General features: G+C 51.6%; 53 protein-coding genes and 1 pseudogene (1 of these 54 running past the window's edge). 33 read left to right on the top strand and 21 right to left on the bottom strand.

Annotation, left to right across the window (positions count from 1 at the left end; all coding sequences use genetic code 11):
* Positions 1-390, top strand: a 390-nt coding sequence (locus AB1611_15130) for a hypothetical protein (protein MEW6380925.1), incomplete at its 5' end; no start/stop codon positions are given.
* A 42-nt stretch (positions 391-432) separates the two neighbouring features.
* On the opposite strand, the gene AB1611_15135 is transcribed toward AB1611_15130, so the two are convergent.
* Both AB1611_15135 and AB1611_15140 read right to left on the bottom strand, forming a co-directional pair.
* A complete protein-coding gene (locus AB1611_15135) occupies positions 433-1632 on the bottom strand; it encodes an MFS transporter (GenBank protein ID MEW6380926.1) in 1200 nt (399 codons plus the stop codon).
* Positions 1633-1675: 43 nt separating this feature from the next.
* Complete coding sequence (locus AB1611_15140; protein MEW6380927.1) at positions 1676-2485, bottom strand: DUF364 domain-containing protein; 810 nt, start codon at positions 2483-2485, stop codon at positions 1676-1678.
* A 1010-nt stretch (positions 2486-3495) separates the two neighbouring features.
* On the opposite strand from AB1611_15140, the gene mltG reads away from it, so the two are divergent.
* The 15 genes from mltG (at position 3496) to AB1611_15215 (ending at position 20455) form a co-directional block, all read left to right on the top strand.
* Positions 3496-4521: an endolytic transglycosylase MltG gene (gene mltG / locus AB1611_15145; GenBank protein MEW6380928.1), complete on the top strand. Its 1026-nt coding sequence runs from the start codon at positions 3496-3498 to the stop codon at positions 4519-4521.
* Between the two features lie 4 nt (positions 4522-4525).
* Entirely contained in the window at positions 4526-5395 is an 870-nt protein-coding gene (hisG, locus tag AB1611_15150) for an ATP phosphoribosyltransferase (GenBank protein ID MEW6380929.1), read from the top strand.
* A gap of 4 nt (positions 5396-5399) precedes the next feature.
* On the top strand, positions 5400-7331 hold the full coding sequence (locus AB1611_15155; GenBank protein ID MEW6380930.1) for a PAS domain S-box protein: 1932 nt from the start codon (positions 5400-5402) through the stop codon (positions 7329-7331).
* A 97-nt stretch (positions 7332-7428) separates the two neighbouring features.
* Positions 7429-8595, top strand: coding sequence for an LL-diaminopimelate aminotransferase (locus AB1611_15160; GenBank protein ID MEW6380931.1), 1167 nt, complete (start codon positions 7429-7431; stop codon positions 8593-8595).
* Positions 8596-8768: 173 nt separating this feature from the next.
* Positions 8769-9272 (top strand): 2-amino-4-hydroxy-6-hydroxymethyldihydropteridine diphosphokinase, encoded by a 504-nt coding sequence (gene folK, locus AB1611_15165; GenBank protein MEW6380932.1) that lies wholly within the window; start codon positions 8769-8771, stop codon positions 9270-9272.
* Between the two features lie 312 nt (positions 9273-9584).
* Positions 9585-12428 carry a UPF0182 family protein gene (locus AB1611_15170; GenBank protein ID MEW6380933.1) on the top strand — a complete coding sequence of 948 codons (2844 nt, stop codon included), beginning with the start codon at positions 9585-9587 and terminating at the stop codon, positions 12426-12428.
* Between the two features lie 38 nt (positions 12429-12466).
* Positions 12467-13240 (top strand): tetratricopeptide repeat protein, encoded by a 774-nt coding sequence (locus AB1611_15175; protein MEW6380934.1) that lies wholly within the window; start codon positions 12467-12469, stop codon positions 13238-13240.
* A 63-nt stretch (positions 13241-13303) separates the two neighbouring features.
* Complete coding sequence (gene ftsY / locus AB1611_15180; protein ID MEW6380935.1) at positions 13304-14251, top strand: signal recognition particle-docking protein FtsY; 948 nt, start codon at positions 13304-13306, stop codon at positions 14249-14251.
* Between the two features lie 3 nt (positions 14252-14254).
* On the top strand, positions 14255-15397 hold the full coding sequence (gene ribD, locus AB1611_15185; protein MEW6380936.1) for a bifunctional diaminohydroxyphosphoribosylaminopyrimidine deaminase/5-amino-6-(5-phosphoribosylamino)uracil reductase RibD: 1143 nt from the start codon (positions 14255-14257) through the stop codon (positions 15395-15397).
* Positions 15398-15424: 27 nt separating this feature from the next.
* Positions 15425-16093 carry a riboflavin synthase gene (locus tag AB1611_15190; GenBank protein MEW6380937.1) on the top strand — a complete coding sequence of 223 codons (669 nt, stop codon included), beginning with the start codon at positions 15425-15427 and terminating at the stop codon, positions 16091-16093.
* Positions 16094-16194: 101 nt separating this feature from the next.
* The gene (locus AB1611_15195; protein MEW6380938.1) at positions 16195-17406 is read left to right on the top strand and encodes a bifunctional 3,4-dihydroxy-2-butanone-4-phosphate synthase/GTP cyclohydrolase II; all 1212 of its coding nucleotides are present in this window, start codon (positions 16195-16197) and stop codon (positions 17404-17406) included.
* Entirely contained in the window at positions 17406-17888 is a 483-nt protein-coding gene (gene ribE / locus AB1611_15200) for a 6,7-dimethyl-8-ribityllumazine synthase (GenBank protein ID MEW6380939.1), read from the top strand. The genes AB1611_15195 and ribE overlap by 1 nt, the downstream gene beginning before the upstream one ends.
* A 6-nt stretch (positions 17889-17894) precedes the next feature.
* Complete coding sequence (gene nusB, locus AB1611_15205; GenBank protein ID MEW6380940.1) at positions 17895-18350, top strand: transcription antitermination factor NusB; 456 nt, start codon at positions 17895-17897, stop codon at positions 18348-18350.
* Positions 18351-18365: 15 nt separating this feature from the next.
* Entirely contained in the window at positions 18366-19100 is a 735-nt protein-coding gene (locus AB1611_15210) for a metallophosphoesterase family protein (GenBank protein MEW6380941.1), read from the top strand.
* A 182-nt stretch (positions 19101-19282) separates the two neighbouring features.
* A complete protein-coding gene (locus AB1611_15215) occupies positions 19283-20455 on the top strand; it encodes an ATP-binding protein (GenBank protein MEW6380942.1) in 1173 nt (390 codons plus the stop codon).
* Between the two features lie 60 nt (positions 20456-20515).
* Here AB1611_15215 and AB1611_15220 read toward each other — a convergent pair whose 3' ends face one another.
* Together AB1611_15220 and AB1611_15225 are read right to left on the bottom strand one after the other, a co-directional pair.
* On the bottom strand, positions 20516-21103 hold the full coding sequence (locus AB1611_15220) for a pseudouridine synthase (protein MEW6380943.1): 588 nt from the start codon (positions 21101-21103) through the stop codon (positions 20516-20518).
* A gap of 4 nt (positions 21104-21107) precedes the next feature.
* A complete protein-coding gene (locus AB1611_15225; GenBank protein MEW6380944.1) occupies positions 21108-21302 on the bottom strand; it encodes a hypothetical protein in 195 nt (64 codons plus the stop codon).
* Between the two features lie 133 nt (positions 21303-21435).
* Here AB1611_15225 and AB1611_15230 point away from each other — a divergent pair, with 133 nt between their 5' ends.
* Positions 21436-22218 (top strand): hypothetical protein, encoded by a 783-nt coding sequence (locus AB1611_15230; protein ID MEW6380945.1) that lies wholly within the window; start codon positions 21436-21438, stop codon positions 22216-22218.
* Positions 22219-22319: 101 nt separating this feature from the next.
* Here the strand turns inward: AB1611_15230 and AB1611_15235 are convergent, their stop codons facing one another.
* Entirely contained in the window at positions 22320-22556 is a 237-nt protein-coding gene (locus AB1611_15235; protein MEW6380946.1) for an N-acetyltransferase family protein, read from the bottom strand.
* A gap of 11 nt (positions 22557-22567) precedes the next feature.
* On the opposite strand from AB1611_15235, the gene AB1611_15240 reads away from it, so the two are divergent.
* The 14 genes and pseudogenes from AB1611_15240 (at position 22568) to AB1611_15305 (ending at position 34403) form a co-directional block, all read left to right on the top strand.
* A complete protein-coding gene (locus tag AB1611_15240) occupies positions 22568-22858 on the top strand; it encodes a hypothetical protein (GenBank protein MEW6380947.1) in 291 nt (96 codons plus the stop codon).
* Positions 22859-22932: 74 nt separating this feature from the next.
* Positions 22933-24171, top strand: a complete 1239-nt coding sequence (locus AB1611_15245; protein MEW6380948.1) for a cofactor-independent phosphoglycerate mutase — start codon at positions 22933-22935, stop codon at positions 24169-24171.
* Positions 24172-24174: 3 nt separating this feature from the next.
* On the top strand, positions 24175-25407 hold the full coding sequence (locus AB1611_15250) for an aspartate kinase (protein MEW6380949.1): 1233 nt from the start codon (positions 24175-24177) through the stop codon (positions 25405-25407).
* A gap of 77 nt (positions 25408-25484) precedes the next feature.
* Positions 25485-25700 carry a DUF433 domain-containing protein gene (locus AB1611_15255; protein ID MEW6380950.1) on the top strand — a complete coding sequence of 72 codons (216 nt, stop codon included), beginning with the start codon at positions 25485-25487 and terminating at the stop codon, positions 25698-25700.
* A 23-nt stretch (positions 25701-25723) separates the two neighbouring features.
* On the top strand, positions 25724-27307 hold the full coding sequence (cimA, locus tag AB1611_15260; protein MEW6380951.1) for a citramalate synthase: 1584 nt from the start codon (positions 25724-25726) through the stop codon (positions 27305-27307).
* Between the two features lie 86 nt (positions 27308-27393).
* Positions 27394-28290, top strand: a complete 897-nt coding sequence (locus AB1611_15265; GenBank protein ID MEW6380952.1) for a polyprenyl synthetase family protein — start codon at positions 27394-27396, stop codon at positions 28288-28290.
* Positions 28291-28325: 35 nt separating this feature from the next.
* The gene (gene dxs, locus AB1611_15270; GenBank protein ID MEW6380953.1) at positions 28326-30242 is read left to right on the top strand and encodes a 1-deoxy-D-xylulose-5-phosphate synthase; all 1917 of its coding nucleotides are present in this window, start codon (positions 28326-28328) and stop codon (positions 30240-30242) included.
* Positions 30243-30255: 13 nt separating this feature from the next.
* Positions 30256-30426 (top strand): annotated as a pseudogene (locus tag AB1611_15275) (type II toxin-antitoxin system HicB family antitoxin).
* Positions 30427-30503: 77 nt separating this feature from the next.
* Positions 30504-31976 carry a hypothetical protein gene (locus AB1611_15280; GenBank protein MEW6380954.1) on the top strand — a complete coding sequence of 491 codons (1473 nt, stop codon included), beginning with the start codon at positions 30504-30506 and terminating at the stop codon, positions 31974-31976.
* A gap of 58 nt (positions 31977-32034) precedes the next feature.
* On the top strand, positions 32035-32274 hold the full coding sequence (locus AB1611_15285) for a DUF433 domain-containing protein (GenBank protein MEW6380955.1): 240 nt from the start codon (positions 32035-32037) through the stop codon (positions 32272-32274).
* Positions 32275-32379: 105 nt separating this feature from the next.
* Positions 32380-32610 carry a DUF433 domain-containing protein gene (locus AB1611_15290; GenBank protein ID MEW6380956.1) on the top strand — a complete coding sequence of 77 codons (231 nt, stop codon included), beginning with the start codon at positions 32380-32382 and terminating at the stop codon, positions 32608-32610.
* Positions 32603-33025, top strand: a complete 423-nt coding sequence (locus AB1611_15295; GenBank protein MEW6380957.1) for a DUF1425 domain-containing protein — start codon at positions 32603-32605, stop codon at positions 33023-33025. The genes AB1611_15290 and AB1611_15295 overlap by 8 nt, the downstream gene beginning before the upstream one ends.
* Before the next feature lie 38 nt (positions 33026-33063).
* The gene (lpoB, locus tag AB1611_15300; protein MEW6380958.1) at positions 33064-33666 is read left to right on the top strand and encodes a penicillin-binding protein activator LpoB; all 603 of its coding nucleotides are present in this window, start codon (positions 33064-33066) and stop codon (positions 33664-33666) included.
* A gap of 50 nt (positions 33667-33716) precedes the next feature.
* Positions 33717-34403, top strand: coding sequence for a hypothetical protein (locus AB1611_15305; GenBank protein ID MEW6380959.1), 687 nt, complete (start codon positions 33717-33719; stop codon positions 34401-34403).
* A gap of 25 nt (positions 34404-34428) precedes the next feature.
* Here the strand turns inward: AB1611_15305 and AB1611_15310 are convergent, their stop codons facing one another.
* The 3 genes from AB1611_15310 to pheA all read right to left on the bottom strand — a co-directional run bounded on the left by AB1611_15310 (position 34429) and on the right by pheA (position 37780).
* On the bottom strand, positions 34429-35658 hold the full coding sequence (locus AB1611_15310) for a cation:proton antiporter (GenBank protein ID MEW6380960.1): 1230 nt from the start codon (positions 35656-35658) through the stop codon (positions 34429-34431).
* A gap of 72 nt (positions 35659-35730) precedes the next feature.
* Positions 35731-36933 carry a DUF362 domain-containing protein gene (locus AB1611_15315; GenBank protein MEW6380961.1) on the bottom strand — a complete coding sequence of 401 codons (1203 nt, stop codon included), beginning with the start codon at positions 36931-36933 and terminating at the stop codon, positions 35731-35733.
* Positions 36934-36967: 34 nt separating this feature from the next.
* Positions 36968-37780, bottom strand: a complete 813-nt coding sequence (pheA, locus tag AB1611_15320) for a prephenate dehydratase (GenBank protein ID MEW6380962.1) — start codon at positions 37778-37780, stop codon at positions 36968-36970.
* 504 nt (positions 37781-38284) lie between these two features.
* On the opposite strand from pheA, the gene AB1611_15325 reads away from it, so the two are divergent.
* Positions 38285-39019 carry an endonuclease III domain-containing protein gene (locus tag AB1611_15325; protein ID MEW6380963.1) on the top strand — a complete coding sequence of 245 codons (735 nt, stop codon included), beginning with the start codon at positions 38285-38287 and terminating at the stop codon, positions 39017-39019.
* 512 nt (positions 39020-39531) lie between these two features.
* On the top strand, positions 39532-41658 hold the full coding sequence (locus AB1611_15330; protein ID MEW6380964.1) for an ATP-binding protein: 2127 nt from the start codon (positions 39532-39534) through the stop codon (positions 41656-41658).
* A 144-nt stretch (positions 41659-41802) separates the two neighbouring features.
* Here the strand turns inward: AB1611_15330 and AB1611_15335 are convergent, their stop codons facing one another.
* From AB1611_15335 to AB1611_15395, 13 genes are all read right to left on the bottom strand, one after another.
* Positions 41803-44967, bottom strand: coding sequence for an SMC family ATPase (locus AB1611_15335; protein ID MEW6380965.1), 3165 nt, complete (start codon positions 44965-44967; stop codon positions 41803-41805).
* A gap of 85 nt (positions 44968-45052) precedes the next feature.
* Entirely contained in the window at positions 45053-46303 is a 1251-nt protein-coding gene (gene sbcD, locus AB1611_15340; GenBank protein MEW6380966.1) for an exonuclease subunit SbcD, read from the bottom strand.
* 351 nt (positions 46304-46654) lie between these two features.
* Positions 46655-47740, bottom strand: coding sequence for a tetratricopeptide repeat protein (locus tag AB1611_15345; protein ID MEW6380967.1), 1086 nt, complete (start codon positions 47738-47740; stop codon positions 46655-46657).
* Positions 47741-47803: 63 nt separating this feature from the next.
* Positions 47804-48766 (bottom strand): type II secretion system F family protein, encoded by a 963-nt coding sequence (locus AB1611_15350; GenBank protein MEW6380968.1) that lies wholly within the window; start codon positions 48764-48766, stop codon positions 47804-47806.
* Positions 48767-48785: 19 nt separating this feature from the next.
* Positions 48786-49757 (bottom strand): type II secretion system F family protein, encoded by a 972-nt coding sequence (locus tag AB1611_15355; protein ID MEW6380969.1) that lies wholly within the window; start codon positions 49755-49757, stop codon positions 48786-48788.
* 20 nt (positions 49758-49777) lie between these two features.
* Positions 49778-51100 carry a CpaF family protein gene (locus AB1611_15360; protein MEW6380970.1) on the bottom strand — a complete coding sequence of 441 codons (1323 nt, stop codon included), beginning with the start codon at positions 51098-51100 and terminating at the stop codon, positions 49778-49780.
* Between the two features lie 17 nt (positions 51101-51117).
* A complete protein-coding gene (locus AB1611_15365; GenBank protein MEW6380971.1) occupies positions 51118-52374 on the bottom strand; it encodes an AAA family ATPase in 1257 nt (418 codons plus the stop codon).
* Positions 52375-52513: 139 nt separating this feature from the next.
* The gene (locus AB1611_15370; protein ID MEW6380972.1) at positions 52514-53617 is read right to left on the bottom strand and encodes a Tad domain-containing protein; all 1104 of its coding nucleotides are present in this window, start codon (positions 53615-53617) and stop codon (positions 52514-52516) included.
* 279 nt (positions 53618-53896) lie between these two features.
* Positions 53897-54298, bottom strand: a complete 402-nt coding sequence (locus AB1611_15375; GenBank protein ID MEW6380973.1) for a TadE family protein — start codon at positions 54296-54298, stop codon at positions 53897-53899.
* A gap of 18 nt (positions 54299-54316) precedes the next feature.
* Positions 54317-54613 (bottom strand): hypothetical protein, encoded by a 297-nt coding sequence (locus tag AB1611_15380; protein ID MEW6380974.1) that lies wholly within the window; start codon positions 54611-54613, stop codon positions 54317-54319.
* A gap of 36 nt (positions 54614-54649) precedes the next feature.
* Positions 54650-56179, bottom strand: a complete 1530-nt coding sequence (locus AB1611_15385; protein MEW6380975.1) for a type II and III secretion system protein family protein — start codon at positions 56177-56179, stop codon at positions 54650-54652.
* Positions 56180-56216: 37 nt separating this feature from the next.
* On the bottom strand, positions 56217-57173 hold the full coding sequence (gene cpaB / locus AB1611_15390; protein ID MEW6380976.1) for a Flp pilus assembly protein CpaB: 957 nt from the start codon (positions 57171-57173) through the stop codon (positions 56217-56219).
* Between the two features lie 102 nt (positions 57174-57275).
* Positions 57276-57671: the 3' portion of a prepilin peptidase gene (locus AB1611_15395; protein ID MEW6380977.1), read on the bottom strand. The gene runs 138 nt beyond the window's last position; the window shows 396 of its 534 coding nt (coding positions 139-534); its start codon lies off the right edge, out of view; it ends in the stop codon at positions 57276-57278.

Genomic DNA, 57671 nt, shown 5'->3' on the forward strand with positions numbered 1-57671 from the left:
TGGCATGATAATCACTCCTTTCAGACCTTTTTTGATACCTCTTCTCTGGTACCAAGGATATTTTACCATGTCCGAACCTCTTTTTGTTTTCTATGTGGTCGCGTATTTATGGCGACCTGTACTAAGCGGGCAAAAGAAGCTAAAAAAAAGTTAATAGAAATTCTGGGTAAGGATACAGAATGCCTGCAATTAATTGATAAAAGCAAAAAGGTCGGAGATGAATCAGAACTATTGGAATTATACGAGACCTGTATTAAACGCGGATTAAAAGAACTTCCTGCCTCGCAAAGACGATATATTCAAGAAGGGTTCTATCAGCCATCAGAAAAGGGCAGAAAAGCCTATATCGAGACTATTCTCTCGAGACTGCCACATAAACAGGCTGCTTAATTATGAGGCAGCATATACACCTGGCAGCCGCTCTATTCCGCTTTAGCCTGCCGCCCTGGCAGATGCCGCTGCCTGGACGAGCGCACACCCAAGCAGGGCAAAACCTGCCCCCATGATAAAGGCGTATTGATAGCCCCATCTCTGCCATATCAGGCCAAAGATAAGGCTGGACGGTAACGAGGCAAGGCCGATTGCACCATGATAATAGCCGAATGCTTTTCCCCTCAAAGCCTGCGGAGCGAATGAGGCCACCAGAGCCCGCTCGGCAGGTTCAGTCAGGCCAAAGTAAAGGCCATAGAGCAGAAAGACCGTAATCAAAGCCATCCTGCCTTGTAAATAAGCAAACAGAAGATATATCCCGGCATAGTAAGCCCAGCCGGCAATAATCATGGATTTTCGGCCAAGGCTGTCGGAAAGTCTTCCTCCGGCGTAGGTTGAAGCCATTTTCACCACGTGGAATATCGCCCACAACACCGCAGCTCCTGCCGCTCCCACGCCGGCCATGTTGAGCCTGAGCAGGAGGAAGGCATCGGTGGAATTGCCAAGGGTAAAGGTGATGACTGCCAGGAGAAACAGCCTGAAACCGCTTCCCAAAGCAGCCCTTTGGTCAGTTTCCCCTTTGACCGGCCCCTTCTGGGGACTGGCCCCTCCAGGATCGGTTTCCTTCTCCCGGACGAAAAAGAGGATAATCACGATAACCATGACTGCGGGAAACGCGGACAGGAGAAACACCCATCGCAGCGAAAGCCCGAAACCCTTCAGCAGAAGGACTGCGGCCAGAGGACCAAAGACCGCACCAGCATGATCCATAGCCCGGTGAAAGCCGTAGGCCCGGCCCCTGAATCCGGACTCAGTGACCTCGGCAATCAGGGTGTCCCGCGGCGAGGTCCTGATACCTTTGCCCACTCTGTCCATGAATCTCAGGACAAGAACCACAGGCCAGGCCGTGGCCAGGCCGATGAGGGGGCGCACCGAAGAGGACAGGCTGTACCCGGCAAGAATGAAGGGCTTTTTCTTCCCTGACCTGTCCGTCAGGTAGCCTGAAACAATTTTGAGGATAGCGGCTGTGGCCTCGGCCACACCCTCGATGAGTCCAAGGCTGAAAGCTCCTGCTCCGAGCACCGAGGCAAGAAATACCGGCAGAAGAGGATAGATCATCTCACTTGAGAGGTCAGTAAAGAAACTGACCAGTCCAAGGGCGATAACGGTTGGCGGGATGTGCTCAGATTTCAATTGTTTCATATACCGTTCTCAAAATCTATCTCAAAAAAAGAAGCCAGAAAAATCACCCTCTCACCGCCACATTGACGAACCGCAGGAACGGGCGAAGCTGCCGGGTTCCTCCTCCTTCGGAGACAATCTGCATCACTTTACCCTCATCGAGAACAGCCGAGCCTCCAAGGTGAGTCACCGGGGTTCCCCGAAACACTTCGGCACACAGGGGAGTTGAGGGTCCAAGGATAAGTACGTGCCGGGGGGTGCCCAGCCCGTTCAGCACTTCTTCCAGGGTGTCATTTAAAATGGAGGTTGCCGTAATAATGGCCACCGTGCACTCCTGCAATATCTTCCTCCTGATTTCCGTTTCCTGATCTTCGGGCAGATGGACCAATGGCACACCCCGCATCGTCTCGTTCCGCTCGATGATGGACAGGGCGGCTCCGCTCTTCTCAATCCGCGAAACCAGGGGGGAGAAAAGGCCGATCATGGCCACCTTGTCCTGCGGGGTCAGATTGATCAGCCCAATGGCGTCATTCTCCTCATCGTCAGGAGAGGATGTCATGAGAGGCGGCCCCGGAGCGATGAGGGCATTGGCTGTGGCCAGTCCCAGGGCTTTTTCCAGGGGATTTTTCCCTTCGACCAGGCGACTTAACAGGACAGATACCGAAAGCCCGGCCAGGTGTCCGGCTTCAGCAAGGACTGAACAGCAGGGCGACAGCTCACTCCGAAGTACAGCGGCCAGCCCTATCCGCCGCTCGCCCTCGATCCTTACCCCCACGTAGCCGAGCCCTATTCTGACCTCTTCGACCCGCAGGTCCTCTCCTGCACTTGCGAGGTACTTATCAAGCCGACTGGCTATTTCTCCCGTTTTGATCATGGCAGATAATTCCTCCTTTTCCAGTAGCATATGTCAGTTTAAATCCTTTCTGGCTATTCTGTCAACGGTGATGCAGAGCAGGCAGATATTTTCTATATTTACTATTATTTCTTATGGTGCTGGAAGGGCTTTCAGGGGCCTTTCCAGAGGCAATATCAAGTGCTTACCAGGTGATCAGTCAGTACGAAAACTTGACGAATGCTGAAAGATTAAGTATGATATAAATAAAAATATGCCGATACCGGTACAGAGAGGTATTTACAACGAGCGAGCTTTTAAAAAGCCTAAATCAAGAATCGGATGAAGTATATCGAACAGCGGAAAGACTTAAAAACAAGGATAAGGAAGAAGCTCAAGCATTTAAAGCAGAAATCCAGGAATTTATTATAAAAGAGGCGAGAACAAAAAAGCTGTCTTCATTAAGAGCGAGATCATCTTTGTTCATCCTGGGTATATCTATAATTATTTCAAAACTTTATTCTGAAAATATGGCTATATTGACTTTAGGTATGGCAGCGCCTGTTGTCCTTGTCAATATAATTCTTATATTTAAATCAGAATCAAATATACTGATCAAATCAGAAGAATACAAAACCCGGCTTACCCACCTGAAAAAGCGGGATATATAACCCCTCTCAACGTTAACTTCTTAACGCGCACTCAAGATTAAGCTTTCCCCCCGCTCCCTTGCTGCATCCGGTGTTTTTACCTTTGATGAAGTATTGATTTAGGAACGAGAGTCAGGTATAATGATTGGATTAAAAGTCTGGCGAACACGAGATGAAATTCTCGGACGGATATACCATTTCCAGCCAAGCCCTTCGTTACAGCCACTACGGATGTGGGCGGTTCTTTAGCGGGAATACTTCCTTAAAATAACGTTTTGGCATAAATATCGGAATGAAATTTAAAGTCAAACTGAAAAATCAGGCCCATACTTTTTGTCAGGCATTCCGAGAAGCATGGTGTAAGGATTTCCCGAAAGATAGATACTGGTATGGAACAGGGCAATGAAATTTTCCGTAGGGCAGGGAAGACAGGTAAGAATCGGCAGGGGGGCTGTCACCTTTGTTGGCTTGACGCTTCTGATATTGCTTGCCATTCATATTTATGGTGCTCTCACTACGCCTCTTTACCTGGACGATCCGGAGGGGAAGATCATCGAAATCAAAAGGGGAATGAATATCAGTGAGATTTCTCTCCTTCTCAAAAAAGAGAAAGTTATTCGGGACGTCTGGTTATTTAAGCTGCTGACCAGGGTAAAGTATGGCATGGTGATCAAGGCGGGAGAATACCGGATGAATTCAACCATCAATATCCTGCAGCTTCTCGACATGCTTGAGCATGGCAAGGCTCTGTGCCATAAGGTCACGGTGCCGGAAGGGCGCACTATCCGGCAGATTGCTGAAATACTGGCAGAGCGCGGTATGGCTGACGCGGAAAAATTTATCGAGACAGCCAATGATCCGGCTCTGGCCAGGCAGCTTGGTATTCAGGCTGAAAGTCTGGAGGGGTATCTTTTTCCCGACACCTACTGCTTTACCAAAGGATTGCCTGAAAAATTGATTATCGAGGCCATGGTTCTCCGGTTTCACCAGGTTATTCCCAGGGAATGGGAAGAGCGGGCCAGGGAGATAGGATTTGATTTTCACCAGATTGTTACCCTGGCTTCGCTGATTGAAAAAGAGACTTCCTGCAAGGAAGAGAAACCTCTTGTGTCGGCTGCCTATCACAACCGGCTCCGGGACGGCATGCGCTTGCAGTGTGATCCGACCGTCATTTACTCACTGGCAAGCTTTGGCGGAACTCTGACCAAAGAGCACCTGTCGATTGATTCTCCCTACAATACCTACCGCATATACGGGCTTCCGCCCGGTCCTATTGCCAATCCCGGTAAAGATTCAATCTGGGCAGCCTTGCATCCTCTTAATATCGGGTATCGCTATTTTGTGTCAAAAAATAATGGAACTCATCAATTCTCTTTCACTTTAGAAGAGCATAATCGAGCTGTAGAAAAATATCAAAGGCGGAGGTAGTTTCATGAAGTTACGAATCGGGATTCCGAAAGGGAGCTTACAGGAAGCGACAATTGCCCTGTTTCGGAAGGCGGGATACCATATATCGGTAAGTCAAAGGTCATATTATCCGGTAATTAACGATTATCAGATGGAAGCCATGCTTATCCGGGCTCAGGAGATGGCCATTTACGTCCAAAACGGGGTCCTGGATGTCGGATTGACCGGCAAAGACTGGATACTGGAGCAGAACGCCGATGTACACGAGGTTGCCGAGCTGATTTACGGCAAGGAAGGTCTGGCTCCGGTCAAGTGGGTATTGGCTGTCCCGAATGATTCCGATATCCGGAGCATCCAGGATCTGGAAGGAAAGAGAATCTCCACGGAGCTGGTCAACTTTACCCGGAATTACCTCCGGAAAGCGGGAGTCAATGCCGAAGTTCTTTTTTCCTGGGGAGCTACGGAGATCAAGGCCCCGACCCTGGCCGATGCCATTGTCGAGTTGACCGAGACCGGCAGCACGCTGCGGGCCAATAATCTTCGCATTGTCGAGACCCTGATGGAATCCACCACCCGGCTGATTGCCAATAAATCTGCCTGGAACAACAACTGGAAACGGGAGAAAATCGAAAATCTGGCCTGCCTGCTCCGGGGATCGCTCCTGGCTGAAGAAAAGGTCGGCCTCAAAATGAATATTACCCAGAAGGATCTGGACCGCATCGTTGCCCTGCTTCCAGCCATGCACACTCCGACCATATCGACTCTGGTGGATAAAGAATGGGTAGCCCTGGAAGTGGTCATCGATGAAAAAGTCGTGCGCGACATCATTCCGGAACTGAAAAAAGCCGGAGCTACCGGGATTGTCGAATATCCCTTAAGCAAGGTGATTCCGTAAGGCCATGCGAGAAAAGATTCTCATTGCCGAAAGTAATCCCCGGTTTCTGGGCAAGCTTTCAACCATTCTGATTCAGAATAACTATCAGATCATTGCCGCCTCGAAGCAGGATGAGTTGCTTGAGCATGTTCAGAAAGACTCCCCGGATCTTCTTCTCTGGAGCTATTCCATTCCCTTTCTGGATGATCCCGGCCTTCTGAAAAGCCTGCATCAGAACCATGAAAATACATCGATTGTTTTTCTGGTCAATCAGGAAAATGAATCCCGGATCAGGGATCTCATCTGCGACGGAGCGGATGACTATCTGGTTGAACCCTTCGACGATTCCCAGGTTCTGGCCGTTGTCGGCAATGCCCTGAAGTTTCGCCAGATCAAACTCAGAAACAAGATGATCTGCCAGGAACTGGTCAACGCCAATCAGAGGCTGTCCATCAAGACCCGGCAGTTTCAGGAACTGGTGGATTTTCATAACAGTATCCTGGAAAATATCAATGTCGGCATCTTTACCATTGATTCCCGGTTTGCGGTCACGAGCTGGAATAAAAAGATTCAGGAATTGACCGGCATTTCCCGGGAAAACGCTCTGGAGAAAAACATCTTCTCCCTGTTTCCGGTTTTGCGCGAGGATAACCTCCACCAGCGGATATCTCAGGTTGTGCATCATGGAGGAACCACGGAACTGGGCCATATCTACAGCCTCAATCCGCTGGGCGAGCATGTATGCTGTGCCTATAAAATTTCTCCTATCCGCAAGAATGGAGAGATTCTGGGTGCGGTTCTCCTGGTGGATGATATTACCCAGAAGATCAACCTGCAGCAGGAGCTTAACAAGACGCAGCGGTACTTGAGCCATCTGGTGGAAAACTCTACGGATGCCATCATCAGCTTCGATCTGGACGGAGTGATCGTCACCTGGAACCAGGGAGCGGAGGCCATATACGGATACTCTGATAAAGAGGCGATCGGCAGGAAATGGGACATCCTCGTCCCCGCTCATCACCATGATGAGGTGGGCCACCTCTTCAAATGCGTCAAAGAGAACAGCTCGGTCAAGAACCTGGAATTATCGATGATCAACCGGAAGGGGAAAGAAATTCCCGTTACCATGAGTCTGTCCCTGATCAAGGACCCTCATGGTCATATCTTCGGATTATCCTGTATCTCCAGAGATCAGTCTGAAAAGCGCGACCTTCAGAACCAGCTCATCCACACGCAGAAAATGGCTTCTCTGGGAAGCATGGCCGCAGGTATGGCTCATGACATCAATAATCCCCTGGCTTCAATACTCGCCTATGCCGAACTGCTGGTCAACAAGACGGAAAAAATCGGTTTTACCGAGCTGACCGGTCATCTGCTGCAGGTTGAGGAAGATGTCGAGCGGATCGGCAGCATGATCAGGAAAATGCTCTGGTACTCAAAACCATCTCCTCCTCAGCTCAGCCAGGCCAACGTCAACGAGCAGTTGAACAGAGCCGTGGAATTTGCCAATTTTCAAACCCCTCTGCGGGATATCAAGGTAGTTCGGGAATATGATCCGAATCTGCCGGATACCCTTATGAATACTAGAGAGATAGTCCAGGCCTTTGTCAATCTCATTACCAATGCCGTAAAAGCCATGCCGAATAATCAGGGGACCCTGACGCTCAAAACCTTCCAGCGGCATAACATGACTAATGGAGCTGATGAGATCGTGATCATGGTCAGTGATACCGGCATCGGCATTCCTGAAGAGAACCTTGGCAAAATATTCCAATACTGCTTCACCACCGGCGAAAGCACCGGCAAGGGAAACGGCCTCGGTTTATATGTAGTCAGAGCCATTGTCGAAGAAAACGGGGGCAATATCCAGGTGCAGAGCAAAGTAAATGAAGGGACGACCTTTACCATAACCCTGCCCATAAAAACCGATGGAAAATCCAATCCGTTTCTTCAATGAAAGTGGTCAGTGGCCAGTGGTCAGTAAAAACGGTGGTCAGAAAAAGAGCTGATAACTTCAAACTGATAACTTCTTTAATATCGAGGATACCTGCATTATGAAGATAGCCATTGCCGAAAGACTGAATCAGCTTCCTCCCTATTTATTTGCCAAAATCGACGCTTTGAAGGTGGAAGCCATAAAAAATGGGGTGGATATTATCGATCTTGGAATCGGAGACCCTGACCAGCCAACCCCTCTCCATATCCGGGAGAAAATGAAAGAGGCCGTGGAAGACCGGGCCAATCACCGCTACCCGTCCTATCAGGGCCTGCGCGACTTCAGAGAGGCTGTAGCCCGGTGGTACCAGAGGAGATTCGGGGTCGATCTTGATCCTGATACCGAGGTGCTCTCGCTGATCGGATCCAAGGAAGGGATCGCGCATGTTCCGCTGGCCTTTCTCAATCCCGGCGATGTCTGCCTGGTTCCCGATCCGGGTTATCCCGTTTATCAGGCGGGGACTACCCTGGCCGGAGGGATCGTTCATCGCATGCCCCTCCTGCCGGAGAACGGATTTCTCCCGGATCTGACAAAAATCTCTGATCCCACGGTGCTGCAAAAAGCCCGGCTGTTCTTTATCAACTATCCGAACAACCCCACTGCAGCCACAGCCGAGCCGGGATTTTTCCGGCAGGTAATCGACTTTGCCCGAAAGCATAATATCATCGTCTGCCATGACAATGCCTATTCCGAAATTGCTTACGACGGCTATCAGGCCCCGAGCTTCCTTCAGATCGAGGGGGCCAAAGAGGTGGGAATCGAGTTTCATTCCCTGTCCAAAACCTATAACATGACCGGCTGGCGCATCGGTTTTGCCGCAGGCAATGCCGAAATCATTGCCGCTTTGGGCAAGGTTAAAACCAATATCGATTCGGGAATTTTTCAGGCTGTCCAGAGGGCCGGTATCGCAGCCATGAACATGGACCAGGAATGCGTCCGCGATATGTGCAGGCTCTATCAGGAGCGCCGTGATGTCCTCTGCCAGGGGCTCGAATCTCTTGGGTTTACCGTAGTGCGACCCAGGGCGACCTTTTATCTCTGGATCAAGGTCCCCGCAGGCACCACCTCCGAAGCCTTAACCCTGCGGCTTCTCAGGGAGGCGGGAATCATCTGCACACCGGGTACAGGATTCGGCACCTATGGCGAGGGATTTATCCGCATGGCCCTGACCATCCCCAAAGAGCGAATGGCCGAGGCCGTGGACCGGATGAGAAAGGTTTTGTGAGCATCTGCAAGTACCCAGCCTGAAGGGCAATGCCATTAAGTTAAGAGGCAGCGGAGTTCATGCCCAAAGCTCAGGGCACTGTTTTTTCCCCTCTCCCCTGGAGGGAGAGGACTGGGGTGACGTCCACAGTATTTACCGCGCCGTGTACTTCATAAAAACCAGGGAGAAAAATCATGGCCGCTGAGGTCTATCTGGGTCTTGGCTCCAACATTGAACCCCGGATTCTCCACTGCTATCAGGCTATATATCAGCTTCAGCGATCATCTTCTGGTTCTGTGGTCGAGCGATCCTCATTTTATGAGACCGAACCCTATGGGTATGAGAAGCAGGACTGGTTTATTAACCTGGTCCTGAAAATCCGGACCGAGCTCTCCCCGCATAGTCTGCTGAACCTGACTCAGCAAATAGAGAAAAGTCTGGGCAGGGAGATCAATTTCAGGTGGGGTCCAAGGGTCATCGATATCGACATTCTCCTCTATGAGGATGAGCAGATTGAGGAAAAAGACCTGGTAATTCCCCATCCACTGCTGCACCTTCGCAAATTTGTTCTTTATCCCCTGGCCGAAATCGCGCCGGATCTGGAGCATCCGGCGATTGGCAAGACCGTGAGGGAGCTTCTTCAAACCTGTCCTGACCAGAAGAAGGTTAGAAACCTTGAGCACCGAGAAAGCCGGTGAGGAGCCAGGAGTCGGAATGGATCGACAAGAGGCTTCCAGCAGCTTACTGACTTCTTCAAGTTGACCCATCAAGGTTGAAGTATCCCCATATTCCCCTTTGTGCCTGGTTCTGTGCCTGAGTAGATACCTCTGCTGCAACCCCGGCTGATATCCCTTGACATATTTTTTCGGTTTATGGTAGCATAAGTGCTGGTAAATTATGCCCTTTTGATGGTCCGCTGATTGTATTGTCGGTCCACTGGTTATGGTGGCATACCGTGGCAATCCACTGATCAACGATCAACAGCAGTATATTCCCTCAGGGAGAATTTCATGAGAAAGGAAAAGATAATCCTTCTTTTTGGCCTTGCCCTGCTGCTCTTCCTTGTTTTGGGAAAGGCAGCCGACATCTATGGAGAGTTGTTGTGGTTTCAAGGGCTTGGTTACAGTTCGGTATTCTGGACCATCCTGCTTACCAAGGGATTGACGGCCATTGCTCTGGGAACATTGTTCTTCCTGGTGGCGGGGCTTAACCTGTATCTGGCCCGAAAAACCGGGCCTTCAAAAAAACAGTGGGAGCTTTCCGTCCGGCGGCAGGGCATGGGAGGAGTGGAAACCATCCCCATCAGGCCTGAATACGTTAACCGGCTTCTGTTGCTCGGCTGCCTGGTTCTCAGTGTATTTATGGGTATATGGCCGGCAGGGATGAAGTGGGACGAATTTCTCCGGTTCTGGTATCAGACCCCTTTTTCCCGTCTTGACCCGATCTTTCACCGGGATATCGGATATTTTGTCTTTTCTTATCCGGTCATGGTGTTCATGCAAAAATGGCTTTTTTATACCCTGCTGATAACCACTGGACTGGTTGGCTATATCTATTCGAAAGATGGGGAGATACGGCTCAAGTTGGCTGACTTCATGTTTACCCGCAGGGCCAAGGCCCACCTGTCGGTTTTAGCCAGTCTTCTTCTGCTGCTCTTTGCCTGGGACAAGCGGCTCAAAATGCTGGGGCTGCTCTATTCATCGAGGGGCGTGGTCTTCGGTGCCAGCTATACGGATATGCACGCTCAGTTGATAGCCTACTGGATCCTGTTCATCATTGCCGGGGTGTGTGCCTTTTTATTCTGGATCAATATCTCCTCAAGGGGGTGGAAGTGGCCCCTGATCGGTCTGGCCAGTTTGTTTGTCCTTTCTATCCTGGTGAATGAGCTCTACCCCTGGGCACTCCAGCAGTTTATCGTCGAACCTAATGAACTGGCCAAGGAACGGCCGTATATTCAGCACAATATTCAGTATACCCGCCTGGGATATAACCTCGATAAAATCGAGGAGAAAAATTTTCAGGCCCTTACCAACCTGAGCCTGGCGGATATCCAAAAAAATGCTCTTACGCTCAGGAATGTCAAGCTGTGGGATAAAAAACCCCTGAAACAAACCTACAGCGAGCTTCAGGAGATGCGGCTGTACTACAATTTTATCAATGTGGACGAGGACAGGTATATTCTCAATGGAGAACATACCCAGGTTATGCTCTCTCCCCGGGAGCTTAATCAAAGTCAGTTGCCCGAACAGGCCAGGACCTGGGAAAACGAACACTTTAAATACACGCACGGCTACGGACTCTGCATGAGCCCGGTTAACAGCGTGACCGAAAAGGGATTGCCCAATCTGGTAATCAAGAATATTCCTCCGGTCAGCGAGGTGGACCTGAAAGTCAGGCGGCCCGAGGTGTATTATGGAGAGCGGGCCAATGATTTTGTGATCGTCAATACGGCCAGTCCCGAGTTTGACTATCCCAGGGGAGACACCAATGTCTATACCAATTACCAGGGAAAGGGCGGGGTGAGGGTTGGATCATATCTTCACCGGCTGATTTTTTCCCTGAAGTTTTCAGACTTTAAAATCCTCCTTACCAGTTATGTCAAACCTGAGAGCCGCATTATGTTTCACCGCGAAATCAGGGATATGGTCAGGACCCTGGCGCCCTTTTTGATCTATGATCGGGACCCTTATCCGGTAGTCTCATCAGCCGATGGGCATATATACTGGATTCAGGATGCCTACACGACCACGGACAAATATCCCTATTCCGAGCAATCCATGCTGGTTTCGGCTGATGACAGCCTGCCCCTCCAGGGAGGAGGACCGCTGCCGATGCTTTTGTCCGGTCGGCAGCCCGGAGCTGGAATAATCAATTACATCCGGAATTCGGTCAAGGTGGTAATCGATGCCTATGATGGGACGGCGATTTATTATGTGGTCGATCAGGAAGATCCGATCATTCAAACTTATCAGAAGATGTTTCCTGCGCTGTTCCGGCCTTTTTCCGAAATGCCGCAGGATTTGCGGTCCCATATCCGGTATCCCAAGGATTTATTTGAGATTCAGGCCAATATGTATCAGCTCTACCACATGCAGGATGCCCAGGTATTCTACAATAAGGAAGACCAGTGGGATTTGCCGAGGCAAAAAGGACTCTCAGATCAGGAAGAGTCTCCCATGGAAGGGTACTACCTGACCATGCGCCTGCCGGAGCAGGAAAAAGAGGAATTCCTCCTGATGGTGCCCTTTACCCCGAATAATAAAAGCAACATGATTGCCTGGATATGTGCCCGGTGTGATGGTCCTGATTACGGGAAACTGCTGGTCTATAAGTTCCCCAAGGAAAAGCTCATTTACGGTCCCCGTCAGGTCGAGGCCCGGATCGATCAGCAGACGGAGATTTCCCGTGAGCTGACCCTGTGGAGTCAGCAGGGCTCGCAGGTCTTTCGGGGAGACCTTCTGGTCATCCCCATTGAGCGGGCAATCCTCTATATCGAGCCGGTGTATCTGGTGGCCGCAGGGGAAAGCCAGTTGCCTGAATTAAAGCGGGTGATCGTGGCCTATGGAGATAAGATCGAGATGAAGCCAACGCTGCCGGAAGCCATGCAGGCGGTCTTTGGCCAGGAGATGGCAGAAGCCGCTCCGCCGCCGCCTCCCCCGGCCCAGCAGCGTGAACCGGCGCAGATACCGGGCGGCGGAGCACAGTCACTGAACGATCTGGCCAGGCAGGCTGATCAGTATTTCCAGAAAGCCCTGGAGAGCCTGCGAAACGGAAACTGGGCACAGTATGGCCAGTATCAGGATGATCTGGGAAAAGTCATTCAGGAATTACTCAAAGCTTCAGAGGGAAAATGAAAAGAAGAAAAACCTTACCTGCATTACCTACACTACGCATGGCTGTTGCAGGCATTGTTCTGGCCGCCATATTCGGCCTTGGAGGATGCCAGGGGATGAAAGCCCGTTTGCAGGAGGCGGAGAACCACTACGAATACGGCCTGCTCTACCTTCGGAATGGAAAATATAACCTGGCCTTTGGTGAATTCCAGAAGGCCAGGGAGCTCAATCCGAAAGACCCGCGGGTATATAACGGGCTGGGATTGACCTATTATTTCCAGGGGAAATTCTCCGCGGCTATCCAGGAATACCATAAAGCGATCAGGCTGAGCCCGGAGTATCCGGAAGCCTATAACAACCTGGCTGCCGCTCTGGGCAAGGAGGAGCGGTGGTCTGAGGTCATCCGCTATGCTGACAGGGCGCTGGCGATCCCTTCGTATACGACGCCCGAATTGGCACACTTTAATAAAGGATTAGCCTATTATCGCCGCGGGGAATACGAAAAAGCCAGGACTGAATTTGAAACCTCACTGGAATTGGATGCAAACTATGCCGATACGCACTTTCATCTGGGTTTGACTCTGCTTGCGCTGAAACAGCATGCATCTGCCGTAAAATCCTTTCAGAAAGCTCTGGAACTGCTCTCTATGGCTGAGGAGAGCCAGAACGATGCTCTCGCTGTCGAGTGCCGCTACCACCTGGCTTTAGCCTATTTTCAGAGTGGACAGAGCGATCTGGCAGCCAGAGAATTCCAAAAGGTTATTGATCTTGCTCCGGACAGTGGCCGGGCTGGGGAGGCTCGAGGGTATCTTGGCAGGCTGAAGATGAAGTAAAGACAAAATACAAAGGTAAAGGCAAAGGGCACCACTCAAGACACAGAGGCACAGAGAAAAACAATGGAACTTAAACCAACAAGCTGGTTTCAGCGGCTGCGGCAGGGCCTGGCGAAAACCCATAATACCCTTATGGGCGGCATCAACAGGCTGCTTCGTGGCAAGACTGCGGTTGATGAGGAATTATTTGAAGAGCTTGAGGAAGTTTTAATCCTGGCTGACCTTGGCTTTCAAACCTCTCATGAGGTGGTGGATCGGCTGCGGGATAAGGCCCGGCGGCAAAAAATCACCGAGGCTTCGATGCTCCGGTCAGTCCTGCAGGCGGAGCTTCTGGAAATAGTAAAACCGTTTCAATCTCCCCTGGATATTTCCGCACACGCTCCCTTTATCATGATGGTGCTGGGAGTCAACGGTGTTGGAAAAACCACGACCATTGGCAAATTGGCTGCCCGCTATACCCGGCAGGGGAAGAAGGTGCTCCTGACCGCGGGGGATACCTTCAGGGCTGCGGCTATTGAGCAGCTCGAAATCTGGGGTCAGCGGGCAGGGTGTAGCGGAGTGATCAAACACCAGTCCGGTTCGGATCCTTCAGCCGTGGTTTATGATGCCATTCAGGCTGCCCGGTCACGAAACATGGATTTAGTGATTATCGATACCGCAGGCAGGCTGCACACCAAAGACCACCTGGTGGCTGAGCTGCAAAAGATGAAACGGGTAATCTCCCGGGAAATGCCGGAGGCTCCGCATGAAATCCTTCTGGTACTGGACGCTACCACAGGTCAGAATGCGCTCCAGCAGGCCCGGCAATTCAATGAGGCGCTTCAGGGAATCACCGGCCTTGCGCTGACCAAACTGGATGGCACAGCCAAGGGAGGCATCATTTTCAGCATCGTTCATGAGCTGTCCATACCGGTCAGGCTGATCGGTGTGGGTGAAAGCGTCGAGGATCTTCGCGATTTTGAGGCCGATGAATTCATCGCTGCCTTGTTTGAAACCGCTGAGGAAGATTGAAATATGGATAGAGAATACATGAATCAGGTTTTTAAACTGGCTGCTCAGGGCAAGGGAAGAACTTCCCCCAATCCGATGGTAGGGGCTATTATTGTCAAGAATGACAAGATCGTGGGGCAGGGATACCATGAGCGGTACGGGGCTCCCCATGCGGAAATCCGGGCACTTCAGGACGCCGGAGAAAATGCCCGGGGCGCTACCCTCTACATTAACCTTGAGCCCTGCTGTCACCAGGGGCAGACGCCGCCCTGCATCCCTGAAATCGTCCGCGCCGGTATCCAGCGGGTCGTGGTGGCTACCAAAGATCCGAATCCCCTGGTAAACGGGCAGGGGATCAGAGAGCTGAAAATGCAGGGGATCGAGGTCAAGACCGGCGTTCTGGAAAGCGCTGCCCGAAAGTTCAACGAATACTTTTTTAAGTATATCAGGACCAAGACCCCCTTTGTTATCCTGAAAATGGGCATGAGCCTCGATGGGAAAATGGCCACCAAGACCGGTGACTCCCGGTGGATAACCAGCGCGCTGCTGCGGGGCTTTGTCCATCAACTGCGCAACGAGATCGATGCCACCCTGGTGGGTATCGGGACGGTGATTCGCGACAACCCCCGTCTGACCACGCGGCTCAAAGATGAACCGGGCAGGGATCCCAAAAGGATCGTGGTCGACAGTCTCCTGCGGATCCCGTTAAAGGCCCGGATATTTACCCAGCAGTCGGAGGCCGAAAATATCATCGTCACCACGATCAATGCACCGGTAGAACGGGTCAAGGAGCTGGAAAAGACGGGTGCCCGGATAATTTTTGTGAAAACCATGGGCAAGAATATGGTGGATATGAAGGATATGGTTGTCAAGCTGGGGCAGTTGCAGATCACTTCGCTCATGATCGAGGGAGGAGCCAGTATTAACGGTTCTGCCATCCAGGCGGGGATCGTCGATAAGGTGATCATGTTTATCGCACCCAAGATTATCGGAGGCGCCGCTGCCCCAAGCACCATCGGAGGTGACGGGGTGGCCAGGGTAGATGATGCCATTAAGCTGAATAACATCAAAACCAAACGCTTTGGTAACGATCTGATGATTGAAGGATATGTCGAGAAGCCGCCTTCAGCCTGCATCTGGTCTCCCTTTGGATGCAGCGGGGAATAGCGGAAAGGGGGCTTTTGAGGTTTTTTTGTGTTTACCGGTATCGTTGAAGAAGTGGGAACGGTTGCCAGTGTGCACCGCACGGGAGAGATTATCAAGGTCAGGGTCAGGACCTCACAGGTTGACAGTACAGACCGGATCGGGGACAGCATTTGTATTAACGGCGTCTGCCTGACGGTGGTTTCTCTGACTGACCAGAGCCTTGAATTTGATCTTTCGCTGGAAACGGCCAGGACAACGACCCTTGGCAGTTTGCGGGTCTCGGACCGGGTCAATATGGAACGGGCACTGCGGTTGAGTGATCGCCTGGGAGGGCATCTTCTTTCCGGCCATATCGACGGTGTCGGATACATCAGAAAGCTCTCGAAAAACGGCTGGCATTACCTGCTGGGAGTGGCCCCCCCAAAGAGTGCTTCCTGCTACCTGGTTGACAAGGGATCGATCGGTCTTGACGGAATCAGCCTGACGGTTGCTTCCCTGGAAGATGGGCTGGTGTGGGTATCCGTCATCCCCCATACCGCTGAAGTAACCACCTTGAAAGAAAAGAAAACGGGTGATGCGGTCAATGTGGAAGCAGACCTTCTGGCTAAATATGTTCATCGTCTCCTGACTGCTCATCCCCTGTCTCAAGCTGCCGGTTCCCCGGAAAATTCCACGCTGGGAAAAGAATTTTTAGCCAAACATGGGTTTTTATCATAATAACAAGAATTCAGGAGTCAGGAGCCAGGAGTCAGAATAAAAACCTTCTGAATTCCGCCTTCTGAATTCTGACTCCTCGATTGTTTTGAGGGAAATATCTTATGTGCTTTAGTACGATTCCAGACGCCCTGGAAGATCTTCGCCAGGGCAAAATGCTCATTGTTATCGATGACGAGGACCGGGAGAATGAAGGGGACCTCACCGTTGCCGCTGAAAAGGTCACGCCGCAGATCATCAACTTTATGGCCCAGTATGGCCGCGGGCTGATCTGCCTGCCCATGACCGGCCAGAGGCTGGATGAGCTGAAAATCCCGATGATGGTTCAGGAGAACACCTCATCCTTCGAGACGGCCTTCACGGTTTCGATCGAGGCCAAACATCAGACTACTACCGGGATCAGCGCCGCAGACCGGGCGGCAACTGTTTTAGCGGCCATTGATCCGAAAACACGGCCAGAAGACCTGGCCCGGCCTGGTCACATGTTCCCGCTGCGGGCCAAAGAGGGCGGGGTTCTGGCACGGACCGGACAAACCGAAGCAGCCGTGGATCTGTCCCGTCTGGCCGGTTTATACCCGGCAGGGGTTATCTGTGAAATCATGAATCCTGACGGCACCATGGCCAGACTTCCTTCTCTGATCGAATTCTCGAAGAAGCATGACATCAGGCTGATTACCATTAAAGACCTGATTACCTACCGGCTGCAAACGGAAAAGCTGATTCTGCGGGCTGCATCTTTCTCCCTGCCCACCCTGTACGGTATATTTCAATCTATCGCCTATCAGAGCAGTATCGACCGGCAGGTTCACATCGCCCTGACCATGGGGACATGGTCTGCCGACGAGGAAGTGCTCGTGCGGGTCCATTCGGAATGCCTGACCGGCGATGCACTGGGATCGCTGCGGTGCGATTGCGGGGCACAGCTCAAAAGAGCCATGGAAATGATCGCTCAGCGGGGAAAGGGGGTCATCCTCTACCTGCACCAGGAAGGCCGGGGTATCGGCCTGCTGAACAAACTGCGGGCTTACGAGCTTCAGGATGGAGGCAAGGACACGGTCGAGGCCAACGAAGCCCTTGGGTTTAAGGCAGACCTTCGCGAATATGGAGTGGGTGCCCAGGTGCTGGCTGATCTGGGGCTGAAAAAGATCCAGCTCCTGACCAATAACCCGCGCAAAATCGTCGGCCTGGAAGGGTACGGCCTTCAGGTGACCCGCCGGATACCGATTGAAGTCGAGCCCTGTCAGAACAATGCTCATTATCTGAAAACCAAAAAAAACAAGCTTGGTCACCTGCTGACCATTGAGGAGAAAATGTAATGCCCAAAATTGTGGAAGGGGACCTGAGCGCGGAAGGTATCCGCTTTGGTATCATTGTCAGCCGCTTCAACGACTTTATTACCGACCGGCTGCTGGCTGGTGCTTTGGATGCACTCCTGCGGCACGGAGCAGACGAAGATAATATAGAGGTTATTAAAGTACCGGGCTCTTTCGAGATCCCGTATGCGGCTCTCAAAGTCGCCCAGAAGAAGCGGTATGAGGCGGTCATCTGCCTGGGTGCGGTGATCCGGGGTGATACGCCGCATTTTGAGTATATCAGTGCAGAGGTGGCCAAGGGCATCGCCAAAGTATCCCTGGATACCGGAGTGCCGGTAATGTTCGGAGTTGTCACCACTGACACGATTGAACAGGCCATTGAACGGGCAGGTACGAAAGCAGGCAACAAGGGCTTCCAGGCAGCCATGTGCGCCATTGAGATGGCCAGGCTGTATCGGAAACTGGCCGAAAAGGAGAGTGAGTAAATTCTGATGGGTAAGAGGCGGCTGGCACGAGAATTTGCCCTCCAGATTCTTTTTCAGTTGGACATCACCAGAGACCCTCTTCAGGAAGGAATTGAGTTGTTTTGGGCTGCCCGTGATCAGTCCCCCGAAGTCAAGGAGTTTGCCAATCAACTGGCCACTGGGACCCTGGAGCATCTGGCCTTTATCGATCAGTGCATCTGCCGGTATTCGGAAAAATGGACAATCACCCGGATGCCTACAGTGGACCGTAATGTCCTGCGGCTGGCTACCTATGAGATTTTGTTCCTGCCGGAAATTCCGGACAGGGTCAGCATCAACGAGGCGCTGGAGATCGCCAGAGATTATGGAACGGATGAATCGGTGCCCTTTGTCAACGGCATCCTGGACAAGATCGCCAGGGATAAGGATGAGTTGTTATCTTCTCCGGGCTTGCCCCGGGACAGGGGGCCGAAGCCGGAGTAAGAGAGGTTCGGAAGGGTGAAATACCTTATTTTTTCCGATGTCCACGGAAATCTTGAGGCTCTGGAAGCCCTGCTGACCGAGGTTGCCAGGGAGCAGCCGGATCGGATATTCTTTCTGGGCGACGCGGTCGGGTATGGAGCCAATCCATCCGAGTGCCTGCACCAGATCGCAGAGACCGCTGACCTTATGCTGGCAGGAAATCATGATTATGCTGCCGCGGGGCTCACTTCCCCGGAATTCTTCAATCCCCTGGCCAGGGAAGCCATATTCTGGACACAGTCACAGTTAACGCCTGAGGAGAAGCTGTATCTCGGAAGCCTGCCGGTCATTCTTCAGTTTCCCCAGATGTGTCTGGTCCACTCCACTCCCCGCAAGCCGGCCGAATGGCATTACATTTTTTCTGAGGATGATGCAGCCGAAAATTTCCCCTGTTTTTCCTCTGCCCTCTGCTTTATCGGACATTCCCATCAGGTGCAGATCATAACCACTGACGGGTTCGGGAATTATTGGCGAAGCTCAGGCGAGAGTATCGTGCTGGAGGAAGGCCACCGCTCTATTATCAATGTCGGCAGTGCAGGACAGCCCCGCGATTATGATCCGCGGGGTGCTTACTGCATTTATGAAGAAGATGAGCATAAAAAGCAGATTCAAATCCGCCGGTTCGAATACGACATTCCCAAAGCCCAGCACAAGATCATTCAGGCCGGGCTCCCTTATCCCCTGGCTGAACGGTTATCCTTTGGGGCATGATCAGGTCCCTTTGGTAAATTTCAATTAACGGGAAATAATCTCCTTCAATAGCTTCTTTTTGTTGACAGCGGTTCTTTATTTAAATACAATTATTGCTACCTTCTCGGGCTTTGAGCATTTCTCTTTTTGACCTCATTCCAGGAATATTTAATTGAGTTTTGTCTTGCGCAGGGGGGTAATGGATGTATAAGATTTTATTGGTTGATGATAACGATTCGATCCAAAAAACGTATCAGAGCCTCCTCGAGGCGCACGGTTTTACCGTCATTACGGCTGCAAGTCCAAAAGAAGGATTACAGATCCTCACCGAGGAGCAGGATCCGTTTGTCATTATTACCGACATCAAATTTCCTTCCGGCATGGATGGCTTTGAGTTTATCCGCTGGATTAAAAAGACCCATCCCAACCATGAGGTTGTGGTCATTTCCGGATATGCGACCATGGATCTGGCGATCGACGCCATCCGGCTCGATGCTTCTGATTTTATTCCCAAACCCTGTGAAATAAACCTGCTGCTGTTAGCTATCAAGCGGGCTTCCCAAAAAATCGAGATGCGCCAGACGATCAGGGAATACACGGATAGTCTGGAATATATGGTCCAAAAAAGGACCGAGGAAATCAAGCGGATTGAAGGACAGCTTGTGCAGACAGCCAAACTGTCAGCTATGGGAGAGCTGGCTGCCAGCGTTTGCCATGAGCTGCGGCAGCCCCTGTGCGGTATTATGGGCTTCGGGTACCTGGCCGAGAGAGAGCTTGGCGAAGACAGCCCGGCCAGGCCCTATTTACGGAAACTGGATGAGCAGTGTGAGCGGATGCAGCAGATCATCGAAAACCTTCGCGCCTTTTCCCGGCAGTCCGATGCTACCCTGGAGCTTATCAACATTCATGATCCTCTGGAAGATGCCATTTCGCTTTTCCGCCATCAACTGAGAAGCCGGGGCATTGAGCTGGAAGAGGACCTGCCTACCAATCTGCCTCCTGTCCTGGGAAACAGGACAAAATTACAGCAGGTGTTTGTCAACCTTATTTCCAATGCCCGGGACGCCCTCGATGCCCGGAATGGGCATTGCCAGAAGAAAATTTCCGTCCGCTGCGAGGCAGACGATGAAAATAGAAATATCCGCGTTTGGGTTATCGATAACGGGATCGGTATCGATGAGAGCATTAAATCCCGGATCTTTGACCCCTTCTTCAGCATCAAGTCGGTCGAGAAGGGAACCGGCCTCGGGCTTTCCATTGCCCGGACGATTATCTCCGACCATAACGGCGAGATCAATTTTTTCAGCAATCCGGGAGAAGGAACCTCCTTCGTCGTCCGGCTCCCGGCTACCGCATACAGTTCGACGCACGAATGAGGGGGCGAGGGCTCACAAGGGCATCGTTTTTCCCCCTCGCCGAGACTTCAGATGAATCCGTCAGCTATCCTCATGCGGTTTTGACCTGTTCCCTTCCCTGATCAGGCTTTTTTGCTCATCCTGAGAGAGAAAACGCCACTGCCCGGAAGTCACATCCAGGTGTATGGGGCCAAACCGGATGCGCTTCAAGTCGAGGACCTTCAAAGCCGTGCCATACCGCTCGTCCATCAGGGCTCCAAAGAGCCGGCGAATATGGCGGTTTTTCCCTTCGTCAAGGACTAGTCGAAGATGCGTTTTGGGGCCTGTCCTGCCCAGAATCTCGACTTCCGTACATCGCAATATCCCCACCGGCGAGGGAACCCCTGTGCGGATTGCCTTAAGGTGGCCTTCCGTAACCTGACCGCGCACCCATACTTCATAGGTTTTTTTCAGCCCGCCGGGCCGTCCCAGCCGCTCCACCAGTCGCCCGTTCTTAACCAGGAGCAGCAATCCGCGCGTATCGCGGTCAAGACGGCCAACCGGCACCCATCCGTCCCGGCCTACCCAGTCCGGCAAAATATCGTAGATCGTCTTTCGCCCCAGCTCATCCCGACGGGAGACAACCACGGCCTTTGGTTTATGGAAAAGTATGATCCCTGATTCAGTCATGGAACTATTCTACCTCGTGAGGGGCCTGCTGTCCAGATTCCTGGAAGGCCGGGGACCCGGCACCCGGATGTTCCCCGTGTTCTCTTGTCTCGGGATGAGGATTGATAATGACTTCATCCTTATGCCCTGATGTCACCCCCCAGATGTACCCCATTTCCCTTTTATCGATAAGGAAGAGATAACATGTGCTTCCAGCCATCTAATCACACCGCTAAAACCCTCGCTGTTTCACTTCTTTGGTAAAATTAGTCAGTATTATTATTACAGTAATCCGACCTATGAATGGATACCGGAAAGTAAGTTGATAAAAATCTCATCATAGGAGGGTTACAGTGGAAAGGCTTAAAATAGTCAGTCTGGTGGTGGTAACTATCAGCTTGGGATTATTGCTTGTCAGTTGTGGCGGTGGCGGTGGCGGTGAAGGTGAAGAAATCAAGTCAGGCACTGCTGCCATTGAACCTATCGAAACACGGGGGACGCTAGATACACTCAGCAATGACGCCAGCATGCGGCATCAACCCCATTATCAGCAGCTTGAAATACTGCCCACCTCGTATATTCAGGTCGATAATAACGGGATTCCAGTAAAACAGCCAATAAAAGGGAGCATAACAGGGGTATATTCCAGCTACGACGGTCAAGCTCCGCAGGAATACAATGGGTATGATATATTCAAGTACGAAGTATCCTATCATATTATCAATATAAAAACCAACCTTTCCGCCGACATTTCAAATTATTCCCTCATGACAGAGCTTGATGGCGGCGAATACCGGCTAGGCAACTCCGATTCCCAGGACCCGACAAAGGTAATCTGGGAAGATAAGCCGGTCCATGCCGGTTTCAAGACCTATGAGATTGGAGCAACGTATGATTATGCTTCCTCCTCGCAGCAAGGCAGGTTTACCGTATTGACCAGGGAATATATAACTGTCGGCAATATCAGATATCCAGCATGGAAGGTATGTGAGACTTCACAGGAAGGAACCATTTCAGGAGAAGAATACCGGTGGATCAATCCTGAATATGGCACTCTCAAGGTTCAATTAACTATGTCAGACAGCTCAGATAATTCGGTAATGTTTCTGGAAGCGGTATTACAGGAAAGCTATTAACCAATTCGCTCACGGGTAAGACAGGTAGGCACAAACCAGGGGCAAAGGCACAGAGGCACTCCAACTTTGCCCCTTCGTGCTTTTGTGCCTTTACCAGGCACTTACAGCATCTTTTGCATCCACACGGTGTCGAAGAATTGCCCGTTTTTCCGGCAGACAGCTTTAAATCGTCCGCACTCGACAAAGCCGTGCTTCTGATGGAAGCGGATGCTTGCCTCATTCAGAGATGATATATTCGCCAGTACCGTCCTGATCCCTTGACTCTTTCCTTCATCGAGAAGCCGCCTGAGCAGGGCAGTGCCGATGCCTTTTCCGCAGGAGGCAGAATGAATTATGATACTTCCGCCGCATGGGAAAAAGTGGGATGGGGATTATGGGCATGAAGGAGCCCGAATCCGACCGTTTGTCCTTCCTTTGCCTTGACGACAAAAGCTGGATAACCGGCAGCCATTTTCAGAAAAAAATCATAGGATTCGTACCTGATGCACTGCTCCGGAAAAGCGGCAAACGAGGTTTGAACATAATAAGATATCGACCACCGCAATCGAAAGTAAAGTTCATAGCTCCTTCCTGGCTCCTGAATTTTCAATCTGATATTTTCCGGCCTGTGCAGGATATTGACAATCCGCAGGCCGTATGATTTAATTGGTTTTCAAATACTATAATCCTCAATACATTGTCAAGGGTAAAAACAAGGCAGGGTAAAAACACACCATGACGAAAGCTGCCAGGAAAGTTGATCAGACCAAGTATTTGATTTTGCTGGGGGATGGAATGGCTGATTATCCGATTCCGAAGCTCAGGGGCCAGACCGTCCTTGAATGTGCCCACACGCCGAATATGGATTTTATTGCTCAGCACGGGATTTTAGGTCAGGCGCAGACTACTCCTGAATCCCTGCCTCCGGGAAGTGATGTGGCTAATCTTTCCATCCTGGGTTATGATCCCCGGCTATACTATACCGGCCGGGCTCCCTTCGAGGCGGCCAGCATCGGAGTGGATCTGGCACCTTCCGATGTAGCATTCCGCTGCAACTTCGTTACCCTTGAGGATGGCAGGATGAAGGATTTCAGTGCCGGTCATATTTCCACCGAAGAGGCCAGACCGCTTATTCAGGAGCTGGATGCTCATTTGGGATCAGCGGAATTTCAATTCTTCTGCGGCACCAGTTACCGGCATCTTCTGGTTTACCGCAATGGCCGGGACCAGATGCTCTGCACTCCTCCTCATGACATTTCCGGTCAGCCCATTGCCCCTCATCTTCCCCGCGGAGAAGGTGCCGAACAATTGCTGGATTTGATGAGCCGCTCCCAGAGCCTGCTGAAGGATCATCCGATCAACCGGCAGCGGGCAGCCGCAGGCAGGCTCCCGGTCACTTCCATCTGGCTGTGGGGGCAGGGCCGGAGACCTCAATTGCCTTCGTTTCAGGAAAAATATGGAATCAGCGGAGCGATTATCTCCGCGGTCGATCTCCTGAAGGGAATCGGCAGAACCTTAAGCCTCGAAGTCATCGAGGTTCCGGGCGCGACCGGCTATCTGGATACCAACTATGTCGGCAAGGCCGATTATGCTCTTTGTGCCCTTCAGGATCACGACTTTGTCTATGTACATGTAGAGGCTCCTGACGAGGCGGGGCACAATGGAGATCTGAAAGCCAAGATTCAGGCTGTCGAAGACTTCGACCGGCTGGTGGTGGGAACCATTCTCGATAAAATATCTCAGTTCTCTTCATTCCGGATCATGACCCTGCCGGATCATCTGACTCCTGTTTCTGTTCGAACGCATACCAGGGAGCCGGTTCCGGTGGCTATTTTCCCTTCGAATGGACAGGGAGAAGCCGATAAGGTAACTAAACGGAAAAGAAAATTTAACGAACATGATGCCCGATCATCGGGGATATTTTTCCCCGAAGGGCATAAGCTGATGGAATTTTTCTTGCAGAGGAGTGAATAGGAGATGGCGCTGGTAGTTCAAAAATACGGTGGCACATCAGTGGGTAGTATTGAGAGGATACGGGCGGTGGCCAAAAGGGTGGTGGAAACCCGCATGCAGGGGAACCTGGTGGTTGTGGTCGTGTCGGCCATGAGCGGGGAAACGGACCGCCTGATTAACATGGCTCTGAAAATTTCGGAATATCCACGGGAAAGAGAGCTGGATATGCTTATGGCCACAGGAGAGCAGGCTTCGATGGCTTTATTGGCCATAGCCATTCATGAGCTGGGATACGAGGCCAAATCCCTGACCGGCCATCAGGCCAGGATACTGACCAATCGGGAGCATACCAGGGCCAAGATTCTATCCATCGAGACGGAAAAGATATTGAAAGAGCTGGAAGATGGAAAAATTATCATCGTCGCCGGATTCCAGGGCTGTGATGATCAGGGTGAAATCACTACCCTGGGCCGGGGTGGCTCAGACTTGTCAGGAGTCGCTTTGGCGGCCAGTTTGAAAGCGGATGTTTGTGAAATCTATACTGATGTCGATGGCGTATTTACTGCCGATCCCAATATCGTTCCGGAAGCTGCCAAAATTCCCAGAATTTCATATGATGAAATGCTGGAGCTTGCCGGGCTTGGAGCCAAGGTTTTACAGACCAGATCGGTAGAATTTGCCAAGAAGTTTGGTGTTGCCATACATGTACGGTCAAGTTTTAACAATCAGGAAGGAACCCTGGTCACAGGGGAGGATGCGGAAATGGAAAGCGTGTTAGTCAGAGGTGTAACCTGCAGCAAAAATGAAGCTAAAATCACTATTACCGGGGTGCCGGATAAGCCGGGAATTGCGGCCAGGATTTTTTCGGAAGTTTCCAGGGCTAATATCATGGTGGACATGATTATTCAAAACATCAGCGAACAGGGAAAGACCGATATCTCTTTTACGGTTCCCAAGGTGGAAGCCGGCAAGGCGGTAGAGACAATTAAAAAAATCGCTGATGATCTGGGAATCGAGGATATCAAGAGCGATCCGAAGATTGCCAAAATTTCGGTTGTCGGTCTCGGCATGCGAAGCCATACCGGCGTTGCCTCCACCATGTTCAGTTCGTTAGCGGGAGTGGGTATTAATATTCTCATGATTTCCACCTCCGAGATTGCCATCTCCTGTGTCATCGATGAGAAATTCAGTGAGCTGAGTGTCCGGATATTGCATGAGGCCTTTGGGTTGAGTGCTCAGGAGGCGGCAAAGAGTTGAAGTTATCCCTGCTGCACCTGATACAGCCAAGTCCATTAGGCAATAATTCCATATTAAAAGTACAGAAGGTATCTCCTTTGTTAGGCTTTGACCGGATTACCTTCGATCCCAATGTGATGGGTGGCCGGGCGTGCATCCGGGGAATGCGCATTACCGTCTCCCTGATCGTCAACCTGGTAGCCAATGGCATAAGCTTTGAGGATATAATCGATGCCTACCCGTACCTTGAAGTGGATGATATCTGTCAGGCACTCAAATATGCTGCCTGGCTGACTGAAGAAAGGTATCCATAGGTAAAGAGAAAGACAGAAAAGACATGAAAGAATTTGTTCAAATCTACGATACCACGCTGCGGGACGGAGCCCAGGCCGAAGGGGTTTCCTTTCTGGTGGAGGACAAGATCCGGATCGCCCGGAAGCTGGATGAGTTTGGCATCCACTATATCGAGGGAGGGTGGCCGGGTTCAAATCCCAAGGACATCCTCTTCTTTGAAGAAATACAGAAAGTTCCCATCCGGCAGGCGATAATCACCGCTTTCGGCAGCACCCGCAGTCCCTGGTATCCGGTGGACAAAGACCCCAATCTGGCCGCTCTCGTCAGGGCCGGGACAAAGGCGATCACTATTTTCGGAAAGAGCTGGGACCTTCACGTCACCGATGCGCTCAATATCCCCCTGGAGCAGAATCTGGACTTGATCGCTGAATCGATAGCCTATCTCAAAAAGTATTGTGACGAGGTTCTCTTCGATGCCGAGCACTTCTTTGACGGATATAAGCACAATCCTGAATATGCCGTAAAAGCCCTTCAGGCAGCTCAGGATGCAGGAGCTGACTGCATTGTCCTGTGCGATACCAACGGCGGAATGCTCCCGTTCGAGATTCAGCCGGTCCTTGAAGCGGTCAGGAAAGTCATCACCACTCCTTTGGGGATCCATGCCCATAATGATTCAGAAACAGCCGTGGCCAACAGTCTCATGGCTATCCAACTTGGAATAAACCACGTTCAGGGGACGATCAACGGCATCGGCGAGAGGTGCGGGAATGCCAACTTGTGCTCGATCATTCCGGGCATTAAATTGAAGCTCCGGAAAAACTGCCTCTCCGATGAGCAGTTGAAAGGCCTTTTTGAGGTATCCCGTTTTGTCAATGAAATTGCCAATCTCAATCCCTGGTGGAATCAGCCCTATGTGGGAGATTCCGCTTTTGCTCATAAAGCGGGTATTCATGTCAGTGCCATCCGGAAAAATCCCCTGACCTATGAGCATATTGATCCGGGACTGATAGGCAATCAGCAGCGGGTTCTGGTATCCGAGCTTTCCGGAAAGAGCAACCTGCTGTACAAGGCCGGGGAATTCGGTGTCGATCTCAGCAAGGATACGCCGGAAACCGGTGCCATACTGAAGAAGCTCAAGGAATTGGAAAACCTTGGCTTTCAGTTCGAAGCTGCCGAAGGCTCTTTTGAATTGCTGATCAAGAAGGCCCTTGGGACTCACCGGACCTTCTTTGATCTGGTGGGCTTTCGGGTTATCGTGGAAAAACGGGAAGGGGACAAAGTGCCCATTACTGAAGCCACCATTCGCGTCAAGGTCAACGGAGAGGTAAAGTATACGGCAGCCATGGGCGATGGCCCGGTCAATGCCCTTGATACGGCTTTCCGGGAGGCTTTGGCCGGTTTTTATCCCTGCCTGAAAGAGGTAAAGCTGATCGACTTCAAGGTCCGGATCCTCAACAATAAGGAGGGAACAGCGGCCAAGACCAGGGTGTTGATGGAGTCGGCGGATGAAAACATGAAATGGGGAACCGTAGGGGTGTCGGAAAATATCATCGAGGCCAGTTGGCAGGCCCTGGTTGACAGCATCGAGTATAAGCTGCTGAAGGGTGAAGAGACGAAAAATACATAAGGACACCACAGAGACACAGAGGCACAGAGGCACAGAGAAAAGCACAGAGTAACAACCTCTCTACCTCTGTGGTTATGGGCTTTTCCTTGGACATTCAAGCATATCTCACAGAAAAAAAGGCAGTGGTCGAGGACTGGCTGAAGAAGGCCATCCCGCCGGAGGATTTTCTGCCTGCCACCATCCATAAGGCGATGCACTACAGCCTCATGGCCAGGAGTAAAAGGATCCGGCCTGTTCTGACGCTGGCCGCAACCGAGGCGGCAGGGGGAAAGATCGAAGCGGCACTCCCCTTTGCCTGTGCCCTTGAGCTGATTCATACCTATTCGCTCATTCATGATGATCTGCCTGCTATGGACAATGATGATTTCCGGCGGGGACAGCCGACAAATCACAAGGTTTTCGGAGAAGCTATGGCTATTTTGGCCGGTGACGCCCTGCTCACCCAGGCGTTTATCCTGATGAGTGCTCCAGCTCCGGATCCATCCTCCGGTGTCTCTCCCCACACTGCCGTGCGGATTATTCAGGAAATAGCCAGGGCTGCCGGGACGGAAGGAATGATCGGCGGCCAGGTTATGGATGTTGAGCTTGAGGGGCAGGCGGCCACGCTTGCCCAGGTTGAGGACATGCATCACCATAAAACGGGGGCCATGCTCCTGGCATCCGTGCGGGTGGGCGGCCTGGTGGCGGAAGCCTCGCCGGAGATGATGGAAAGCTTTACCTGTTATGGCCGTCATATTGGCCTGGCCTTCCAGATTGTGGATGACATTCTGAACGTTGAAGGGCAGCCGGAGATATTGGGCAAATCAGTGGGAAGTGACCGGTCAGCTCAAAAAGCCACCTTCCCGGCGGTTTCGGGATTGGAGGAGTCCAAAATTCTCGCCCGCCAGCATTACACGCTGGCTGTTCGGGCCCTGGAGAAGCTCGATAGCCGGGCCGATGCTTTGCGGGCCCTGGCCGAGTTTGTCGTTGGCCGCCGGTTTTAGAGAGTACACTGATAAATCAAAAGGACCTACACTCCATGGAGCCGGTACTATCAAGAATCAATGGCCCGGATGATGTACGATCGCTCGACAGGAGCGATCTTTATGAATTAGCCGACGAGATCCGCCATCTGATTATCGACACGGTTTCCCGCAACGGCGGACATCTGGCGGCCAGTCTGGGCGTGGTGGAATTGACCATTGCCCTGCACCGGGTGTTTCACTCTCCGGATGACAAGATCATCTGGGATGTCGGCCACCAGTGTTATGCCCATAAAATCCTGACAGGACGGCGGGACCGCTTCCCTGCGCTTCGCCAATACGGGGGCTTGAGCGGTTTTCCCAAGCGGGGTGAAAGCGTTCATGACGCCTTCGATACCGGCCACAGCAGCACGTCAATCTCTGCAGCCCTGGGAATGTGCGTTGCCAGGGACATTCAGGGAAAAGACTATAAAGTCATTGCCGTTATCGGAGATGGGTCATTAACCGGCGGAATGGCCTTCGAGGCCATGAACCATGCCGGTGATCTGAAAAAAGACCTCCTGGTCATTCTGAACGACAATAAAATGTCCATCTCACCCAACGTAGGGGCCTTCTCCACCTACCTGAACCGGATTATCAGCGGACAACGCTATAACAGAATGAAGCGGGATATCGAAACGGTGCTCCGGTCCATTCCCCAGGTTGGAGAGCATATGGTTAAAATGGCCGGCCGCCTGGACGAGGCTATCAAGTCCCTGGTAGTTCCCGGCGTTATGTTCGAGGAACTGGGTTTTAAATATATCGGCCCTATTCCCGGCCATAATATCAATACCCTGATCGATACCCTCCAGGCTATTAAAAAATTCCAGCGGCCTGTTCTTCTCCACATTTTGACCAAGAAGGGCAGGGGATATACCCCGGCAGAAATGAAGCCGTCAGCATACCATAGCGCATCTCCATTCGTGATCGAATCGGGAAATTTCAAGCTGCAAACAAACCAGAACCTGCCAAGCTACACCCAGGTCTTTTCTCAAACCATGATCAAAATTGCCCGGCAGAACCCCAGGATCGTGGGCATTACGGCAGCCATGCCCGAAGGAACCGGACTGGACCGCTTTGCCAGAATATTCCCCGGACGGTTCTTCGATGTGGGCATTGCCGAGCAGCATGCCGTGACTCTGGCTGCCGGAATGGCCTGTCAGGGGCTTCGTCCGGTGGTAGCGATTTACTCGACCTTTCTGCAGCGGGCATACGATCAGATACTTCACGATGTCTGCCTGCAAAATCTGCCGGTTATCTTCGCCATCGACCGGGCCGGGCTGGTTGGCGAAGACGGCCCTACGCATCAGGGAAACTTCGACCTGTCGTATCTGCGCACCATGCCCAACCTGATCCTGATGGCACCCAAGGATGAAGACGAATTGCAGCACATGCTCTATACCGCCACCTTCCAGGACTGTCCGGTCGCTATCCGCTATCCCCGGGGAAACGGGTTCGGCGTTAAGCTGGAAAACCTGCTCCGGCTCATTCCGGCCGGTGAAGGAGAGGTACTGCAGGAAGGAGAAGATATTACCCTTTTGGCCATTGGAAGTATGGCAAACATTGCTCTGGCTGCCTCGGAGCAACTGGCCAGGGAAGGGATTACAGCCCAGGTTATCAATGCCCGCTTTGTGAAGCCTCTGGACCGGCAGTTGATTATTCAGGCAGCCCGGCGTACCGGCAGGATCGTCACCATCGAGGAAAATGTGCTGCCGGGAGGATTTGGCAGCGCCGTTCTGGAGGTACTGGAGCAGGAGGCATTGTGGTCAACCCATGTTCACCGCATCGGTATCCCTGAGCAATTTACCGCCTTCGGGCCAAAGAGCGCCCTCATCCAGGAACTTGGGCTGAACGCGGCCGGTATCGTGGCTGCGGCCCGGAATCTGTGTGCCCTGAGCCCGGCTATTCACACTGACCATTGGGTGATGAGGTAGGTGAGGAGAGAATATGAAGATTAAGATAATAGTTCATAAGGCAGAGGAAGGAGGGTAGTGGGCTGAAGTCCCTTCGATACCAGGTTGTGCTACTCAAGGGGATACTTTTGAAGAATTACTGGAAAATCTCTATGAAGCCGTAGAGGGATGTTTATCTGTTGGCATTGAAGAATTAAATTTATAAGAGACTGATAAGGTGATGGAGATTGTCGTTTGAACAATCAAGTGTCAAAGGTTTTATAAAAAATCCGAGAGCAATCAATGAGCACCTGGCCTCACAAATCCCCATCATTCCCCTTGGTCATTTTCCTTTCCCTCTGCCTCCTGGCAGGCGGATGCGCCTATTTCGGTCTGGTTTCCTATCCTGAACTGGTTCAGGAAAAAAAGCAGTTGCTTGCCGGAGGGAATTTCGATCAGGCCCTGCGGGCGGTTGAATCCGGGACCCGTTCCGGTAACAGCCAGGTTCTCAACCTCATGGAGCAGGGAATGATCCGGCACATTCAGGGGGATTATCAGGGCAGCATTTCCTCTTTCAATCAGGCACTCTCTCTGATCAGAGATTATGAAGACCGGGCTGTTGTCAGCGCCAGAAGCGTAGCCAGCCAGCTTCTTACCCTTCCTTTGAATGACAATGCCATTCCCTACTACGGCTATCCTTTTGAAAGGGTCATGGTCAATACATATCAGGCACTGAATTACCTCTTCCTGGGAAATCCGCAGGAAGCACGGGTGGAGGTCCGGCAGGCGGACCTGCGGCAGACAAAAGAGCTTGAGCGGCACAATAAGGAAATCAGCGAATACCGGAAGTGGAGGAATGATAAAGGGATTGATGTCAGCGATTACCCGGCGGTGCGAAAGCTTCAGGATGAGATGGAAACCCTGAGCGGATCGACCATGAGCTCCTTTCAGAACGCTTTCACCTATTACCTTTCCGGGATCATCTATGAGCTGAACGGAGAGGATAACGATGCCTATATCGATTACCAGAAAGCATATCAGCTCAGTCCTCATTTTACCGCTGTTCAGTCTGATCTCCTTCGCCTTTCTCAAAAATTGGGGTTCCGGGATGAATATGCTGAATGGTCGAGCCGTTTCAGGGACCTGGCCAAAGAGGAGCAGGCAGGTTCAGCAGGTTCCGGGGCAGAGGTTATTCTCTTCTATGGGGCCGGATTCGTCTCTCAGAAGCAGCAGATCAAGATTACCCTGCCGGTCAATAGAACGCTGGTCAGTATCGCTCTGCCAGCCTATGCCCGGCAAAGTGCTAATTCTGGCAGTACGCTTCTGATTCAGGCCATTGATTCCGGCAAGCCTTTGGGAACTACCAGCCAGGTGATAGGCATCGATGGGCTGGCCGTCAAGTCCCTTGAGGAGCAACTGCCGATCATTATCACCCGCCAGCTTGCCAGGGTCATCAGCAAGACAGCCATCAGCAGGCAGGTGCAAAATAATAATGCCAATAATCTGGCCTTTGTCGCTACGAGCCTTTATAATATGCTGAGTGAAAATGCTGACCTGAGAAACTGGCTGTTGTTGCCGAACAATATACAAGTGCTACGAAAGCGGGTGAATGCAGGAAGGCACGAATTCACCTGGCGGTTAGAAACCCGTTTCGGGCAAGTTCAGAGTATGCAGACGGCGTCGGTGGCTTTAAAGGATGGAGATACCTGTCTGGTGAATCTGCGGTCCATCAACGGCCGCTTATTCAGCAGCGTCAAGGTACTTCATCAGATATAGTTTTGGTTCAGGGAAGGTATAGGGATAGAGAACGAAGGGATATAAAGGAGGAAAAGAAATGAACCAGATTTTGCACCACATTTCCGATAAACCTGATGTATGCCCCGCTAAACCCAGCGTTGATAAGTCCTGTATGGATAAGCCATACATTGCCGATACCCGAATATCGGTTTCCCTGGTCCTTGATCTCCTGGATGGCGGAATGAGCGTTGAGGAGATCATTGTTCAATATCCTCAACTGACCGAAGAGGATATCCAGGCAGCGATAGCCTATGGAGCTGCATGGAGGGAACTGTAAACAGGAAGTAAGTGATATGTGGTGGGGCAAAAAGCCCCACCCTCCATTTGCCGGGGAGGAGAAAAAGATGAATCCGCTTTTACAGCGTATTTCTATTGACCCCTATTGTATGCTCTGGTAAGCCCCTGCATTCGTGGCACTCGAATACGGGTTTCTCTGATCCTTGATTTCTTAGCCAGTGGAATGAGCATCGAGGAGATCGTTGCCGAATATCCTCAACTGACAGAAAGAGGATATTGGGGCGGCAATAGCCTATTGGAGAGAGCTGTGAAAAAGAATATAAATAACGAGCATAAGACAAAGAACATAAACCAAGGAGGTCATACTCATGTTTAAGAAATTATTGCTGTTCGTTGCCTGTTGTCTGGTGTTTTCAGCCTGTTCACGAGTTACCAGCAGTAATGTCGGCGGGGGACAGGCCATGCCCCAGGGGGGAGGAAGCTATGCTTTCAGCAATTTTGTTATAATTAACAACAAAGCCCTGCTGCGGGATTTGCAGATCACGGATATCAAATCCAGGATGGTCGATAACCTGATGCAGGTGCAGGTGCAGGTTCTCAACAAAACCAGCAGGACTTTTTCTTTTGATTATTCTTTCAGTTGGTTTGATGCTTCGGGCTTTCAGGTTGTCGGTGTGGGTGAGCACTGGACGCCGGTGGTCATCAACGGGAATGAGGTCAAGAGTCTGAACGGGGTGGCGCCGACTCCCCAAGCCTCACAATTCAAGGTTCAAATCCGAAAATCGAAATAGCTATCTGGCAAACTCTTTTGAGATCAGGAGGAAACGATATGATTCAGAAAAGGAAATTATTATATGCCGTTATCCTTGCAACCCTGGCTCTTTACAGCCTCTCCGGGTGCGGTGGTACCACGGTCCGGTACGGCGATCCGGGGGAAGTGGAGACCATGACCCTTGAGTTTGGCTCCACAGACCTTCAGACCATTGCCGAAAAAATGGTCCAGTCCCTGCTGGTCAGTCAGGTGCTTGGTGACAAACGTCCGGTGGTATATGTCAGCCAGGTCAAGAACAAGACTGCCGAGCATATCGATACCAAATCGATTACCGACACGATCAGCACTGCCCTGTTGAAATCCGGCAAGGTTCGGTTTACCGCTGCCAGTGAAATCAACAAGGACCTTCTGGAGCAACTGGAATATCAGGAAAATACCGGTCTGGTGGACCCAAAAACCCAGAAGCAGCTCGGCAAGCAGGTCGGCGCGGATTACATGCTTTATGGCGAAATCACTTCCATCAATAAGGCGGCAGGCAGAAAAAAGGATGTCTATTACAAGATCACCCTCAAACTGGCCGATATCCAGACCGGAATCATCGAGTGGGCGGATGAGAAGGAAATCCGCAAAGGATCCCAGAAAAGCCTGCTGGGGATGTAAGGGAGAAACGAAAATTTTATTGAGGTTACCGAGAGAAGGAGGAACGTATTATGGTTAGGAGTGAAAGGAACCCGGCCCGATACCGGCATGGGTTAAGGTTAACATCGGTGATAATCCTTTTGGCGGGTATTATCATTCTGGCCTGTCCACACCGGCTGCTGGCCCAGGATGATTATCCGGCCTTCGGCCTGCGGCTGAACGGGACTCAGTATATTGAAATCTCTCAGAACCAGCATGATGTGACGGTCTCTCAGCAGATTGCCCAGATTGTCTACCGGGACCCGCAGTTTTTCTGGCTTTCATTCGGCCTTGGTCGGGAAGAGATCGACGCGCCGCACCTTTATGAGGGGCAGGATATCGATGAGGCACTCTGCTTTCAGGTTGCCGGGGCCTATTATCTTGCTCCGAATCTGGAGCTTGGCATCCCGGCTGATTTTTCCATCGGAGCGGAGTACAGCCGAGCACGCCACGATATCGGTAAAGATGACCGCCTGACGCATCAGCGGCTTATCGGCACAGCCAATCTGGAATGGGATTTTCACCCGGCCACACCCTATGTCCGGGTCGGCGCGCTCTATGCAACCCTTGATGCTTCAGGGTGGCCAGATGAGGATCAGACTTCAGCCCTGTTTATCGGCGGCCTTCGGTTCTCCCTGACACAAGGCTTGAGCCTGGGAGCGGAATTCAATATCAGCCAGGATATCGGCTTTGGGGGTACGATAGGTTATATTTTTTAGGAGAAAATCTTAGCCAAATGGCCCGCTACCTCTGGTCAAGGGAAGGATGGGCCACAGATTCTTTCATATCTCGGCCATCTTCTCCGGAAGCAGTAATGGCATACTTTGTGCCTATTGGCCCGAAAATTTCATTAAAAGTTACTGAGGCCAGGACCAGGGCAGTAATCAAAGGTGCAAGCTGAGGATACTGCCCTCCGATGACCAGCACCAGGGCAATAGCTACTCCGGCCTGGGGCAGCATGGCAAAGCCCAGATATTTGGCCACCGATTCCGGAACATGGCTCGCTCTCCCTCCCGCATAGGTCCCTGCCACCTTGCCTATAGCGCGGGCTATGACGAATGCCATGGCAGCAGGCCAGTTTTGGAGAAGAATGGACAGGTTTAATGTTGCTCCGGCCAGAGTAAAAAAACATATCAGGATAGGCAGCTCTACGTCTTCCAGAAGAGTCGAAATATGGGGTCTCCTGCTGAAATTGGTCAGAACATAACCATAGCTCATGTTTAAGAGAAGACTGGAGAGCCCGAAGAGCTCTCCTATCTCTCCGGCTAAAAAGGCACACCCCAGGAGTATCACCACAATCTCATGTTTTTCCTTGACTGTCTGCAGAATACCAATAACCAGGAACCCCAGCAGGAGCCCAATAGTTATCGATCCGCAGATTTCCCACAGAGGTTTTCTGATAACCTGCATCCAGGAGAAATTGTGAGAGCTGCCATTGAGCAATATTCCGGATACAGCCAGACAGAGGGAAAATAAAACGATGCATACAGCATCATCAAGAGCCACAATTGCCATTAAGGTATCGGTAAGGGGGCCGTGGGCCTTACATTCGTGAATTACAGCTACTGTGGCCGCAGGTGCAGTTGCAGAACCGATAGCCCCAAGGAGAAGCGCGCTATGGAGTGGTATCCTCAGCAGCAGATGCATAACCAGAGTGACAATGAAAAACGCTCCGGCTACCTGGGTAAAAGTAATAACAACCACGGATTTTCCCAGTCTCCGGAGTTTTTTGTTATTCAAATCCGAGCCAATAATCAGGGCGACCATGCTGAGGCCGAGGACCTCGATGAATCTCAACTGGTGAACCATTGGCGTATGGATAATCTTCAGGGCCAAACCCAGAAGGATGCCGCACAGAACATAGCCGGTTATTGCAGGAAGCTTTAACCTGTTGACAACCTTTCCTGCCAGGAAACCTCCCAGAAGCAGAAAACCAAGGATGATAATCTGATTTTCCTTGAGCGGGTGTGCCATCACTTCTCAGGATAACCTTTTTTAAGCTTGGACATTATTCCAGTTGTATCGGTCGCCTGGGTATCTTTTCCATTACCGATTTCGGTCTTTCTCTTCCTCTTCCTGCAACCGAAGCAGGATACTTGAAGCAATCGGGGGGCATCCGGGAACGTATATCCCCTTATCCTTATGGCTGGCTGTGCAGTTGCCGATAAGGACCACTCCCGGCGGCGGGTCCTTAAGCTCCTTGCCGATCCCCAGGATCAGTTTTCCGTCCTGAAACAGCGATGCCGGAACCTGGGAGAGATACCGCCGGAGAAAGAGCAGGGTTGTAGACAGGCAGGCGCTGCACGAGTTGCAGTCATGAACCACAACATTGGGGTATTGAATCGATATCTTTTTCGGCGGAGGAGCAAAGGATTGCCGGAAGTGGTGATAGTCCGGCGGCAGGATATGCATCCCGGCAAGGTCGATCGTCCCTGTTCCCCGCTCGGCAGCCATGCGAAGGTGGGGAATCGAGGCTGGTTCAAAGCCCATGAGGAAGGCGGCTACGGCGTCGGCAGCCAGGCAATCCTGGCTGGCTACGACCAGTCCTGCTTTTTTGGGGTCCCCCTCGCTGGGCCCCAGTCCTTCGAGGCCGATCGTGCCGTCGATCAACGCCAGATCAGGCCGCAGGACTTCGGCCATATCCGCAATAGCCACATCCAGGGCTTTCCCCTGGCCTGCGGGCAGGGCGGGGTATTCCAATTGATGCAGCCTTGCCTTTTCCCGTCTCCAGAGGACCCCCTTCATGTTTTTGATGCTCAGGCTGACGCCGGTATGCATATGGGTTTTCATGACCGGGATGGAAACCAGATAATCCACCTCCCGGACCGGGCCGCATACCCGAAGGCTGTGCAGCAGCTTTCCCTGGGGGACCGGCAATTCGAAGGGTGAGCCTTCATCGAGGTCAATCAGACAAACCCCTTTGCTGCGGGCAATGTCCGCCATTTCGGCTTTCTCCAGGGCATCGAGGGCACGGACACCCAGAATCGGGCTTTCCCCCAGAAGGATTTGTGCCGGTGCCTGTTTCCGGAAAAAGTCGATGGCGGCGGCCACAACCAGGGGATGCGTGGTCACTCCGGACCGTGCAGGCACCAGGCGTCCGGCATTCGGCTTCAGCAGGATCCTTTTACCCGCAAGGGAAGGCAGGTTCAGCGATTCAAGGGCCTTCCAGGCATTATCATAGGGATCATCCCCTCTGGTTACGATGACCAGGGGAGACGATCCTGGCGAAGAGATTTTTTTCTTGTGCATGGTACCTGCATTTTACCTTAAGAATGGGCTTTTGTCAGCACATCTTGGGGTAGGAACCAAGGATTTTCAAAAAAGCGGCCTTTGCCTCGATCTTTTGCAGGGCTTCGGTCAGGGGTGGATCTTCCCTGTGCCCTTCACAGTCGATATAAAAAAGATAGTCGCCAAGCTTTCCGGATGGGCGGGATTCAATCTTGTTCAGGTTGATATTCCGGACCTTGAACTCTTCGAGCATTTCGCACAAAATGCCCGGACGGTCGGCCACCGGGTAAATCACCAGACTGGTTTTATCCCTGCCGCTACTTTGTTTTGAATCCTCCTCGCTGATGACCACGAAGCGGGTTACATTGAACTTGCTGTCCTGAATGTTTTTCACCAGCAGGTTCAGGTTGTATATCTGGGCGGCAATGGCCGGGACGATAGCAGCATATTCGGGGCCGGTCTGCTGGGCCAGCATTTCCGCCGATTTGGCATTGCTGCTGGTTTCGATGATTTCCGCTCCCGAAAGCCGGGTCCGCAGGAATGTTTTGCACTGGGCATGGGTCTGGGGATGAGCGTAGATGACCCTGATCTTATTGATTCCCCCCTGACCAGCCAGGTTGTGCTTAATGGGAAGTACCGTCTCCGCCTTGATATGCAGGTTAAAGTGAAGAAAAGCATCCAGGGTAAAGCCCACGGACCCGGTGATCGAGTTCTCGATGGGAACCATGCCCAAATCCCCTTCTCCGCAAGCCGTTCCCTCGAAAACATCCCATACCGTAGGCTTGAAGACGATTTCAGCCTGCTGCTGGTATCCGGTCACTGCCTCATGGCTGAATGTACCCTTTGGACCAAGGGTAATAATCCGCATCCTTCCTTCCTCCGTTCGTTTGGGTTTGCTGATGTCCTTATGAAAGAGAAAAAGAAACCACAGAGACACAGAGAGAGGCACAGAGGGGGAAATGCAATGCGGACTCTGTACCGTGAATGTCTTGCGTGGTTGCTCTTATTGTAATAGAGATTGTCTTTGCGAGTCAAATTAAAACGCCTCATATGAGGTCAATAAGGCGTTCTGAGTTAAAAAGTGTTATAATAAAAGGGTAGAAGGCGGAAGAGATTTGCATGTTTAGGCTTCGCTACCATGCTCCAACACTCTAACACAGCAGGACTACCAGCCTGCACAGCCTCAACAACCTGAGTAGTAACGATTTATGAAGCGTCAATGATGGCGATGACTACTCGGTCTCTGTCCATCATTTCAAGAAGGAGATACAGCAATGATAGCCTGCTGTGGACTGGATTGTTTCAAATGTGAAGGATACCTTGGCTACTCAAGCAGATAGTAACGCTCAGCGAACGGAAGTGGCCAACGTCCATGAATCAGAACCAGAACCAGAATCAATACCTGCTGCCGATATATTCATTTCTTCTCAAGGAGTACGGCCAGCAAGGGTGGTGGCCCCTGCTTGGCTGTGATGGATGTAAGCCAGCCAAAAGGGGGTCAGTCTCCGGCTACCATCCGGGGGATTATGACCTGCCCAGGACCCGCAACCAGGTCTTTGAGGTCTGCCTTGGGGCTATTCTTACGCAAAATACCGGATGGCCGCAGGTGGAGATGGCCTTACGGAGACTCCAGGAAAGAAACTGCCTCGATCCGGAGCGGATACGTGCAGTGGATACCGAAGTCTTGAAAGATGCTATCCGTCCGGCCGGTTATTTCAACCAGAAAGCCAAAAAAGTTAAAATCTTTACTGAGTATTTTCTTGGCCTTGGCCAGGACCAGATCCCTGGCAGGGATGAGCTTTTGTCCCTCTGGGGTATTGGCCCGGAAACTGCCGACTCAATGCTTCTGTATGCCTTTCGGGTGCCAACATTCGTTATAGATGCTTATACCCGGAGGATACTGATCCGCCTGGGAATAGCGGATGAAAAGAGCAGCTACGATGATCTCAAGAGTCTCTTCGAACAAAGCCTGCCTGAAGATTTCATTCTTTATCAGGAATATCATGCCTTACTTGTCGAGCATGCCAAAAGGTTTTATCCGAAGAGAACAGGCACTGAGCTTTGCCCACTTACGCAGATGCTGGGAAATCGAGTGCCGGGAGGCTGATATCACACTGCGCAGTAAATTCGCGGCCAATTATAGGATCAGCAAACAGATCGCGTTTGATATATGGTTTTATTTCCAGGAATTATCAATGTTTTAAAAAAAAATGGGTGACAGATTCAATTCAATGTTATATAACTATATATAAAGCCAATAAAAATTGTAGAGCTGATTCTATTATTATGGCGAAGCTTTCACGCTCGTCATTACGAGCGATAAATCCCCGGCAGGCAGCGACTTTTCCCCGTTCATCCGCTCCTGGTAGTCCAGATCATGGTTGTGCAGGTGTCACAGCGAAATGGTTGGTTATTCTCTACTCCTCTTTTAAGGCAGAGCACCATGCCCGTCAGGGGATCGCTTTTTCCTCATCATAATAAATAATGGTGGGGCATGTGAGCCCCACTCTGCAATTGCTCCGAGATTCATCATATTCGTTCAATCAACCAGGAGTGGGATATGCGGCTATTATAATAACTTTCTGATTCTGTATTTGATGCCTCTTGAAGGGAAGTGTTATGCAGGAAAGAGATTTGGATCATACAATCGAGGCCCTGCAGCAGCAGATAGCCCAAGTGCATCGGTGCGCTGCTGAAGATTCAGGTCAGCTGGCAGACATGATGGCCGAAACTCTCCAGGGATTAGTGAACATCGTGGGAGAGTTACGTGCTGCTCAAGAGAATTTGCGTCAGTGGAAGGATGAATTGTCTGCTGCCCGCAGGGAGGTGGAAGCATCGCATCGGCGGTACCAGAGCCTTTTTGAATCCATTCCGCACGGGTGTCTGATGACGGACAGCGCCGGTATAATCAAAGAAGCCAATCAAACCGCTCTGGACCTGTTTTCTACCGAACGGGAATGTCTGATTGGCAAGCCACTGCTTGACCTTATAACTGCGAAAAGCTGCCATCAGGCTTTTGGCGGTAACCGGGTGCCTGACCTTGAAAAGGTGCATAAAGCCCAGGACTTTAAAGTACGTCTGAAGCCATTGGGCAGACCCGACTTCCCGGCAGTGATCAGGGCGGTGGCTTTGCCTTCCGCTCAGAGCGGGGCGCCTGACGACCTGTGCTGGCTGATCCGCAGCCTTGCAGAGGGCAGACGGATAGATGAAGGACGTCGGGCACGGGAAGAGCTTTATTATAACTTTTTCGAGGAGGACTTAACCGGTGAATTCATCTCTACACCGGATGGTCAGATTCTGGCCTGTAATCCGGCTTTTGCCCGCATCTTTGGTTTTGCCTCGGTCGAAGAGGCCATGAGCTGCAATCTCGATACCCTGTATCCGAATCACCAGGCACGTGAGGCTTACCTGGAATTGATCCGGAAAGAAAAGAAAATTGAATGCCATGAAACGGAGCTTCGCCGCCGGGACGGCCAGCCGGTCCAGCTTATTGAAAAAGCCCTGGGCACTTTTGATGATCAGGGCAGGCTGGTTGAAATACAAGGGTATGTTTTTGATATCACCGATCGCAAACTCCTCGAAGAGCAGCTTCGCCAGTCGCAGAAGATGGAAGCGGTCAGGAGGCTGGCTAACCGCGTAGCTCACGACTTCAACAATCTCCTGGTGGGCGTTAAAGGCTACAGCGAGCTTTTACTCTATCACATCGATAGTCAGGATCCTTTGCGTAAAGATATTGAAGAAATCAGAAAAGCCGGTGAGCTGGCAGCCGCATTGACTCATAAGCTCCTGACTTTCAGCCGAAAGACAACCTCTCAGCACCCGGTGGTGATCGATCTCAAGGCAGCAGTGGCCAGCCTGGATGGGAAACTCCGCACCCTTATCAGCGAGGGAATCGACTTGACCTATATCTGTGATCCGGGTCCCAGCCTGATAAAAGCCGATCCCGGCCAGATCGGGCAGGTTCTCACCAACCTGATAACCAATGCCCGCGAGGCCATGCCGCAGGGCGGCAAGATCACCGTTACCATAGCCAATGTCCATCTGGACGAAAGCTACGCCCGTCAGCACGTCGGTGTCCAGGCAGGTCCCTACGTGATGCTGGCAGTGGCTGACAGCGGAATCGGCATGGACGAGGAAACCCTGTCCCATGTTTTTGAACCCTTCTATACTACCAAAAAGCAGGGTAAAGAGAGGGGGCTTGGCCTGGCAACAGTTTATGGGATTATTGAACAGTGCGGTGGCCACATCTCCATCTCCAGCCGGCTGGCAGAAGGCACAACCATCAAAATCTATCTGCCGGTGATTCAGGAGTCCAAAACCTGCAGAACGGGTACCGGCGGCCTGGCCGGACTGGGACAGCAGGCAGCCAGAAAAGGCATGGAAACACTTCTCCTGGTAGAGGACGAAGAATCGGTCCGGACGGCGATAGGCATGATTCTCAGGAAATTCGGCTACACCGTGCTGGAGGCGCACCAGGGAGAGGAAGCTATGATAATCTGTGAGCAATATCAGGGCCCGATCCACTTGATGCTGACTGATATGGTAATGCCACGAATGAGTGGCCTGGACCTGGCCAGGCGTCTGAGACCGTATCGTCCCGAGATGAAGGTGATCTTTATGTCGGGTAACCTGGGTGTCATCTATGATCAGCAGAACTCTTCGGAACCAAACCTGAACCTGCTTTCAAAGCCTTTTGTCCTGGGCGATCTGGTGCACAGAGTGCGCCAGGTGCTGGATGAAAAATGATCGGGGGCAGAGAAGAAATAAAACAACCTTCTTCTTTACCATTGATATTATTCCTGGTCTGAGAAGAACCATCTGCCACCGTTATCCTCCATTCCTGGATGTCTTCCTTGCCATTAATGACCTTCTGGCAACGACCGCTGTCTCTTACTGTCCCCCTTGCCTGATCCGGCTGCCGGTGCCGTCTGAGCGGGCAGGAAAAACCTCAAGATAGCGGGGCATGCGCTCGCGAAGCTCACCTACATGGCTGATGATGCCTACGATGCGGTCCTGCTGGGACTGGAGCCGTTCCAGGGTATTCATGACCAGGTCCAGTTTTTCATTATCCAGGGTGCCGAATCCTTCATCGAGGAAGAAAAATCCAAGGTGTTGTGATCTGCCCCGTGCCTGGACCTGGGACGAGAGGGCCAGGGCCAGGGAGAGTGCGGTCAGAAAGGTTTCTCCGCCGGAAAGAGTCGATACCGGCCGCTCCTTCGCGCCGTTGAAGCTGTCGATCATAAAGAAATTGTTATCCTGGTCCACCCGTAAGGTGTATCGCTCCCTGGTCAGAAACCGCAGGCACTCGGAGGCCTCACGGCACATATACTCCAGGTATTCATGGCTGAGGAAGGTGACCAGGGCCCGTCCCCGGAACAGCCGGGCCAGCTCATCGGCCTGATCGATGCGCCGGTCAAGGGCTTTCATCTCCTGATCGATCGCCTGCCACCGCAGGTGGTTTTTCTCAAGCTTTTCCAGTTCGCCGCTGACCACAGCCAGGTTCCTGTCCTCAGTCTCGACCTGCTGGTGCAGGGTTTGGCAGCGCTCAAGGAGTACGGCATAGGCGGCAGGATCAAAGGATTGCCCTGCCAGTTTATCCGCCACCGATGCCAGCCGGTCCCGGTTGAGAAGGACCGCCTCCTGGTATCGCCTGATCTCCTGCTGGAGCCGGGCAAGGTCTCCCCGCTCCATCATGGCCTCGTGTGCGGCCTCGCTCGAAGGGAACTCTTCCTGGCGCAGCCGCTCGTCGAGGGCGATTTTCGCCCGCTCTTCGTTCTCGATCAGGCTCTCCAGTTTCCCCCGGCAGGTATCGAGATCGGAATGGAGCTTATTCACCAGCTTCTCGGAGTGCTGAAAGCGCTCCTGAGCTTCCTGGAACCGTTTTTCCAGAGAGGTAATGGCTGTTTCATTCTCCTCGATCAGGCTGCGGATGGGGCGTCCCTGGGTTATGGCCTGGATGGAACGCTCAAGATCGGCCAGCCCTTCGGCCAGACCGGCCAGGCTCGACTGCAGGGAGGACTGGCGGATTTCGAGCTCGGCCTTCTTCTGCCGCGCCTGCTCCATTTTCCGGCGAAGCTCCTCGATAAACAGAGTCTGCTTTTTTTGCCGCTCCTGCACGAGGGCCAGGGTGCTTTCCTGCTTTGCCAGGGCCTGATACTGTTCCCGGATTTCATCACGGGAGAGAGCCGGAGCCTGTTCTCTGAGCTCAGCCGAAAGCCGCTGGCTTTCCTCCTGCTGCATGGTCACTTTCTTCTGCTGCCTCTCGATTTCCCTGGAGACACCTGCAAGGCTGGCGGCCATTTTGGCTATCCGGACCTCGAACTGGGAGAATTTCTTCTGCTGCTCCTGCCATCCCTTTTTCTCCTTTTCCCATCGGGCCATCTCCTCACGGAGCCCTTCAGACAAAGCCGGGGCAGGATGCTGCCGTGAGCCGCAGACCGGACAGGGGGTGCCCTCTTTCAGGCGCAGGGCAAGGTGCGCCCCTTCACTCCTTAATTTTACCTGGTCAATCTCCTGATCGCAGTGCACAAGAGCCTCCTGAATCCCTTTTCGCTCAGCCTCCACCAGGTTTTCCACCCCGCCTGCCTGCCAGTCAGGAAGGGAGCCTGCCCGTGACCAGAAAAGCGATTCCTTCAGGTGTCCCTGGATGGCTGCCAGCCACTGCTTCTCGGCCTGCTTGTGCTCCCCAAGGTTTTTATTCAGGATGCCCAGCTCATTGGCCAGGACCTTTTCCTTTTCCTCAAGCAGGCAAAGATGCTGATAGGCTGTCTGAATGGCGTGCTTCCTGACCGGATCGACCGTATTGTGCTCGATTTCCCGGTTGATTTTTTCAAGCCGCTCCTGCTCGGTCTGCCATCTTTGCTGACCTGCGGCCAGATCTTCGGACAGCCGGGAAAGCTCCTGGCTGATCCGGGTATTTTCAGCCTGCTGCCTGGCCTGCTCTTTTTTCTTCTCCTTGCTCTGCTCATGAGATTCAAGGCAGCTTTTCAGGGTCTGCCTGCGCTCAAAGAGCCCTGGCCGGTTTTCCTCCCGCCTGCGGGAGATAAGCTCATAGTTCTCTTTCTCCTTCTGGTGCGCACCTTGTTGTCCTTCCAGGGCTTTTTGCTGCCGGGCCAGGCTCAGGGCTTCTTTCTCCCGTGCGGCCTGAAGATCACGGAGCAGCTCGAGGTCCCTCCGGCACCGTTCCGCACGCTCAGCCAGAGCGGTCCGCTCCCGTGTTTGCCTCATGGCCTCTTCCTGCTCTTCGAGGGCTTTTTTCTCCTTCTCAAGCTTGGTTTTCTCTTCAAACCATTCCTTGATCCGCCGCTGCCCCTCCTCTTCCTGGCGGAGTTTTTCAAGGCTTTGTTTGTGCTCCTGTGCAAGACGGGCCAGCCGCGCCTGTTCCTCCCTCCTGGCCTCCAGGACGGGAAGCGAGCAGTCTCCCAGACCCCGCGCTTCGGCCTCAAGCTCCCGCCTGCGGCTTTCGGCCTGTTCTTTGGTCCGGCTGGCTTTTTCGTAAATCTTTTGCCCGTAGCAGGAGAGGTTGAAAATATTTTCCAGCATGGCTGCCTTGTCTTTGCCCTTCAGGGAGAGAAAGGCATCGAACTTTCCCTGCGGAAGCACTACGGCCCGGGTAAACTCCTCCTCGCTCAGTCCGATGAGCTTTTCGACGGCAGCCTTGACTTCGGTAATTTTCTCGGCATAGGGAACATACTCCCCGGTGTCAGGATTCAGGCGGCAGAGAAGCGACCGTTTGTTAATCACGGCATGCGGGTCATCTTTTACCCTCTGGTATCGCTGCTCTACCTGATATCGCTCGTTCCCCAGCTCAAACTCAAACCTCACCCAGAGCTTCTCGCTGTTTTGATGGATGATGCCCTGGGTGCCCTTACTGGCCCGCTCCACGTTCCCGTAGAGGGCCAGGGTCATGGCATCCAGAATAGTGGATTTCCCGGCACCCGTAGGGCCGAAGATCCCGAACAGGCCGCTGGCTCCAAGCCAGGCAAAATCGATATCCTGGGGATCGCAGTCGCAGTAGCTGTGCAGGCCGCAAAATTCAAGCCGAAGCGGTTTCATGGGCTGTCTCCCTTCGTATTAATGGCATTACCATATCTCCACTGACCACTCATCACTGGCCACTGAATCACTGACCACTATCATCCTAATCATCCATTTCCTCAAGGTCCTGGGTCAATTCCACGAAAAGGTCGAGCAGTTCCTTCGAGGGTTCGGCACTGGCATTTTTCTGCCGGTAGAAGGCCACGAATTTTTCGATCAGGGAAAGCTCGGCCAGCCGTCTGGCAGGCACTCCGGCATCTGCGGGCTGGCCGCCGTCTGTGGGCGGAGTTCTGCGTAAGGTGACAATGTGATTATGCCTGCTTCTCAACTCCTTCATTTCCATTGTGCCCAATGGCTGAGGATGGATGATTTCCATGTCCACCCACTGGTTCCTGTTTTCCGGCTGACCGCACCAGGCTAAGGCCTCCTGGTAGGATTGAAAGGTTTTTCGCACCAGGGGAAGCCCGCATTTCAGCGGCACTTCAGTGATCCTGGCTGCCTGGCCCGGCTCGGCCTCCACCAGGATCACCCGTTTTTGCTGCCCTGCCTCGGAAAAACTGTAGGCCAGCGGAGAGCCGCTGTAGCAGACAGGATAGCCAGCTTCATGGAAAGATTGTGGCCGGTGCAGATGCCCCAGAGCCACGTACTGGATATGAGAAGATGCGGGCAGGTCAGCAGGCTGGATGGCGTTCAGGCCGCCGATGGACAGCATACGCTCGGAATCGGATGGCATGCCCTGACCGTAGAAGAGGTGAGAGAGAATGATATTGACCGTATCTTCCCGGAACTGTCCGGCCATGATGCCGAGGACTTCCTGAATCTTCTGGCGGTAGGCAAGCACCGTCTTCCCATCGTCACCGGCAAAGTGGAGGTGAAACAGCTCTCCCAGCCGGGCTTCCGAAGGGTAAGCCAGGGTGACCAGCGTGACCTGATGATCGCAGCCCGGTACCTGAAGGCGAACCCAGCCAGGACCGCTGGCCGTACGCTGCACCCCGTGCCGCGCTCCTCCCAGAGAAGCCGTATCCCGGGGAAAGCCGATCAGGGTGATACCATGATGCCTGGCCAGGTATTCCGGAGCGGCAAGCCGCTCCGGATTGTCGTGGTTTCCGGCAATCACTACCACGGCGCGCCTGCCGTTGTCTGCCAGTTTCTCCAGAGCATAATAGAAAAGATCTTCGGCTTCAGCCGAAGGGTTGAAAACGTCGTAAACATCACCGGCGATCAGGACCAGATGCACATCGTGGTCCACCACGATCTGATGCAGCTCATCGATAAATTCCTTCTGCTCCGGAATCCGGGAGCACCCTTCCAGTGTCTTGCCAAGATGCCAGTCAGAGGTGTGAATAATCCTCATCCTTAATTTCTCCTGCTTGTAAGATTGCAGTTGCGTGCGGTTGTTGTCGCTTGTGCAGCGACATGCGGCAGCCGAACAAAAGAGAATAGCTTTCAGCAGCTTACAGCTTCAAAACCAGGTCGAAAGGATGCCGAAACGACACTTCCCCAGCAGGGGGAAAGTGCTCGTACAAGGTGATCAATGTGGTCAAAGTACTTAAAATATAAGATATTCTTAAGAAAATGACGAGAAAAAAGAATTACTTGGCATTCATTGATGTAACCCTATAGATCATAGCCAAGCCGAGAATGGTTGTCAAGAGGGCTGATTGAAGGGCAGGTTTGTCCCTCTCGAAAATGAGATGCTTTTATCTCATTTTGTGCCTGCCAGGGCTGATTGTGCCCTGTGCAGATTCTCGCTGGCCCTGGAATAGAAGACCGGCCTGGCTGCAATCGCCTTCTCAAAATACTGGATCGCCTCCTGGTATTTCCCCTCGGCCATGTACAGGTATCCGATGTTGTTATAGGCGGCTGCCTCATCTCCCGCACCTTTTTTGAAAGCCTCCAGTGCATCTGCATATCTTCCCAGTTTCCCGAAGGCCAGTCCGAGATTATTGTACGTCGCTTGATTTACCGGCCGTATTCTTGAGGCTCTGGATAAGATATCCGCTGCCTTTTCATAATCCTGAGCTGAATAGTAGGACATTCCCAAATTATTCAGCAGGGGGCCTGAACCGGGATTGATAGCTATGGCCTTCTGGTACTCACTGATAGCGGATTCATACTGCTTCTCCAGGTCATAAATCAGGCCCAGGGAAGCATGGGCCCGCCACGATTGCGGATTAAGACTTACCGCCTCGGAGAAGTTATCTTTCGCTTCATCCAGTTCTCCTCTGGCCAGAAACACGCGCCCTTTACCCTCATAGGCCAGGGCATTCCGGGGATCGGTTTTCAGAATCTCTTCAAAGGCTGTCAGCGCTTCTTCGGTCAGTCCCTTCCGTAAACAGAGGATCCCCAACTTGTAATGAACATTGGCCTGATGAGGATACAGGTGAAGGGCCTTGTCATATTGCAGAAGAGCCAGGCCTATTTTACCCTGCCTGATATACTGATCGCCAAGCTTCTCATATCCCTCCACGGCTTGGACGGCAGTAGTGGAAAACCGGCTCGTTCTTTTTTTCTCCGGGGTGGGGGGAGGAGACCATCGCGTTCTCTTGTGCGCAATGGGAAACCAGCTCTTTCCCTCCTCCCCGGCAGTTGCTGAAGCCCTTTGTTTTTGCAGTGTCTGCAACCTCGTGTATTCAAGCTCACGAAATCTGTTCTTCTTATTCCCCCACCTGGCGCAGCCAACCACGCCAGCGATAACAGCCGCCCCCAGAAGAGTGTACATAAGAGTACAAAAGCATGAAATGGATAACTGTATGGTCAGGCTTAATTTGCTGCGGTCAAGCGTATTCACGGAATAACGTTTTCTCCTTCAATTAGTTGTGTGATTTAGTTGTATGATTTTGGGTGATAATGTTCATCTGCGCAACAACTGGGGCAGTTTATCGATTATTTTAATAACCGGCGGTCCCAGGATAACGATCAAAAGGGAAGGGAAAATGAAAAAAATAAGAGGAAACAGGATCTTGACCGGTAATTTGCCAGCCATCTCTTCCGCTCTTTGCTGTCTTTTGACCCGCATGGCATCTGAATGGATCCTCAGTGCCTGGGCTATACTGGTGCCAAACCGTTCTGCCTGGATCAATAAGGTTACCAGGCTCTTTACATCTTCGAGGTCGGTTCTGAAGGCCAGGCTTCTCAGGGCATCGATACGCGATTTTCCAGCCCTCAGTTCCAGATTGAGTACCTGAAGCTCATCGCTGATTTCCTGATTGACCAGCCTCATTTCCTCGGCAACCCGGTTAATGGCGGCATCCAATCCCATCCCTGCCTCAACGCAGACAACTAAAAGGTCCAGTGAGTCCGGAAAGCCTTCGCATATCTTCTCTTTTCTCCGGTCAGTATGTGCCCGGAGCCAGATATGAGGCAGATAAAAGCCTGCCACGGCCATCAGGAGCAGGATAAATGCCAGGAATTTGTGCTCGACAGGCCTGGGGAGAATGAGCTGAACAAACAGACAGGCGGATGGCAGCAGAATAGCGAAAAAACCCTTGGCACCGAAGAAGATAATAGCTGCATTTCTGCTCCGGTAGCCAGCCCGGAGGAGATTTTTCTGCATGCTGGATAACTCCCCCTCGCTCTTTGGCTTCACGAAATTTCCCAGCCTGCTCATGATCCTGACCAGGTATTGTTTAATCCAGGTGAAAACAGCATTTGGCCCTCTTACGAGGGTGAGCTCCCTGGTACGCTGCCTGATGCCATCCTGTTTAATTTTTTCCACAAGACTGCGCCGCTCCCGGCAATACCTGACGTAAGAGAAAACCAGAGCAAGGGTCAGCATAACGGTGATAAAAATTGATGCAGGAAGTAATAACATCATGAAATCATTAACCATATGACTAAACCTTTATCCTGATCATCTTCCTCATAACCAGAATTCCCATCCCCATCATGACCAGAGCGCCGAGAGCCAGCTTCACGCCTCGAGGGTCGGTCAGCAGGATTCGGGAATACTCCGGATTTATCAAGGACATTAAACCGAACAAGCAAAAGGGAAGGGCGACCAGGATAACCGCCGAGATTCTTCCCTCCGCAGACAGTGCCTGGATATGGCCGCGCAGCTTGAACCTTTCCCGGATGAGACGGCTGATATTCTCCAGGATTTCGGCCAGGCTCCCGCCGCTCTGCCTCTGGATGATGACGGAAATAGCAAAAAACTTAATATCAGGGCAACTGACACGCTCGGTAAGTCCCTTCAAAGCTTCAGGAAATCCAACTCCAAGGTTGATCTGGGCCAGCATTTTTTCAAATTCACTCCCTATGGGATCATCAAACTCCTGGGCTACCATCTGGAGCCCTGTGGGGAAAGCCTGCCCTGCTTTCAGGGCCCGGGCAATCAAATTGAGGGCATCGGGCAGTTGTTCCTCAAACTTGCGCATTCTGCGGTTTCTCTTCAGGGTGAGGAAAAAAAAAGGTAGCATAGCTGCCAGGGCACCTGCGGGCAATCCGATTTTAAAGTTATTACCCAACCAGCCAGCAATCAGGGATCCGGCCAGGGCCAGGACAAGGCTGCACAGGACATAAACTCCGAGAGGCTGATGAGTATTGGATTGCTGCAAGAGCTGATCGAACCAGCGTATGATCGGAGCTCTGACGTTTGACAGCATCCTGTTGAGCCACGGGATACCACTCAGCTCCTTCTTGCGTCTGATAACCATAGGCGCATTCTTTGAAGCCGTGGCAGCGGTTCCCTGCAGTTCCCTCCGGACTCTTCTTGCCTCCGGGTTCCATAATGCTCTGAAAACCTGGAAAATCAGTATCGTAAAGAGCAGGATAGTGATAAAGAGAAGAACTGTGCCGAAAATTTCCATCGCTGCTATTTTTCCTTTCCTTAAATCTCCAATACCTTTGGAGTACTGAAATGTTCATACGAAAAGGGGATACTTCGCGCCTTAAACCTGTCCACAAACTTTGGTAAGACACCTGTCATTCTGAATCGCCCTTTTACCTTGCCATTATTATCCACACCAGTTTGTTCGAAGGAGAAGATTTCCTGTCTGGAGATAATATTTCCCTCCATGCCGGTAATTTCCTGAAGGCTTACCACCTTTCTGCTCCCGTCAACCAAACGTGCAGTTTGGATAATGACATTTAAGGCAGAGCTGATATATCTCCTGACCGCCTCATGGGGGATGGTAAGGCCGGACATGGACACCAGTGTCTCTACCCTGATCAGAGCATCGAATGGCGTGTTGGCATGGATAGTGGTCAAGGATCCATCATGACCGGTGTTCATAGCCTGAAGCATGTCCAGCACTTCAGCTCCCCTGACCTCACCAACGATAATGCGTTCAGGCCGCATTCTGAGACTGTTTCTTACCAGCTCCCGCGTACTGATCTCACCCTTCCCCTCGATGTTGGCAGGACGTGTTTCCATACGGACCACATGTTCCTGTTTCAGTTGCAGCTCTGCCGCATCTTCGATCGTGATAATCCTCTCGTCCGCCGGAATAAACCGGGAAAGTACATTCAGGAGTGTGGTCTTCCCGCTCCCTGTCCCCCCGGAAATCAGAACATTCAATCTCGCTTTCACAATCCCTTGCAGAAGTTCTCCGATTTCCGGAGTCAGGGTCCTGAACTTGATCAAATCTTCCAGCTCAAGCGGATCAACGGCAAACCGCCTGATAGAGAGCAATGGGCCATCTACGGCAATGGGCGGTATAACGGCATTGACTCTGGAGCCGTCAGGCAATCTGGCATCCACCATCGGACAGAATTCATCGATCCGGCGGCCGACAGAGGAGACAATCCTGTCGATGACTTTCCTCAGATGATCATCATCCCTGAACCGGACATCGGTATGATGGAGTTTTCCGCTCTTCTCCACATATACCTGCCGGTATCCATTAACCATGATGTCTGAGATTCCAGAATCACGCATGAAGGGTTCTATTGGCCCAAGCCCGGTGACCTCATCCTGAATCTCCTGATAAAACTGCTCCCTCTCCCCGGGATTCAGGGGCATGCTGAACTGGTCCTCTGATAGTATTTCCTCGGTTAACTCCCGGATTTGCCGTTTTAAAGTAGTTTGGTCGAGCGAGTCAATCAGTGACAGATCCAAGACCTCGATCAGACGGTCATGAACTTTAGCTTTCATGTCGATGTATTCATTTGTTCTTGAAAAGGCGAACGATCTTTCGTTACCCAGGGCCATGTATTCTCCTTAATCTTCTAATTTCCACCGGATGTTGGTGTACGGGAAAAGATAGGGGCACCGCCGCTGACTTTTGTCAGCCATTTTGGCAGCTTGAAACCGGTCAGGCCCTCTTTCCCTTCACCTTCGTCCCTGCCGGAAAGCAGGTCAGACAGTTCTTTGAATTTCCGTGATATCTCAGCGCCGGAGTCCAGAGCGGAAAGAGGCTTTCCCTGATTTATGGCGCTCATGGTCAGTTGGTAATTATTGGGAATACTCCACAAAAACTTTTTCTTGATACTTGCCTCCGCCTCTTTCAATGAGACCGTGGAGTTTTTCTGGAGCCGGTTCACCAGTATCTGGACGTTCTTTTCAGCAGGAAAACCGAGGTCACGAAAGGTCGATAGGATTCTTTTAACATTAATGAGAGAGGGAAGGCTGAGCGAAGTGACCATGAGGACCGTATCCGCCAGCCGGAGAGTCCCTCTGGCCATTCCCTCAAGGGATTGCCCGCTGTCTACGATAACAAAATCGAACATCTTGCGGATCTGCTCAAGGATGGTCCCCATGATCTCATCAGGAGTCGCTTTCTCTTCTTCATGCAGTTTGGGCGGCGGTACCAGAGGCAGTCTGGAGGGAGATGGCAGCACATAGACTCCTGAAGAGTGCCGAAAAAATATACTGGTCAGATAGGCAGTATCCAGCCGGGAAATATTCCTGACAGCCTCTGCCCAATCATAGGCAGGCTTGATACCCAGAAAAAGCGATACATCTCCGAAAGGAGGGCTCATATCGAGAAGAGCCACTGACTGAGAGCCTCCTGATTCAGCCAGGCTGACAGCAAGGTTTACCGCCACCGTAGTTGTCCCCACTCCGCCTTTGCTTCCCAGGATATTGATTATTTTCTCTTTCTTCGGTTGAGCCTTGCCCTGCTCCTTGCGCTCCCTGAATCGCTCCCTGAATTGATTAAGAGCACTTTGGACCTCTTCTTTTCGAAATGGCTGCGGGAAAAACTCCCTCACTCCGGTCCGCAGGGCTTTCAGCAGGGTTTCAGGATTGGTGTCCTGCGAGGTCAGGAAAACCTCTCCGACTATGCCCAAAGATTGAAGATCATTCATGATCCTGAATTCCTCCGATGGATCATCTCCCATTTCCATGATCAGAAGGTCGCACGGCTCGGAGCTTTCAACTCTCTGGAGATAAAATCCTTCCACCGAAGAGATGATTTCTTCCAATTCCTCCCGTATCTTCTGCGTCTTGCTTTTGATTCTCACTGAAATGCTGTTTTCAGGCATGATGCAATTTCAACTCCCAGTTGTTAAGGTTTCTGCTTACCAAAGGATCTCGGTGCCTCTCTCGTGGTCTTGTGTTTTTTTTCGTTCTCGAATGGATATAGACTCTTTCTTATGGAACAGCCTCTCCGGAGGTTTTCTCTCACTCGACCAGCCCGGCAAAGTTGCTCCTAATGGCTCTCGGCGTAGCACTAAATCGAGCACGTATTCCATATTCTGTTCCCGCTTGTCCACTATAGTTTATAATCTCGGTCAAGGTAATTAAGGTAAATCCTGCAATTTTCTTTCCCCCCACGGGTGGATTTTCTCCTGCGGCAGGCTCATCCTCATAAATCACAGCTTTCATTGTCCAGGTCTCCGGATCGTTATCAGCATCGTCTTCCCCATCGTTTCTTCCCTTCATATCATCGAAAAACTTTTTCATCGGGAAAAAATTAGAAGCACCATGAATCTCCTCCACGTTTACAAAATTGCATGTATCGTTTACCTTTACCTCCGGACTGGTAAATTCTCCACTGAGTACAGCCTCCATAAGCCATTTAAAGTTATGGAAACTGGGGGTCATATCGTAGGTATGCCATCCGATAAACCAGTTATGGTAATCGCCCTGACTTTCATCAAAGTAAGGGGAAAGCCATATCTCTTTACCATTGTAACTCGGGTCATCAATAATGCGTTCGGATACTCCGACCGTTAACGAGAGGCTCCCCGGACTCATTGTATGCTGAAAAATCAGGGAAGACGTGGCGTAAGCAATGGCAGGGGCAGCTTTCATACTGAAAAACCTGGCAAAAAAGGTAGCTACCGGGCTATTGCCAGGGGTACTGCCGTCTTTGCGGACTATTACTCTTACTGCATCCGGTTGATTCAAAGTTTCCTTAAATCGTTGCTTCGGGTCCGGCTCCTTCCAATCCCAGATGCCGATTTTTATATCGCTGTCAGCAATGGTGATGGCTTCCCCTGCTGCACTGTTCAGCCCTGCTACATACCGAACAGCTTCTCTGATATCCGCCTGATCTTCTGCCTCACAAATATACCCCTGCTGCTCCCAGGGTTTCATATCTTTATAAATGTCTCCCAGAATTCCGGCACCGCGCAGTACTGTGGCATCTGCTATAGTCTGAAGCTCGTTTCTGACGATACTTAGAATGGGCCCATCGATCACCAGGGCAGCAATGCCTGTCAGGATCCCTGCGCCTAAAAGTATAACTACGATAATGCCTATTACGCCCCTTTCTTCCTTCATTTCTGGAATACCTGGAAACCGTCTTTTTACTCTATCCATCTTGTTCATAATCTTCCCCCATCCTTTAAAATTTGACCGCTCATATCGTCCAGGCAATAAATAAACCCGCTTTACCCTTTTCCTTCTTGAGGCTTGTTCAGGGCTTTCAGGAAAGCTTTAGAGCCTGTGTGTCAGGGGAGGTTTTGTGAGGATGATGGATAAAAACCATCCCCCTTTCCCCTCCCCTTTAAGGAAGAAGGAGAGCAGGTAATCTCATGGCTATGAGAGATGAGCTATATTTTATTCATATATCATCACCGCCTGGGAGCTTAAGGTAAGTGAGTCACCAAGACCGGGGATAAACGAGTCAAGGGCCCAAAAATCGTATCTGTAAGTTGCCGTAACGTAGAGAGGTTTCCCCGGCATTTGGCCCTCAGGATGGTCAACATCAATCACCCCGTCCAAGGGCATAAGAGGCTGCAAATAATAACTCACCGTCTCCTTTATCTCATCATCACTTACCGATCCGGCCGGATACACGATTCCTCGCCGTGCTCCTTCCCTGCATGCATTGGTAATGATCTGTTTATTACATAGAGCTAAACCAAATTCGATTATACCGAAAATAAAAACGAACAGCAGCGGCATGAGAATAGCAAACTCAACGGCCACACTGCCTTTTTCGCCTCTAAGTTTTCCCATAGTGATTGTCACCTCCGGTCATTTCACTTCTATTCTATTTACTCGATTGATATTCTGGGTATTCCCGGTTGCCGCGCATGAATTTCCAAATCCCTGCCGGTAGCCCTCTACTACCCTGCGGGCTGCCTGCCCATCGAGCCCGTAGACCGGATCGGGGGGCTGTCCTCCAGCCTCGGGATTGAGGGTCTGATGAAGTTTAGCCAGCATGAAGGAGGTACCATAATCAACCTCCAGCCGGCTCATCCTGCCAGTACAACCTGCGAAAAACATCAATCCGATGATCAGCCCTGCCAACACAGGGCATTGCATGGTCATAGAGCATCCCTCCTTGTATGTATAAGTAGTTGTGTACTAAGGTTGTATATGCCCGAAATTTCCTTCCAGCCCGCTCCCGCCTGACATAACTTCTCCCTCGATACGGGGCAGGATTGAAGGCAGGTCCGAATGATTGGCAGCGGAAGGCCCTTCCCCCCTTCCTTCCATTGCCCCTTCCAGGTAAAACTCAAAGTCATCCGGCTCGATATATTCATCCGTAGGCAGTGTCTGTCTGGCTAAATCAAGCGGTTTTACCAGATGAGGAGTAACAATGATAATCAGCTCGGTCTCATTTTTCTGAAACAAGCTGCTCCGAAAAAGCGAACCCAGGATCGGAATATCACCCAGGAGAGGAAATTTCCGGACAATTTCACGGGCGTCATTCTTCAGAAGGCCGGCAATGGCAAAGCTCTGCCCGTCGCCCAGCTCGATCATGGTTGAAACGCGCCTGGTAGTCAGGGATGGCACGATAAATCCCGCGTAAGCCAGAGCATTGGTGAAATCGAGCTCAGATGATTCAGGAGTCACCTCCATATTGATTTTCCCGCTGCTCAATACCGTAGGGGTAAATTCCAGTCCAACCCCGAATTTTTTATATTCTATCGCAATGCCGTCCTGTTGCGGTACCGGGATAGGATACTCGCCTCCAGCAAGGAAATTGGCGGATTTACCGCTTAAGGTGATCAGCGTCGGTTCTGCCAGGATTTTTACCAGGCCCTGTTCCTTCAGGGCATCGATAAGAAAGGTCCACGGGACTTCATCGGCATACAGGCGGAAAATGGCGTTGATGCTTGATGATAGCTGCAATCTCTTGTCTTTGAAATTTTCAGTTGGCGAAAGGTCGGAAATCGTCGATAGGTTATCGAGAGTGCTTATCCAGAACTGCTTTCCGGTTTTATTTACGGTATTAAAATTAATGCCCAGCTTTTTGCCTATACTGCGGGACATCTCAGCTATCCGGACATCGAGCATCACCTGGTGTACACCTCCAACCTCGAGAAAATTATTGACCCTGGACTGCCCGCCCTGTCCCCTGGGAGCATACGACTCGGCCAGAGCCAGTACCTCGGACAGGCAGGCAGCACTGGAAACAGTGCCTGACAGGCTGAGACTGTCATGGGTAGCTGCCACCCGGATATTCTCTTCCCTGGGGAACATTTCATGGAGTTTCTCTTTCAACCGGCTTATGTCCGGGACAACCTCAAGATCGAAAACATCGCTGACCCTTTCCTCGTGATTCCAGACCTCATCATTCCAGAATGTAAGGCTGGTCACTCCGGCAGCCTTGCCGGTAAGATAAATCTGCTGCGGTGTGATTACCAGGGCATCAGCCACTGCAGGATCAGCCAGAGATACCCGCTTCACCTTGTGGGGACTTTCAACGATAATTGATTTTCCCACCGTCAGGGTCAGTTTCTGGGGAATAGTCATGTTCATATTCGCCTTTTCCTGGATATCAACCCTTTCCGAACTGTCGGTGCTCTCTGCCCGGCTTCGAAAAGGAAAAATGAGACACAAGGCCACCATAATCACCCAAAGAGCTTCTCTCACCCGTTTATCGAGCACAGCTCCCCTCCGCCACGCTGTAATATTCTTGGATTTCCTATTCAAATGTCACCTCACTAATCTTATCTCCCTTAATCAATTCAACGGTAAACGGCGATTTGACCGATGTCGGGGGGAGGGCGAGGAGTCCAGCCACCTTTTTACCGCCCTTTTTCCCTGTCCCCCTCTTCTTAACTATCTTTCCTGTTTTTACCACTGGCTTGAGCTGCGGAGCGTTACTGTCCCTGCACGAGGCCAGAAGGTCCGGTATGGTTATCCCCCTGGTGGGGATGAACGCGATATTGCTGCAACTTCGAAGTGCCAACTGAATCTTGCCCTCGGTAGCGGCCAGAGCCAGCTTTTCTCCTTCATCCGGCGTCACCTCAAGAGTGATAACATCCACCTCGACAGCTTTTTCCTGTTTTTTGCCATCCCGACCTACTTCTGTCTCAACAGCCATTTGTGTACCGGAAGCCAGAACCTGGATGTTTTCAAGCACGGTCTTGGTTATGGGGCCGCTATCCCTCTTCTCCGGATCCTGCTCCCTTAAGGTTACCAGGACGTCCACCCGATGACCGGGGAAGATAAAGCCGGATACACCAATAACTTTGTCCACCTTTACCGCCATAGCCCGTTTTTCCTTGTCAATTACCGCAGCCATTCCACCGCTGTCTGAGGTAATGGGAGCTAATCTGGATTCCAGTATCGGCTCGCCTGCTTTGACTGGATAGCGAATGATTCGGTTCACCAGTTTGGAGGGATCGGTAAAAAACAAGTTCTTGCCTGTTTTCTTATCTGTTGGCAGGCTTTCCTTCAGGAAAGGTGCTCCTTTGATCAATTCCTTGGTAAGGATTTCACCCCACTTCAAATTGCGGGCTGCTGTTGCTATGATGACCCGCTCCCTGGAAGTTTCTCCCAACGGGGAAAGTTCTATATATTTGAGGATGCATATCGTAAGTATTAAAGATATAACCATGGCCAGGCCAAGCAACATGATTGATTTACTCCTATCCATTCATCTCTCCTTTCTGTCTCCTCTGTCCCATTTCCTTCTCACCATCCTTTAGGTATCAATCCTGCGCCGGCGATCCCTTCTGCATTCAATCCATTTCCCTGTTTAAATAATCCTGCCCAAGACCGAGAGTAACGTCCCGAAGGCAATGGCCAGTCCATAGTACAAAGCAGGTCCCTTTTCCCCCCTGGACGCAGGTATGTAAGCTATCTGCCGGGTATAAAAGAATGTCTTCACCATAGCTCCGTATCGCCCGATCATATTTTGGACCTGCCCATGAAGCATGGCAATGACAATGGCATAAACACCGCCGAACAGGGCAGTACCCAAAAAGGCGGAAAATACTCCCTTCGGCCCCACTAAGCTGCCGACCGCCCCCATAAGCTTGACATCACCAGCTCCCATGCCCCCTGACAGATAAAAAATGATTAATAGACCCAACCCGATTGCCACACCTGCTGCACTCGAGAGCAATCCCTTCCATCCTTCCGTCCAGGTGTG

The sequence above is a fragment of the bacterium genome, from assembly GCA_040755755.1.
Classification (GTDB): domain Bacteria; phylum SZUA-182; class SZUA-182; order DTGQ01; family DTGQ01; genus DTGQ01.

What these genes read in the sequence shown, in the direction of transcription:
- AB1611_15335 (MEW6380965.1), bottom strand. Translation starts at nt 44,967, where the DNA reads ATGAAACCGCTTCGGCTTGAATTTTGCGGCCTGCACAGCTACTGCGAC.
- AB1611_15155 (MEW6380930.1), top strand. Translation starts at nt 5,400, where the DNA reads ATGCGAGAAAAGATTCTCATTGCCGAAAGTAATCCCCGGTTTCTGGGC.
- AB1611_15305 (MEW6380959.1), top strand. Translation starts at nt 33,717, where the DNA reads ATGGTTAGGAGTGAAAGGAACCCGGCCCGATACCGGCATGGGTTAAGG.
- AB1611_15360 (MEW6380970.1), bottom strand. Translation starts at nt 51,100, where the DNA reads ATGGCCCTGGGTAACGAAAGATCGTTCGCCTTTTCAAGAACAAATGAA.
- AB1611_15350 (MEW6380968.1), bottom strand. Translation starts at nt 48,766, where the DNA reads ATGATGTTATTACTTCCTGCATCAATTTTTATCACCGTTATGCTGACC.
- mltG (MEW6380928.1), top strand. Translation starts at nt 3,496, where the DNA reads ATGAAATTTTCCGTAGGGCAGGGAAGACAGGTAAGAATCGGCAGGGGG.
- AB1611_15175 (MEW6380934.1), top strand. Translation starts at nt 12,467, where the DNA reads ATGGCTGTTGCAGGCATTGTTCTGGCCGCCATATTCGGCCTTGGAGGA.
- AB1611_15280 (MEW6380954.1), top strand. Translation starts at nt 30,504, where the DNA reads ATGAGCACCTGGCCTCACAAATCCCCATCATTCCCCTTGGTCATTTTC.
- ribD (MEW6380936.1), top strand. Translation starts at nt 14,255, where the DNA reads ATGGATAGAGAATACATGAATCAGGTTTTTAAACTGGCTGCTCAGGGC.
- ftsY (MEW6380935.1), top strand. Translation starts at nt 13,304, where the DNA reads ATGGAACTTAAACCAACAAGCTGGTTTCAGCGGCTGCGGCAGGGCCTG.
- AB1611_15375 (MEW6380973.1), bottom strand. Translation starts at nt 54,298, where the DNA reads ATGGGAAAACTTAGAGGCGAAAAAGGCAGTGTGGCCGTTGAGTTTGCT.
- AB1611_15220 (MEW6380943.1), bottom strand. Translation starts at nt 21,103, where the DNA reads ATGACTGAATCAGGGATCATACTTTTCCATAAACCAAAGGCCGTGGTT.
- AB1611_15285 (MEW6380955.1), top strand. Translation starts at nt 32,035, where the DNA reads ATGAACCAGATTTTGCACCACATTTCCGATAAACCTGATGTATGCCCC.
- AB1611_15215 (MEW6380942.1), top strand. Translation starts at nt 19,283, where the DNA reads ATGTATAAGATTTTATTGGTTGATGATAACGATTCGATCCAAAAAACG.
- nusB (MEW6380940.1), top strand. Translation starts at nt 17,895, where the DNA reads ATGGGTAAGAGGCGGCTGGCACGAGAATTTGCCCTCCAGATTCTTTTT.
- AB1611_15330 (MEW6380964.1), top strand. Translation starts at nt 39,532, where the DNA reads ATGCAGGAAAGAGATTTGGATCATACAATCGAGGCCCTGCAGCAGCAG.
- pheA (MEW6380962.1), bottom strand. Translation starts at nt 37,780, where the DNA reads ATGCGGATTATTACCCTTGGTCCAAAGGGTACATTCAGCCATGAGGCA.
- AB1611_15325 (MEW6380963.1), top strand. Translation starts at nt 38,285, where the DNA reads ATGAATCAGAACCAGAACCAGAATCAATACCTGCTGCCGATATATTCA.
- AB1611_15355 (MEW6380969.1), bottom strand. Translation starts at nt 49,757, where the DNA reads ATGGAAATTTTCGGCACAGTTCTTCTCTTTATCACTATCCTGCTCTTT.
- AB1611_15225 (MEW6380944.1), bottom strand. Translation starts at nt 21,302, where the DNA reads ATGGCTGGAAGCACATGTTATCTCTTCCTTATCGATAAAAGGGAAATG.
- dxs (MEW6380953.1), top strand. Translation starts at nt 28,326, where the DNA reads ATGGAGCCGGTACTATCAAGAATCAATGGCCCGGATGATGTACGATCG.
- ribE (MEW6380939.1), top strand. Translation starts at nt 17,406, where the DNA reads ATGCCCAAAATTGTGGAAGGGGACCTGAGCGCGGAAGGTATCCGCTTT.
- AB1611_15170 (MEW6380933.1), top strand. Translation starts at nt 9,585, where the DNA reads ATGAGAAAGGAAAAGATAATCCTTCTTTTTGGCCTTGCCCTGCTGCTC.
- AB1611_15140 (MEW6380927.1), bottom strand. Translation starts at nt 2,485, where the DNA reads ATGATCAAAACGGGAGAAATAGCCAGTCGGCTTGATAAGTACCTCGCA.
- AB1611_15370 (MEW6380972.1), bottom strand. Translation starts at nt 53,617, where the DNA reads ATGAAGGAAGAAAGGGGCGTAATAGGCATTATCGTAGTTATACTTTTA.
- AB1611_15295 (MEW6380957.1), top strand. Translation starts at nt 32,603, where the DNA reads ATGTTTAAGAAATTATTGCTGTTCGTTGCCTGTTGTCTGGTGTTTTCA.
- AB1611_15310 (MEW6380960.1), bottom strand. Translation starts at nt 35,658, where the DNA reads ATGGCACACCCGCTCAAGGAAAATCAGATTATCATCCTTGGTTTTCTG.
- hisG (MEW6380929.1), top strand. Translation starts at nt 4,526, where the DNA reads ATGAAGTTACGAATCGGGATTCCGAAAGGGAGCTTACAGGAAGCGACA.
- AB1611_15135 (MEW6380926.1), bottom strand. Translation starts at nt 1,632, where the DNA reads ATGAAACAATTGAAATCTGAGCACATCCCGCCAACCGTTATCGCCCTT.
- AB1611_15240 (MEW6380947.1), top strand. Translation starts at nt 22,568, where the DNA reads ATGGGAAAAAGTGGGATGGGGATTATGGGCATGAAGGAGCCCGAATCC.
- lpoB (MEW6380958.1), top strand. Translation starts at nt 33,064, where the DNA reads ATGATTCAGAAAAGGAAATTATTATATGCCGTTATCCTTGCAACCCTG.
- AB1611_15380 (MEW6380974.1), bottom strand. Translation starts at nt 54,613, where the DNA reads ATGACCATGCAATGCCCTGTGTTGGCAGGGCTGATCATCGGATTGATG.
- AB1611_15250 (MEW6380949.1), top strand. Translation starts at nt 24,175, where the DNA reads ATGGCGCTGGTAGTTCAAAAATACGGTGGCACATCAGTGGGTAGTATT.
- sbcD (MEW6380966.1), bottom strand. Translation starts at nt 46,303, where the DNA reads ATGAGGATTATTCACACCTCTGACTGGCATCTTGGCAAGACACTGGAA.
- AB1611_15245 (MEW6380948.1), top strand. Translation starts at nt 22,933, where the DNA reads ATGACGAAAGCTGCCAGGAAAGTTGATCAGACCAAGTATTTGATTTTG.
- AB1611_15195 (MEW6380938.1), top strand. Translation starts at nt 16,195, where the DNA reads ATGTGCTTTAGTACGATTCCAGACGCCCTGGAAGATCTTCGCCAGGGC.
- cpaB (MEW6380976.1), bottom strand. Translation starts at nt 57,173, where the DNA reads ATGGATAGGAGTAAATCAATCATGTTGCTTGGCCTGGCCATGGTTATA.
- folK (MEW6380932.1), top strand. Translation starts at nt 8,769, where the DNA reads ATGGCCGCTGAGGTCTATCTGGGTCTTGGCTCCAACATTGAACCCCGG.
- AB1611_15315 (MEW6380961.1), bottom strand. Translation starts at nt 36,933, where the DNA reads ATGCACAAGAAAAAAATCTCTTCGCCAGGATCGTCTCCCCTGGTCATC.
- AB1611_15365 (MEW6380971.1), bottom strand. Translation starts at nt 52,374, where the DNA reads ATGCCTGAAAACAGCATTTCAGTGAGAATCAAAAGCAAGACGCAGAAG.
- cimA (MEW6380951.1), top strand. Translation starts at nt 25,724, where the DNA reads ATGAAAGAATTTGTTCAAATCTACGATACCACGCTGCGGGACGGAGCC.
- AB1611_15160 (MEW6380931.1), top strand. Translation starts at nt 7,429, where the DNA reads ATGAAGATAGCCATTGCCGAAAGACTGAATCAGCTTCCTCCCTATTTA.